Source organism: Paenibacillus konkukensis, from assembly GCF_023523925.1.
In the GTDB taxonomy this organism is placed as follows: domain Bacteria; phylum Bacillota; class Bacilli; order Paenibacillales; family NBRC-103111; genus Paenibacillus_S; species Paenibacillus_S doosanensis.
Window position 1 is genome coordinate 7,463,301 of sequence record NZ_CP027059.1, and the last position, 57,671, is coordinate 7,520,971.

Annotated in this window: 51 protein-coding genes, 1 pseudogene and 2 other annotated features (2 of these 54 cut by a window edge); of the genes and pseudogenes, 44 read left to right on the forward strand and 8 right to left on the reverse strand. The window is 53.9% G+C overall.

All coding sequences use genetic code 11. The features are described from left to right. Positions 1 to 226, forward strand: partial view of an acetate--CoA ligase gene (gene acsA, locus SK3146_RS32530; protein WP_249862693.1) — the end only. It extends 1,499 nt beyond the left edge of the window; only the last 226 of its 1,725 coding nucleotides appear in the window; its start codon lies off the left edge, out of view; it ends in the stop codon at positions 224 to 226. Positions 227 to 481: 255 nt separating this feature from the next. Here acsA and SK3146_RS32535 read toward each other — a convergent pair whose 3' ends face one another. Next, positions 482 to 3,616, reverse strand: coding sequence for a transglycosylase domain-containing protein (locus SK3146_RS32535; RefSeq protein WP_249862694.1), 3,135 nt, complete (start codon positions 3,614 to 3,616; stop codon positions 482 to 484). Positions 3,617 to 3,800: 184 nt separating this feature from the next. Beyond that, positions 3,801 to 4,080: a binding site (T-box leader), on the forward strand. A gap of 51 nt (positions 4,081 to 4,131) precedes the next feature. Here SK3146_RS32535 and tyrS point away from each other — a divergent pair. From tyrS to SK3146_RS32550, 3 genes are all read left to right on the forward strand, one after another. Next, the gene (gene tyrS, locus SK3146_RS32540; RefSeq protein ID WP_283942853.1) at positions 4,132 to 5,388 is read left to right on the forward strand and encodes a tyrosine--tRNA ligase; all 1,257 of its coding nucleotides are present in this window, start codon (positions 4,132 to 4,134) and stop codon (positions 5,386 to 5,388) included. A 480-nt stretch (positions 5,389 to 5,868) separates the two neighbouring features. Beyond that, the gene (locus SK3146_RS32545) at positions 5,869 to 6,054 is read left to right on the forward strand and encodes a DUF4177 domain-containing protein (RefSeq protein ID WP_249862696.1); all 186 of its coding nucleotides are present in this window, start codon (positions 5,869 to 5,871) and stop codon (positions 6,052 to 6,054) included. A 307-nt stretch (positions 6,055 to 6,361) separates the two neighbouring features. Then, complete coding sequence (locus tag SK3146_RS32550; RefSeq protein WP_249862697.1) at positions 6,362 to 6,847, forward strand: NUDIX hydrolase; 486 nt, start codon at positions 6,362 to 6,364, stop codon at positions 6,845 to 6,847. A gap of 309 nt (positions 6,848 to 7,156) precedes the next feature. Here SK3146_RS32550 and rpsD read toward each other — a convergent pair whose 3' ends face one another. Continuing rightward, on the reverse strand, positions 7,157 to 7,756 hold the full coding sequence (gene rpsD / locus SK3146_RS32555) for a 30S ribosomal protein S4 (RefSeq protein ID WP_249862698.1): 600 nt from the start codon (positions 7,754 to 7,756) through the stop codon (positions 7,157 to 7,159). Positions 7,757 to 8,111: 355 nt separating this feature from the next. On the opposite strand from rpsD, the gene SK3146_RS32560 reads away from it, so the two are divergent. The 4 genes from SK3146_RS32560 to SK3146_RS32575 all read left to right on the forward strand — a co-directional run bounded on the left by SK3146_RS32560 (position 8,112) and on the right by SK3146_RS32575 (position 10,839). Next, complete coding sequence (locus SK3146_RS32560) at positions 8,112 to 8,705, forward strand: TVP38/TMEM64 family protein (protein ID WP_249862699.1); 594 nt, start codon at positions 8,112 to 8,114, stop codon at positions 8,703 to 8,705. A gap of 30 nt (positions 8,706 to 8,735) precedes the next feature. Then, the gene (locus SK3146_RS32565; protein ID WP_249862700.1) at positions 8,736 to 9,851 is read left to right on the forward strand and encodes an aminopeptidase; all 1,116 of its coding nucleotides are present in this window, start codon (positions 8,736 to 8,738) and stop codon (positions 9,849 to 9,851) included. A 91-nt stretch (positions 9,852 to 9,942) separates the two neighbouring features. After that, a complete protein-coding gene (locus SK3146_RS32570; RefSeq protein WP_249862701.1) occupies positions 9,943 to 10,191 on the forward strand; it encodes an HPr family phosphocarrier protein in 249 nt (82 codons plus the stop codon). Positions 10,192 to 10,551: 360 nt separating this feature from the next. Then, positions 10,552 to 10,839, forward strand: coding sequence for an Fpa/YlaN family protein (locus tag SK3146_RS32575; protein ID WP_249862702.1), 288 nt, complete (start codon positions 10,552 to 10,554; stop codon positions 10,837 to 10,839). Positions 10,840 to 10,892: 53 nt separating this feature from the next. On the opposite strand, the gene cax is transcribed toward SK3146_RS32575, so the two are convergent. Next, the gene (gene cax / locus SK3146_RS32580) at positions 10,893 to 11,927 is read right to left on the reverse strand and encodes a calcium/proton exchanger (RefSeq protein ID WP_249866510.1); all 1,035 of its coding nucleotides are present in this window, start codon (positions 11,925 to 11,927) and stop codon (positions 10,893 to 10,895) included. Between the two features lie 119 nt (positions 11,928 to 12,046). Here cax and SK3146_RS32585 point away from each other — a divergent pair, with 119 nt between their 5' ends. Both SK3146_RS32585 and SK3146_RS32590 read left to right on the forward strand, forming a co-directional pair. After that, the gene (locus tag SK3146_RS32585) at positions 12,047 to 12,832 is read left to right on the forward strand and encodes an SDR family oxidoreductase (protein ID WP_249862703.1); all 786 of its coding nucleotides are present in this window, start codon (positions 12,047 to 12,049) and stop codon (positions 12,830 to 12,832) included. An 89-nt stretch (positions 12,833 to 12,921) separates the two neighbouring features. Continuing rightward, complete coding sequence (locus tag SK3146_RS32590; RefSeq protein ID WP_249862704.1) at positions 12,922 to 13,308, forward strand: Asp23/Gls24 family envelope stress response protein; 387 nt, start codon at positions 12,922 to 12,924, stop codon at positions 13,306 to 13,308. 156 nt (positions 13,309 to 13,464) lie between these two features. Here SK3146_RS32590 and ftsW read toward each other — a convergent pair whose 3' ends face one another. Next, entirely contained in the window at positions 13,465 to 14,640 is a 1,176-nt protein-coding gene (gene ftsW, locus SK3146_RS32595) for a putative lipid II flippase FtsW (protein ID WP_249862705.1), read from the reverse strand. Positions 14,641 to 14,653: 13 nt separating this feature from the next. After that, positions 14,654 to 15,001, reverse strand: a complete 348-nt coding sequence (locus SK3146_RS32600) for a YugN family protein (RefSeq protein ID WP_249862706.1) — start codon at positions 14,999 to 15,001, stop codon at positions 14,654 to 14,656. Positions 15,002 to 15,202: 201 nt separating this feature from the next. Between SK3146_RS32600 and SK3146_RS32605 the strand changes: the two genes are divergently transcribed. From SK3146_RS32605 to SK3146_RS32635, 7 genes are all read left to right on the forward strand, one after another. Further along, positions 15,203 to 16,384, forward strand: a complete 1,182-nt coding sequence (locus SK3146_RS32605) for an amidohydrolase (protein WP_375295439.1) — start codon at positions 15,203 to 15,205, stop codon at positions 16,382 to 16,384. Positions 16,385 to 16,524: 140 nt separating this feature from the next. Further along, positions 16,525 to 16,935: a CBS domain-containing protein gene (locus SK3146_RS32610; RefSeq protein ID WP_249862707.1), complete on the forward strand. Its 411-nt coding sequence runs from the start codon at positions 16,525 to 16,527 to the stop codon at positions 16,933 to 16,935. 176 nt (positions 16,936 to 17,111) lie between these two features. Further along, positions 17,112 to 18,278: a Gfo/Idh/MocA family protein gene (locus SK3146_RS32615; RefSeq protein WP_249862708.1), complete on the forward strand. Its 1,167-nt coding sequence runs from the start codon at positions 17,112 to 17,114 to the stop codon at positions 18,276 to 18,278. 122 nt (positions 18,279 to 18,400) lie between these two features. Next, positions 18,401 to 18,675, forward strand: a binding site (T-box leader). Between the two features lie 51 nt (positions 18,676 to 18,726). Further along, the gene (gene ileS, locus SK3146_RS32620) at positions 18,727 to 21,819 is read left to right on the forward strand and encodes an isoleucine--tRNA ligase (protein WP_249866512.1); all 3,093 of its coding nucleotides are present in this window, start codon (positions 18,727 to 18,729) and stop codon (positions 21,817 to 21,819) included. A 151-nt stretch (positions 21,820 to 21,970) separates the two neighbouring features. Then, positions 21,971 to 23,770: a DNA repair helicase XPB gene (locus SK3146_RS32625; RefSeq protein WP_434006839.1), complete on the forward strand. Its 1,800-nt coding sequence runs from the start codon at positions 21,971 to 21,973 to the stop codon at positions 23,768 to 23,770. After that, positions 23,767 to 25,788: a helicase-associated domain-containing protein gene (locus SK3146_RS32630; protein ID WP_249862709.1), complete on the forward strand. Its 2,022-nt coding sequence runs from the start codon at positions 23,767 to 23,769 to the stop codon at positions 25,786 to 25,788. Before SK3146_RS32625 ends, SK3146_RS32630 begins: the two co-directional genes overlap by 4 nt. Positions 25,789 to 25,867: 79 nt before the next feature. Continuing rightward, positions 25,868 to 26,320: a YlbF/YmcA family competence regulator gene (locus SK3146_RS32635; RefSeq protein WP_249862710.1), complete on the forward strand. Its 453-nt coding sequence runs from the start codon at positions 25,868 to 25,870 to the stop codon at positions 26,318 to 26,320. A 1-nt stretch (position 26,321) separates the two neighbouring features. On the opposite strand, the gene SK3146_RS32640 is transcribed toward SK3146_RS32635, so the two are convergent. Continuing rightward, positions 26,322 to 27,341: an asparaginase gene (locus tag SK3146_RS32640; protein WP_249862711.1), complete on the reverse strand. Its 1,020-nt coding sequence runs from the start codon at positions 27,339 to 27,341 to the stop codon at positions 26,322 to 26,324. Positions 27,342 to 27,389: 48 nt separating this feature from the next. Here SK3146_RS32640 and SK3146_RS32645 point away from each other — a divergent pair, with 48 nt between their 5' ends. From SK3146_RS32645 to galU, 5 genes are all read left to right on the forward strand, one after another. Next, positions 27,390 to 27,656: a YlbG family protein gene (locus SK3146_RS32645; protein ID WP_249862712.1), complete on the forward strand. Its 267-nt coding sequence runs from the start codon at positions 27,390 to 27,392 to the stop codon at positions 27,654 to 27,656. 262 nt (positions 27,657 to 27,918) lie between these two features. Next, positions 27,919 to 28,356 (forward strand): hypothetical protein, encoded by a 438-nt coding sequence (locus tag SK3146_RS32650; protein ID WP_249862713.1) that lies wholly within the window; start codon positions 27,919 to 27,921, stop codon positions 28,354 to 28,356. A gap of 190 nt (positions 28,357 to 28,546) precedes the next feature. Next, entirely contained in the window at positions 28,547 to 29,458 is a 912-nt protein-coding gene (locus tag SK3146_RS32655; protein ID WP_249862714.1) for a selenium metabolism-associated LysR family transcriptional regulator, read from the forward strand. A gap of 87 nt (positions 29,459 to 29,545) precedes the next feature. Further along, positions 29,546 to 30,394 carry a PHP domain-containing protein gene (locus SK3146_RS32660; protein ID WP_249862715.1) on the forward strand — a complete coding sequence of 283 codons (849 nt, stop codon included), beginning with the start codon at positions 29,546 to 29,548 and terminating at the stop codon, positions 30,392 to 30,394. Next, on the forward strand, positions 30,391 to 31,272 hold the full coding sequence (galU, locus tag SK3146_RS32665) for a UTP--glucose-1-phosphate uridylyltransferase GalU (protein WP_249862716.1): 882 nt from the start codon (positions 30,391 to 30,393) through the stop codon (positions 31,270 to 31,272). Before SK3146_RS32660 ends, galU begins: the two co-directional genes overlap by 4 nt. Before the next feature lie 197 nt (positions 31,273 to 31,469). Here the strand turns inward: galU and SK3146_RS32670 are convergent, their stop codons facing one another. Continuing rightward, complete coding sequence (locus tag SK3146_RS32670; protein ID WP_249866514.1) at positions 31,470 to 33,266, reverse strand: Rqc2 family fibronectin-binding protein; 1,797 nt, start codon at positions 33,264 to 33,266, stop codon at positions 31,470 to 31,472. A 224-nt stretch (positions 33,267 to 33,490) separates the two neighbouring features. On the opposite strand from SK3146_RS32670, the gene SK3146_RS32675 reads away from it, so the two are divergent. The 19 genes from SK3146_RS32675 to spoVM all read left to right on the forward strand — a co-directional run bounded on the left by SK3146_RS32675 (position 33,491) and on the right by spoVM (position 54,530). Then, on the forward strand, positions 33,491 to 36,277 hold the full coding sequence (locus tag SK3146_RS32675; protein ID WP_249862717.1) for a calcium-translocating P-type ATPase, SERCA-type: 2,787 nt from the start codon (positions 33,491 to 33,493) through the stop codon (positions 36,275 to 36,277). A 176-nt stretch (positions 36,278 to 36,453) separates the two neighbouring features. Then, a complete protein-coding gene (gene dapF, locus SK3146_RS32680; protein WP_249862718.1) occupies positions 36,454 to 37,323 on the forward strand; it encodes a diaminopimelate epimerase in 870 nt (289 codons plus the stop codon). A 35-nt stretch (positions 37,324 to 37,358) separates the two neighbouring features. Further along, positions 37,359 to 39,257, forward strand: a complete 1,899-nt coding sequence (locus SK3146_RS32685; protein ID WP_249862719.1) for a bifunctional homocysteine S-methyltransferase/methylenetetrahydrofolate reductase — start codon at positions 37,359 to 37,361, stop codon at positions 39,255 to 39,257. Between the two features lie 37 nt (positions 39,258 to 39,294). Next, complete coding sequence (locus tag SK3146_RS32690) at positions 39,295 to 40,176, forward strand: YicC/YloC family endoribonuclease (RefSeq protein ID WP_249862720.1); 882 nt, start codon at positions 39,295 to 39,297, stop codon at positions 40,174 to 40,176. A gap of 134 nt (positions 40,177 to 40,310) precedes the next feature. Continuing rightward, entirely contained in the window at positions 40,311 to 40,571 is a 261-nt protein-coding gene (gene remA / locus SK3146_RS32695; RefSeq protein ID WP_009672664.1) for an extracellular matrix/biofilm regulator RemA, read from the forward strand. Continuing rightward, the gene (gene gmk, locus SK3146_RS32700) at positions 40,561 to 41,181 is read left to right on the forward strand and encodes a guanylate kinase (RefSeq protein WP_249862721.1); all 621 of its coding nucleotides are present in this window, start codon (positions 40,561 to 40,563) and stop codon (positions 41,179 to 41,181) included. Before remA ends, gmk begins: the two co-directional genes overlap by 11 nt. Positions 41,182 to 41,183: 2 nt before the next feature. Further along, complete coding sequence (gene rpoZ / locus SK3146_RS32705; RefSeq protein ID WP_249862722.1) at positions 41,184 to 41,399, forward strand: DNA-directed RNA polymerase subunit omega; 216 nt, start codon at positions 41,184 to 41,186, stop codon at positions 41,397 to 41,399. 58 nt (positions 41,400 to 41,457) lie between these two features. Beyond that, positions 41,458 to 42,660: a bifunctional phosphopantothenoylcysteine decarboxylase/phosphopantothenate--cysteine ligase CoaBC gene (gene coaBC / locus SK3146_RS32710; protein ID WP_249862723.1), complete on the forward strand. Its 1,203-nt coding sequence runs from the start codon at positions 41,458 to 41,460 to the stop codon at positions 42,658 to 42,660. Positions 42,661 to 42,669: 9 nt separating this feature from the next. After that, positions 42,670 to 45,246, forward strand: a complete 2,577-nt coding sequence (priA, locus tag SK3146_RS32715) for a primosomal protein N' (RefSeq protein WP_249862724.1) — start codon at positions 42,670 to 42,672, stop codon at positions 45,244 to 45,246. 76 nt (positions 45,247 to 45,322) lie between these two features. Further along, entirely contained in the window at positions 45,323 to 45,802 is a 480-nt protein-coding gene (gene def / locus SK3146_RS32720; protein WP_249862725.1) for a peptide deformylase, read from the forward strand. Further along, positions 45,799 to 46,740 (forward strand): methionyl-tRNA formyltransferase, encoded by a 942-nt coding sequence (gene fmt / locus SK3146_RS32725; RefSeq protein WP_249862726.1) that lies wholly within the window; start codon positions 45,799 to 45,801, stop codon positions 46,738 to 46,740. Before def ends, fmt begins: the two co-directional genes overlap by 4 nt. Positions 46,741 to 46,770: 30 nt before the next feature. Beyond that, the gene (gene rsmB, locus SK3146_RS32730; protein WP_249862727.1) at positions 46,771 to 48,144 is read left to right on the forward strand and encodes a 16S rRNA (cytosine(967)-C(5))-methyltransferase RsmB; all 1,374 of its coding nucleotides are present in this window, start codon (positions 46,771 to 46,773) and stop codon (positions 48,142 to 48,144) included. A 60-nt stretch (positions 48,145 to 48,204) separates the two neighbouring features. Beyond that, a complete protein-coding gene (gene rlmN / locus SK3146_RS32735) occupies positions 48,205 to 49,290 on the forward strand; it encodes a dual-specificity RNA methyltransferase RlmN (RefSeq protein ID WP_249862728.1) in 1,086 nt (361 codons plus the stop codon). Positions 49,291 to 49,298: 8 nt separating this feature from the next. Continuing rightward, the gene (locus SK3146_RS32740; RefSeq protein ID WP_249866515.1) at positions 49,299 to 50,081 is read left to right on the forward strand and encodes a Stp1/IreP family PP2C-type Ser/Thr phosphatase; all 783 of its coding nucleotides are present in this window, start codon (positions 49,299 to 49,301) and stop codon (positions 50,079 to 50,081) included. Between the two features lie 6 nt (positions 50,082 to 50,087). Next, positions 50,088 to 52,466, forward strand: coding sequence for a Stk1 family PASTA domain-containing Ser/Thr kinase (gene pknB / locus SK3146_RS32745; protein ID WP_249862729.1), 2,379 nt, complete (start codon positions 50,088 to 50,090; stop codon positions 52,464 to 52,466). Continuing rightward, complete coding sequence (gene rsgA / locus SK3146_RS32750) at positions 52,360 to 53,247, forward strand: ribosome small subunit-dependent GTPase A (protein WP_249866516.1); 888 nt, start codon at positions 52,360 to 52,362, stop codon at positions 53,245 to 53,247. Before pknB ends, rsgA begins: the two co-directional genes overlap by 107 nt. Position 53,248: 1 nt before the next feature. Then, on the forward strand, positions 53,249 to 53,902 hold the full coding sequence (rpe, locus tag SK3146_RS32755) for a ribulose-phosphate 3-epimerase (protein ID WP_249862730.1): 654 nt from the start codon (positions 53,249 to 53,251) through the stop codon (positions 53,900 to 53,902). Between the two features lie 7 nt (positions 53,903 to 53,909). Beyond that, entirely contained in the window at positions 53,910 to 54,167 is a 258-nt protein-coding gene (locus SK3146_RS32760; RefSeq protein WP_249862731.1) for a hypothetical protein, read from the forward strand. Between the two features lie 282 nt (positions 54,168 to 54,449). Next, positions 54,450 to 54,530: a stage V sporulation protein SpoVM gene (gene spoVM / locus SK3146_RS32765; protein ID WP_014652194.1), complete on the forward strand. Its 81-nt coding sequence runs from the start codon at positions 54,450 to 54,452 to the stop codon at positions 54,528 to 54,530. 161 nt (positions 54,531 to 54,691) lie between these two features. Here spoVM and rpmB read toward each other — a convergent pair whose 3' ends face one another. Next, complete coding sequence (gene rpmB / locus SK3146_RS32770; RefSeq protein WP_028550362.1) at positions 54,692 to 54,880, reverse strand: 50S ribosomal protein L28; 189 nt, start codon at positions 54,878 to 54,880, stop codon at positions 54,692 to 54,694. A 233-nt stretch (positions 54,881 to 55,113) separates the two neighbouring features. Here rpmB and SK3146_RS32775 point away from each other — a divergent pair, with 233 nt between their 5' ends. The 3 genes and pseudogenes from SK3146_RS32775 to SK3146_RS32785 all read left to right on the forward strand — a co-directional run. Continuing rightward, positions 55,114 to 55,476, forward strand: a complete 363-nt coding sequence (locus SK3146_RS32775; RefSeq protein WP_249862732.1) for an Asp23/Gls24 family envelope stress response protein — start codon at positions 55,114 to 55,116, stop codon at positions 55,474 to 55,476. A gap of 57 nt (positions 55,477 to 55,533) precedes the next feature. Then, positions 55,534 to 57,300, forward strand: a complete 1,767-nt coding sequence (locus tag SK3146_RS32780; RefSeq protein WP_249862733.1) for a DAK2 domain-containing protein — start codon at positions 55,534 to 55,536, stop codon at positions 57,298 to 57,300. A gap of 47 nt (positions 57,301 to 57,347) precedes the next feature. Beyond that, positions 57,348 to 57,671, forward strand: a pseudogene (locus tag SK3146_RS32785) (DegV family protein); it runs 529 nt beyond the window's last position.

Sequence of the window (57,671 nt, forward strand, 5' to 3'; positions counted from 1 at the left end):
CATTAAAGCGTTTATCGCCCTGCGCGAAGGCTTCGAGCCGTCGGAAGAGCTGAAGGCGGATATTTCCAAATTCGTCAAAGTCGGATTGTCGGCGCATGCCGCTCCTCGCGAGATCGAATTCAGAGATAAGCTTCCCAAAACGCGCAGCGGTAAAATTATGCGCCGCGTGCTGAAAGCGTGGGAGCTGAATTTGCCGACAGGCGATCTGTCCACGATTGAAGATTAGATTAGAAAAATAAACGGTCAATAGTTAAGCACCCTGCCGGAGATAGAGCGCAGCCAGCCGCTAAGATCTCTCCTTCGAGCAGGGTGTTTTTAGCGGTTTTCTTATTATGCTCGCGCTCTTCATACGGCGCATCAAGCCCAAAAAAAGGATGGTTCTACGAAGCTCTTCGTTGTCTCAAGAGCCTGTAAACCATCCTTTTTTGCTTCTTCGTACCGGAGAGCTTCCGCGGCGCATTAGATCCGGCACGGCGTTCCTTTACTTCTTATATTTGATAGCCGCTGAAGCTTTGGATTCGCCAAGCTCGTTGACGGCGGTAATTTTGTAGTAACCTTCATAGCCGGATGCGTAATACCTGAATTCAGTAGCGTTGTTGACGCTGCCCAGCTTTGCATAATCTCCGTTTTCTTTTTTGCTGTAGTAGACGATGTACTGTTTGACCTTATCTTTATCCGCGTTAGCTTTCCAGTTCAGCAATATCCCTGCGCCGCTAGATTTGACCGTCAAGCCCGACGGAGCGGCGGGAATGTCCTTGGCCGGTCCATCGTTTTTCTCATTCGGCTCATTCGGATTTTGACCTTTTCCATCGTTGCCTGCTTCAGGACTGCCGCCCTGTACGATTCCGCCGTTCTCATCCGGCGTAAGGAAAAGCAGATCCATGCTGGTGCCGTCCGTATAGGCGCCTTTGCTTGGAACGGACTCCTTGCCTGCAACGTCTACGGCGGTAATGTAATAGCCGATCGGTCCGGAAGCCGAAGTCTGGTCCGTAAATTTCGTTTCGGTGCCAGCCTCCACGACTTTGCCTACTCGCTGGAAGGAGGCATGATTGACCGAACGGTACAGCCTGTAACCGACGACATCCTCGCTTGGACTCGCTTGGAAAGTAATCGTGCTCGTGTCGCCCGAATGCGTCGCTACGACCGTCGTAGGGGCGCTAGGCGCCTTGCCGTCATCGACACGAGGATCGGTCTCGGACGGCGCGTCATCTTCGTAATCGGTAGGCCGGTACGCATCCAGCGAATGCTGGCGGTCTTTGGGCAGCTTGCCGACGACGGCCTGAAGCTCCTGCATTAACGAAGTAAGCGACTTCTGGCGCTTGATGACCGTCTTCTCCTGCACGAATTCCGCCGGAGTCTCGGCTTGGGCGATATAGTTAATGCCGTTGTATTGAATGATCGGCAGCTTCACCATGACATCGTCCTCTTCGGTCGGAATGTCCTTTTTGTTGAACAGATCGGTGACCAGCTTGCCGGCCTTGGTCGTCGCCTCGCTCGGAAGCTTGCCGGATAAACTGGATACCGTCATTTCCACGATATTGTCCGGACGCTTGAACTGCTTGGTCGGGAAATATTCCGGCTTCTTGTCGATCGCCGCGTCCATGGCAAGCGCCCATATATCTTTGGCGCGGTTGGTGCCCCCCGTTTTTTTGCTCAGCTTGTATGCGGGAGAGTCATAGCCTGCCCATACCCCGAGCGTAATGTCGGGCGTATATCCCATATACCAGGCGTCCGCGTCATCCTGCGTAGAGCCCGTTTTGCCGACGATCGAGATTTTTCCGTAATGCTTGAATTTGCTCATCAGATCCGTCGCAGTCCCTGCGGTAACAACGGTGCGCATCATATCCGTCATCAGATAAGCCGTCTGCTCGGAGAACGCCGTTGTCGGCTTCAACTCCTGCTCGAAGACGGTTTTTCCGTTGGAATCGGTAATTTTACGGATCATAAACGTTTCATTATAAACGCCTTTGTTGGCGATCGCCGCGTAAGCGCCGGTCAGCTCTTTGACCGATACGCCGTATTTCAGACCGCCGATAACCCCCGTTTGGGCGACGTAATCTTCCGGGGAAATGGTGGTGATGCCGAGCTTTTTGGCGAAATCCCAGGCGTTCTTGATGCCGACGACATCAATGAACAGCTTGATGGCCGGAATATTGTACGACTGGTTCAGCGCGCGGCGCGCTGTAATCAGGCCGTGATACTGGTTATCCCAGTTTTCCGGAATGTGATAACCGACTTTCGTGCCGTCCTTCAAAATAATCGGAACGTCGTCGATGATCGAGGCGGGCTGAATCGCGCCTTTCTCAATCGCCGGCACATAGGCCGCAATCGGCTTCATGGTCGAGCCCGGCTGACGGTAAGCTTGGGTCGCATGATTAAGCTGTTCCGTGAAAAAATCGCGCCCTTCGATCATGCCGAGAATCGCGCCGGTTTTGTTGTCGATCATGACCGCGCCGATTTGCTCCACCCCTTTGGTCGGATCGTCCGGAGTAAAGTTTTTGGGATTCTCGGAAATGACATGCATCGCGTCGTAAATGTCTTTGTCGATCGTCGTATAAATATGATAGCCGCCGCGGTACATTTGCGCCTGTACGTTTTTCAGCGCTTCACTGTAGGCATCCGTATCCGGCTGTGTCGCAAGCTTCGGATCTTGCGCCTTAAGCAGAGCTTTGGCCGCCTCTTTTTCGACCTCAATCATAAGATAAGGATAGGTGGAATACGCCTTCTTGGACGGCTCGGCGAGCGAGCTTTGCAGATCGAAGCTCAGCGCCTCCTGATACTGCTGCTGGTTGATTTTACCCTCTTCGAGCATCCGGCGCAGCACCAGTTGCGCTCTGGAGACAGCACGCTTGAAGGCGGCTCCGTCGAACTGCCCTTTGCTCGTGAATGCCGAATAGTTGCTCGGCTGCTGCGGCAGACCGGCCAAATACGCCGCCTGCGCAATATTGAGATCATGCAGATCGTTAATGTTGAAAATGCCTTTGGCCGCCGCTTTAATACCGTATAGATTATAGCCTGTCGAACCGTTGCCGTAAGGAATTTTGTTTAAGTAAGCAAGTAAAATTTCATCCTTGGACATGAGCCTTTCCATGCGCAGAGCGAGGAAAATTTCCTTCGCTTTCCGGCTGTCTTCACGGTCCAGGGACAAGAAAACGCGTCTGGCAAGCTGCTGGGTAATCGTGCTGCCGCCGGTCTGGACGTTCTCTCTTAACAGCTTCTGTACGACCGCTCGCGCCGTACTCCTGAAATCGATGCCGTGATGCTCGTAAAAATTGTTGTCCTCGATGGCGAACACCGCATCGAGCATAATTTGGGGAATGTCCTTCAGCTCGGCCATTCTGCGGTCTTCCTCCGAGCGCAGCTGGCCGATTACGGTATCGTCGTTAAAATAGACGAAGCCGGTCATCGCATTTTCCTGTACTTGCTCCATCATAAAATCTTTGCTGCGGACAGGGTCGTCCTTGACCAGCGCAGAGACGTATCCGAATGCGGCTCCGCCTCCGAGAAATCCCGCAATGATGCCGGCTATGAACATCCATTTGAGCGTGATCAGCGTGTATTTGCCTATGTTCCATAATATCTTTCCGGCCTTACGTTCTTTTTTCTCCATCTCCATGCCGATAAAAATCCTCCCGATTTTGGAAAACATACGTAGTTTATTATAGCACAAAGGATCATCGCATGGACACTGGCGTTGCTGACGATTCAATGACGCATGTTTGACAATCGAATCCATCTTGTGATATAACTTGGGTTAATCGCATACGACAAATGCTTTGAAGGACTTGGCGACCGGGCAGGAACGAGCTGTGCCGCCGCCGCGAGTAGAGTCGGGAATTCAGCTTGCAGAGAACCGGTGGGTGGTGCGAACCGGCAGTTGACCTTGATTCGAATTACCGTCCGGAGCAGGGGAAGGGAACGTTAGACCTTAACAAGTAGCTTCCTGCCGGGTTTGACCCGTTATCGTTTCAAAGTGAAAGCATACGACTTTTTCCCCGGTGATACCGGCTGCGGAAGAAGCCTCGTTATCAATGCTTTAATTAGGGTGGTACCGCGAGCAACAGCCTTCTCGTCCCTTTGTGGATGAGAGGGCTTTTTGTATTTTATTTTACTTACGAAAGGGAGTAGAGCATTGTGGACATTTTACAGGAACTGAATTACAGAGGATTGATTCATCAGTTGACCGACGAAGAGGGATTGGCCAAAAAGATCAGCGAAGAGCCTATCGTCCTGTATGCCGGGTTCGACCCGACGGCGGACAGCTTGCATATCGGCCATTTGCTGCCGATTTTATGCTTGAAGCGTTTCCAGATGGCGGGGCATTTGCCGATCGCTTTGGTAGGCGGCGGCACCGGGCTCATCGGAGACCCGAGCGGAAGATCGACGGAGCGTTCGTTAAATACGCAGGATATCGTCGTTGAGTGGACCGACAAGCTGAAAAAGCAGCTGTCCCGCTTCCTGGATTTCGATTCGAGCGTGAATCCGGCACGGATGGAAAACAACTACAACTGGCTCGGCGATCTGAACGTCATTACCTTCCTGCGAGACATCGGCAAAAACTTCTCGGTCAATTACATGCTGGCCAAAGACAGCGTGGATTCCCGCTTAAGCAACGGAATTTCCTTTACCGAGTTCAGCTACATGATTTTGCAGGCTTACGACTTTTTCCGCATGAACAGCGATATCAACTGCTCCCTGCAGGTGGGAGGAAGCGACCAGTGGGGCAACATTACGGCAGGTCTGGAGCTGATCGGCAAATCGACGGGCAACAAGGCGTTCGGCTTGACGATGCCTCTCGTTACGAAAAGCGACGGCACCAAGTTCGGCAAAACGGCCGGAGGCGCGGTCTGGCTCGACGCCGACAAAACGTCTCCGTACCAGTTCTACCAGTTCTGGATCAATACGCACGATAACGATGTCGTGAAGTTCCTCAAATACTTCACCTTCCTCGCTCCGGAGGAAATTGCCCGCCTGGAAGAACAGGTGAGCGCAAGTCCGGAGAAGCGCGAGGCGCAGCGCGTTCTGGCCAAAGAAGTAACGGAACTTGTGCACGGAGCGGATGCGGCTCTGAGCGCAATTAAAATTTCCGAAGTTTTGTTCAGCGGCAACGTGGACACTCTGTCGGGCCGCGAGATCGAGGATGCGTTCCAGGATGTACCTTCGGCGGAAGTGACGGGCGAGATTGCGCTGATCGATTTGCTGCTGGCGGTCAAAGCGGCGCCTTCGAAGCGCCAGGCGAAGCAGGATATCGAGAGCGGAGCGGTTTCCGTGAACGGGGCGAAGGTGACGGATCTGAATAAAGCGCTGACGGCCGGCGACGGGATGGAAGGTAAATATATCGTCATCCGCCGCGGCAAGCGTAATTACTACCTCGCCAAGTTCGTGTAAACGCGCTAAAGCCATGATAGGCTCGCGATAGTTGCATAGCTATAAACGGAAAGGTCTCGGGTCCCGTTCATCGCAAGATGAGCCGGGACGAGGCCTTTTTTAGTGTTTATGAATGCTGCCTGCAAGAACGAAGGGGACAAGCAAAGCGGAAGAGAGCTCCCGTTTGCCCTTCAGCAACCAAAAAGCCGCCTTCCATTAAAATGAAGGGCAGCCTTGAAGTCATCGATTACCGGCTGCAGAACTCGCTGACGACAAAAATCCCTGATATTTAAGGGCTTGCGGTCGTTGCCAAATCAATTAGCCCCACTCCGCTCATTATGTTTTGTTTTGTGAAGTTCCATCCATACCCGTCCTTTTGCCAAGATAAAGGTGGCATTAAAGAAGCGAACACATGGTACTAAGGAGGGAAAGTGCTTTGTGGATTATTTCTGTTAATATGGTACCATAGTGAAAAAGCATGGTAGGGAGGTGGCAATTGGAGTGTACGAATACAAATATGTAGAAACATCATTAGGTGGAATTTTCACATCCGCAAAGCATCGAGAAACAATTGACGAAAATGCCAAAGAAGGATGGAAATTAGTACAGGTTTTACCGACAAACTATAATGGATATGGTAAACCTACTTCATACGAGATCATTTTTGAACGTCTCATTCAAAAATGATTTAGGAATAAGGATTGGACGGTTCATTAAATAAACGAGATACGCTCATAAATTAAAGCACTCAGCAGAGTGCTTTTTTTGCTATTGAAGTTCGCAAGTCAGCAGGTCTGGACGGAACTTATTGAATGAAGGGCAGATTAATTTAATGCTTGCAGCGCTCAAGATAAATTTGATAATGTATAAATACACAATTTTACATATAATTATGTGGAGTGGCTGGCTTAAGTAAAGTGCGACAGAATTTTTTCTCCTTTGTGTTCAAAAGGGCCAACGAGGAACGTTAGTGGAATGTTGAGGGGGGATTTCAATGTCAATAAGAACCAGAGTTGCATGTGTTGCAGTAAAAGATGGACATATAGTTCTCATGGAAAAGCTGATCCCTAGCTACTTCAACTATAATCAATTAACCCCACCTGGAGGTGGGTTGGAGCTCCATGAAACCCTTGAGGAAGCATGCATTCGAGAAATGGATGAGGAGACGGGATTAAGGATACATTGCCCCATTCTTAAAGGAGTTGTTTCATATATCAACTACAGTAACAACGATCATGCTGTAACATTTTTCTTTGTTACCGATGAAGTACACGGTGAGCTTATTACCAAAGAGCCTGAGAAGCATATTCCAAGGTGGGTCGAAATTGAAACATTAGCAGATAATAAGTTGGTTCCTTGTTATTATAAAGAATTCATAAAAATCATGCTAGACGAAAACAGTGGCATGCTCAATGCACGGTTAGAATGGAATAAGAAAGACTCTGATAAGAACTTTATTTGGAGTGTAAGTTTGAAATAACGGAGAACGATAGATGAAATACATGAGGGCACCTACATATTGTTGGCACAACGAAAATCACCGAATTTCAACGGAAATCGTTGAATTTATAGCGGATATGAAGTTAAATACAATATGGAAGTGTTCGTTCGTTATTCTGTGTGGAATAGGAGTATATGTTCGTGTTATTATGTCGGGAGGTTGCATTGAGATGAGCATGGGCGCATTATAATGCATTAAATTGCAATGTTTATTGTATAAAAAAAGCCCGAAACCGCTGATAACAGTGGTTTTGGGCTTTTTGTCGTAGCATCTTGCGCGTTAATTTTATTAACGGCTGTAGAACTCGACGATTTGCTTTTCGTCAATTTCTTGAGGCAATTCGGAACGCTCAGGAAGACGAGTGTATTTACCTTCTACGGAAGCGTCGTTGAATTCCAGGTAAGCCGGCAAGTAGTTGCGGTTTGCCAAAGCTTCTTTAACGGAAGACAAGCCGCGGCTTCTTTCGCGAAGGCCGATTACGTCGCCAGTGCTCACAAGGTAGGAAGCGATGTCCACTTTTTTACCGTTAACGGTAACGTGGCCGTGAGCTACCAATTGACGAGCGCCTGCACGGGAGTTAGCGAAGCCAAGACGGTAAACCAGGTTGTCCAGACGGCTTTCAAGCAGGATCATGAAGTTTTCGCCCGCGATACCTTGTTGCTTAGTTGCTTTGTCAAACAGGTTGCGGAATTGTTTTTCGTTTACTCCGTACATATGACGAAGCTTTTGTTTTTCTTGCAGCTGAATGCCGTAGCCGCTCATTTTTTTACGTTGTCCCGGACCGTGTTGTCCTGGAGGGAACGGACGTTTCAATTCTTTTCCTGTGCCGCTGAGGGAAATACCCAGACGACGGCTAAGTTTAAATTTAGGACCTGTGTAGCGTGCCATGTATAATGAGCTCCTTTTGGTTATAAAATGGTGGGTGGTTTCCTCGGGTGAAACATATGCCCGATTTCATTCAAAGCCCTAGACCGGAAACGGTCCGGCACCTGACAAGAATCTCAGCCGCTGTCTTGTCAGCAATGAAACCAGTGAGGGTGACACATGCCTCCACCATAATCGTGAGTCCCGTCGCCGGGAAGACGATCATCTCGACTTCTAATTCTATAAAAATTGCCTATCTATGTCAAGTGGTTCACTGATTTTGCATATCTGCTCCAAGAAAGCGGACAATGGCGCGCCGAATATGGAAATGAAGCGGAAAAGTGGTACAATGGTAGAATGAAAGAAGGGGGTATGTTTTTTGGCCGAATGGAATGTCAGGCATTTGTCCGACATTTTGCAATCTTGGGGACTGTTAGGACATGTGGCGGGGATGATGCTGGCTTATTTGCAGACTGTGCTGCCGTTTATCCCTTTTGTCATCGTCGCCGGGGCCAACGTGCTGATTTTCGGATTATGGCTCGGCTTTGCCGTCAATTATGTGATGGCGGTCTTGGGGGCTGTAAGCACATTTCTGGTGGCTCGCAATTACGCAAGAGGATGGGTGGAGAAAAAGCTTGAAAAATACGCTTATATCGAGAAATTCAACCAAAAATTAGAGCAAAACGGATTTCTTTACATAGCTGTTTCAAGGGTCATTCCGGTGCTGCCTTCCTTCGGAATCAATTTGGCGGCGGCGGTGATGAAGGTAAGAACGCGGGATTTCGTGCTCGGTACGATGGTCGGCAAATTTCCGATGATTTTTTTGGAATCGCTCATCGGGCATGATTTGTTGCATTTTCATCACAATAAAGGCAGACTCTTTCTGCTGCTGCTCATTTTTGTCGTTCTGATTCTCATCGGCAACATCTACAAGAAAAAATGGTTTGACAGCGGCAATAATAAAATAAGTTGAAACAAACTTGAAGCGAAAAGGAGAATGGACATGCGTGATCCCCGTTTACAACAGCTGGCCCGCAATATTGTCGGCTATTCGCTGGACGTGCAGGCCGGCGAAAAAGTTCTGATTGAAATGATCGGAGCGGAGCGCGAGATTGTTAAATGCCTCGTCGAGGAGGTTTATGCCAGAGGGGGCCTGCCTTATGTGGAGCTGATCGAGCCGTCCGTGCAGAGCGCTTTGCTGCAATCGGCGACTAAGGAGCATATCGAGCATTGGGCCGAAATGGATTTGAAGCGGATGAAGGATATGAACTGCTATGTGGCGATTCGCAGCGGCTCCAACGTCAGCGAAATGTCCGACGTGCCCAAAGACCAGATGAAGCTGTACGAAATGTATTACAGCAAGCCGGTACATTTGGAGCAGCGCGTGAAGAAAACCCGCTGGGTCGTCCTTCGCTATCCGAGCCCGTCGATGGCCCAATTGGCGAATATGAGCACGGCGAAATTCGAGGACTTTTATTTTGACGTGTGCAATCTCGATTACGCCAAAATGTCGGAAGCGATGAACCCGCTGCAGGAGCTGATGAACCGGACCGACCGCGTCCGCATCGTTTCTCCGGGAACGGACATTCAGTTCTCCATCAAAGGCATCGGCTCGGTCAAATGCTGCGGCCGCCGCAACATTCCCGACGGGGAAGTATACACCGCTCCGGTACGCGATTCCGTTAACGGGGTCATCCGCTACAATACGCCTTCCGTCAAAGCGGGAATTACGTTCGAGAACATTACGTTCCGCTTCGAAAACGGCAAAATCGTCGAAGCCTCCTGCAACGACACGGATCGTTTGAACGAAATTTTGAACTCGGATGAAGGCGCGCGTTATATCGGGGAATTCAGCCTTGGCTTCAACCCGCATATTTCCACGCCGATGAAGGATACGCTGTTCGACGAGAAGATCGACGGAAGTCTGCACTTTACGCCGGGTCAAGCCTATGAGCAGGCGGATAACGGCAACCGTTCCTCCGTTCATTGGGACCTTGTGCTAATCCAGCGTCCTGAGTACGGCGGAGGGGAAATTTACTTCGACGACGTGCTGATCCGCAAAGACGGCAGATTCGTCATACCCGAGCTGGAAGGATTGAACCCGGAACATTTGAAATAGTTGTTGCGTGTTATTCCTTTCCAATGTATCATGAAAAAGAAAGCGATTTATCTTTTTGATAAATGCTAGTAGTCGCATGGAGGGATTAGATATGACAAGTGCCAATAACGCTGCAATCGTAGAAATTTCACAAACCGCAAACAAATTCAGATCGTCCATCGTTTTACAGTACGATAACAAGTACATCGACGTGAAAAGTATTCTCGGCTTGTTCACAACGCTGCTAACAAGCAGCAATTACGATCTGCACGTTCACGGTCCGGATGCAGAGGAAGCCAAGAAGGCTATGGCTGAAGTGTTTAACAAACACAATCTTCAAATCAACAGCATTCAAGACTAAACCTGCCTACGACGGTATTTCCATTTCAGGATGGAAATGCCGTTTTTTTGTTGTTTAGGAAATGCTGCGCAGTAAATTCCTATGGATATCCGCGGGCTCCCCCGAAAGTAATGTCTAACTATAAGAACGATCGCAGCGGAATGGTTAGACGCCGAGCCAGTTGAAGCCGGATGCGGACGGAATAAGCTTCGGGGAAATCGCGTCGCTTTTGGGGGATTCGTTCTATAAAAGCCCGTTGTTGGCGGTGCTGAGCAGGAAATATAAGGCAAGTACGAAACTACGTGGTCAACTCTCTTGTGTATTAGTTCATTTTCGACTAATATTAAGCTATGAACTCGTACGTACAGGGGGGAAAGCTTGATGTCATCATCCGATTTGTTACTTGGCCTATCGCAGAAAGCGCTCCATCTTCTCCAAGAGGATGCCGATAAAATTGAAAAGCTCATCGAAGTACAGATGGAAAACTTAACAACACGCAAATGTCCTCTGTATGAAGAGGTGTTAGATACACAAATGTACGGGTTGTCCAGAGAAATCGATTTTGCCATAAGGGCAGAGCTGATTACGGAAAATGTAGGCAAACAGATCTTGGTTAAGCTCGAGCGCAACTTGGCACAGCTATATGAAGCCTTGAACAAAAAAGAGTAGCCTTCTTCATCGAAGGCCACTCTTTTTTCTTTTTTGGAGGCAGGATTACAAGATTACACCAGGAAAAAGGCGATGCCGAGGATGCAATAAACGACGAGTAGCAGAACGCCCTCGTACCAGTTGGTCGTGCCGTCCTGGGAGATCGACTTGGCGATAATGACGGACACGCCGATCGCTACAAGCTCGAAGGTGCTGAAAACGATGTTCATCGTTTTGCCGAAGAGCAGCGAGACGAGCACGAGAACGGGAGCGACGAACAGCGCGATCTGCAGACTGCTGCCGACGGCGATTTCGACGGCCGCTCCGATTTTGTTCTTGCGCGCCATCATCACCGCTGCGCTATGTTCCGCGGCATTGCCGATAATAGCGATCAGGAAGGCGCCTACGAACAGCTCGGACAAACCGAATTGATGGGTAATCGTCTCCAGCGTGCCGACCAGCCATTCGCTGGTGAAGGCGACCATGGCCGTCGCGATAATCAGGAACAGAATGGAAGCTTTCTTGGACCAGGCCGGTTCGCCGTGCTCGACGGCTTCGTCGGAAAGTTCATTTTTATGAGTAACCATCGAGAAATATAACCACAGCAAATAAGCCGCGATGAGGATGCATGCAACCAATACGCTTAAGTTGGACGTCTCGAAGTTGGTCAAGCTCTTGGCGAACGCCGCGGGGACGAATAGAGCGATGACGGCAAGCGTCATCAGCGAGCCGTTATGGCTGGCCAGCTTGACATTGAAATGCTGCTCTTTGTATTTGAGTCCGCCAAGAAACAGGCTCAGACCAAGCACCAGCAGCAGGTTCCCGATGATCGAGCCGGTAATGCTCGCTTTGACGATATCGAACATGCCGTCCTTCACCAGGAAGATAGCGATGATCAATTCCGCCGCATTGCCGAATGTGGCGTTCAGAAATCCGCCGAGCCGCTCTCCGGCGTAATGAGCCACGCTTTCCGTCGCTTTGCCGAGAAATCCGGCGACGAACACGATGGCGATACAAGAGATAATAAACTGCACTGTAGCGGACGCTATGCCGGTGTAATGGGCCAGCGCGCTGAGAACGAAGCTTGCGATCAGCCCGATGGAAAACATGCGATTCAAAACGATCACCTCTTATGGTAGAGTATACCTAAATGAGCAAAACCTATTCTAATATAACCATATTTTAGGATGATGTAAACTCGAAAAAAAGCCCAAGGAGCGTGCGTACAATGGATTTAATGCTGAGGGGAAAAACGGCGGTCGTCACCGCATCCAGCAAAGGTTTGGGAAGGGCCGTGGCGGAGCAATTGGCGGCGGAAGGAGCCGATCTGCTGCTGTGCAGCCGCAGCGAAGAGGCGATTCGGAAGACGGCGGACGACATACATAAACGATACGGCGTAAGAGTGGAATCGCTGGCTGTCGACGTCGGGAAAGCGGGGGATATTGCCAGGCTTGTCGAGACGGCCGCCGCTCGCTTCGAGACGGTCGACGCGCTAGTATGCAATGCGGGAGGGCCGCCGAGCGGAAGCTTCTTATCGTTTGACGATGAGGCATGGGAGAAAGCGTTCTTCGGCAATATGATGAGCGTCGTGCGTCTGATCCGCGGCTTCCATCCGCTGCTTGCCCGGCAAGGAGGACGGATCGTGACCGTCGCTTCCACCTCGGTCAAGACGCCGATTCCCGGGCTTGTCCTGTCGAATACGCTGCGTACGGGCGTTGTCGGTTTAATGAAGACGCTGTCGATTGAATTCGCACCGGACGGCATTCTGCTCAATACCGTTTGTCCCGGCCGAATTATGACGGACCGGATCGTCGAGCTGGATTCCATCCGGGCAGAACGGGATCAAGTGCCGCTGGAAGCCGTACAGGAGAAGCTGCGGCAGGATATTCCGCTCGGACGCTACGGGGAGCCGGAAGAGCTGGCGACGATAGCCGCTTACCTGCTTTCGCCGCGCAACAGCTATATGACAGGATCTGTGTTTTATGTCGACGGGGGAGCTGTTAAATCGCTCTAATCGGCTCAATTTGCCAAGATTCGGCCAAGTTTGCTTTCAGGCCGGGAAGCCATTACAATGGAACTATAACCCATTAAGGAGTGATCCGTATGTCCGAAGAAATTCAAGCAGGTCTCATTCGCATTTCCGATGATGTCGTTTCGACAATCGCAGGCTTGGCTGCGTTGGAGACTCCTGGGATCGCTGCAATGTCGGGAGGAATATCCGAAGGCTTGGCCAAACGACTCAGCGGCAAAAATGTGCAAAAAGGCGTTTCCGTCGAAGTAGGGCAGGTGGAAGCTGCCATCGATTTGCGAGTTATCGTCCACTATGGAAGCAAAATTCAAGAGGTTTGTCATGATCTTCAGCTCAACGTTCGCGAAGCGGTGGAGAACATGACCGGCTTGAACGTAGTGGAAGTGAACGTGAAAGTGGAAGGCGTCGCATTCCGTGAAGAAGAGAATGCCGCCATTGAAGACCCGCAGCGTGTGAAATAGGAGTTTGTCCGGCAAAATAGGCAGTCATTGTTCATTTGCCATGCACGAAAGCAACTCCGTCGGACAAACTCATAGACGAGTGGTTAATCCCCTTTCTACATACAGGAATCGGTCTAAGACGCACAACCCTTGAGCAAACACAAACAAAGAGAGCCCTTAGGCTCTCTTTTTCGTTGCGTTTTCTTTGTCCGGCTTGTTATGTTCGCGAGATAAGCTGAGCAAAATACCGATGCTGACTAACGTCACCAGCATGGATGATCCCCCATAGCTGATTAGCGGGAGTGTAACGCCGGTAAGCGGAATGCTGCCGGTAACGCCGCCGAGATTAATCAAGGCTTGTACCCCGATCATCCCGATGATGCCGATTCCCGCCAATGTGCCGAACGTATCGCTGCAGCGCAGAGCGATGAACAGCCCGCGCCATAAAAAAGCGAGATAAATCAAAAGGAATAGCGATGATCCGAGAAATCCCAGTTCTTCTCCGATAATAGCAAAAATAAAATCATTGTGCGCTTCCGGCAAATAATGCAGCTTTTGGATGCTTTGCCCGAAGCCTGCTCCGGTGAAGCCGCCGTGGCCGAACGCATATAAAGACTGGATCAGATGGTATCCGGTATCAAGCGGATCGTTCCACGGATTCATAAAGGACGTAAAGCGGTCCAGACGATAGTTTTTGCCCGGTTTCATCAAAGACGCGACGGCAACTACCGAAATGGCCGCGGCTCCCGCTGTTCCCAGATAGAACAAGTGCTTGAAGTTGGCGCCTCCGGCAATAATGACGATGGCGGAGCACATAACCAATATCATCGTCGAGCCCAAATCCGGCTGCAGCATGATCAGCGCCGAGATGAAGCCGACGATGACCAGCGCCGGGAGCAGCCCGCTGCGGAACTCCTGGAATTTATCCTCTTTCTTGGATATCAAGGAAGCCAAGTATAAAATAACCGACAGCTTGGCGAATTCCGCCGGCTGTATCCCGAAGCCTCCGATATAAAACCAGCTTTTGGCGCCGTTCACTTCTCTTCCTATAATGGGAACGAGCAGCAGCATGACTACGACCGCAATAAAGGAAGGGCGCACCCAATTTTTCAGCTTGCGAAAATCGATGTTCATGCAAAAAAACATGGCTACGGTACCCATCGCAACGAAGATCGCTTGTCGCACAACCAAGTACGAAGGGTCGTTAACCGATACCTTCGTATCCGGATCAATCTGTACAACTCGTACATATCCCATGCTTGCGCTGAATACCATAGCCAGACCGAAACAAACGAGTAAAAACGTTAAAAATAACAGCAAAAAATCCGGAGTGCCTCTTCGTGGGGAAGTCATGATGACCTCCGCTTTACTCGGACAATTCGGTTTTCAGCTGCGAAATTTTTTGCTGGGCGATTTTCAACACCGAATCGGGAATCGGCGATTGGTAGTCAAGACCGTGCGGGAATGTCGCTTTTCCGATGTAAACGTCTTCTATGTAAAGAATAGCATAGGGCGACTCCAGCTTACCGGTCTCCACACGGGCGTTCATGCGCAGGAAGTAATCGTTATGGGATGCTTTATCTTCAATTTTCAAATCATAAGTGGCGCGGTAATATTCCCACTGCCAGCGAACAAAGCCCAGCTTTGCGGTAACTTCGTCCAGATGGGCAAGATCGCTTTTAAGCCCTTTTAAGCCGTTGTTTTCAATAATCACTTGTTAAAGCCCTCCTAGAAAGTCAAGTCCAACTTTATCTAATTCTTTATTCATGATAGTATGTTTCCCAAACTTGTGCAAGCCTATTGCTAAATGTACAAGCGAAGTCTCAAGAAAAATTTGAAATTCTTGTGACACATGGATGTAAGAAAGCTTGGCATTTGGTAAAATGAAAAGAAAGTGAAACCGGAGGTAATGGCCATGGAACATTTGCTGCAAAAAGTGGATCTGTTATATCCGGAAATGGTCGGCTGGAGAAGATATTTGCACCAGCACCCGGAGCTCTCGTATCAGGAGACGGAAACGGCGGCCTATGTTGCCCGGCATTTGCGGGAATGGGGCTTGGACGTGGAGACGGGCGTCGGCGGAGGCGGCGTCGTAGGACGCCTGCGCGGCGGGGCCGAGGGTCCGACGATCGCTCTGCGCGCCGATATGGACGCGCTGCCGATTCAGGATGAGAAAACCTGTGAGTTCGCATCGAAGGTAAAAGGCGTCATGCACGCTTGCGGTCACGACGCGCATACGGCGACTTTGCTTGGCGTAGCCAAAATTATGGCGGAGCACCGCGAAGAGTGGAAAGGGAATATGGTGTTTCTGTTCCAGCATGCGGAAGAGCTGAGTCCCGGAGGGGCTCATGCAATGATAGAACAAGGCGCGCTGGAAGGCGTCGATTTTGTCTACGGCATTCATTTATGGACACCCTTTCCTGTCGGTACTGTTTATAGCAAGCCGGGGGCTATGATGGCCGCCGCGGATGAGTTCGAAATTACAATTAAAGGCAAAGGCGGCCATGGCGGCCTCCCCCATGAAACGATCGACAGCATTGCCGTCGCTTCGCATCTTGTCGTCAACCTGCAAACGATCGTCAGCCGCAGCGTCGATCCGACGCAGCCCTGCGTCGTGTCGGTCGGCTCATTCCACAGCGGCACCGGCTTTAACGTCATCGCCGAGAAAGCGGTGCTGATCGGCACCGTGAGAACATTCGATCCGGAATTGCGCATGCAGGTGAAGGAAAGACTCGAAACGTACGTCGAGCAAACCTGTCGGATGTTCGGCGCCGATCATGCCGTAGAGTATAAGCTCGGCTATCCGCCGGTCGTTAACGATGCCGGCGAGGTGGAGCGCTTCTACCGTGCAGGCGCTTCTGTAGCCCCGGTGCAGACGTCGCCGCTTATTATGGCGGGGGAAGATTTCGCCTATTACCTGCATCACCGCAAAGGCTGCTTCATGTTTGTCGGAGCGGGAAACCCGGAGCTCGGCATTACGCATCCGCATCATCATCCCAAATTCGATATTGACGAAAGCTCCATGGCGATTGCGGCCAAATTGTTTATCAGCATGGCGGCGGACTGCCAAAACGGCTGGAATGCCGATAAGTGCTAAGCGCTTGTGCGCATGGACACCGTAGTTTCGGGAAAATCTATGTCTGCGCGGAAGAACGTCCAGCCGGCGGCTGCGGCGCGTCTGTCCGGGACTTTACTCTTCGGGAGGGATTTTCCTTGAGCAGACCTTTAAAGGAAATAATGACAAAGGATTGCGCGACGGTGACACTGAAGGACAACGTCTATGAAGTAGCCGTCAAGATGAAGCAGGAAGATACGGGCTTTATTCCGGTCGTAGAAGGGAAAAAGCTGATCGGCGTCATTACCGACCGCGACCTGGTAATCCGCGGGTATGCGGCCAAGAAGGAAGGCTCTACGGCTGTCAAAGACGTGATGAGCAGCAACCAGATTACTTGCGCATCGCCGGAGACGACGGTGGATGAAGCGGCCAAATTGATGGCCAAGCAGCAAATCCGCCGTCTGCCGGTATGCGAAAACGGGGAGCTGGTAGGGATCGTGTCGATCGGCGACCTGGCGGTTCGCGACAAGTTCGAAGATGAGGCCGGCGAAGCGCTGAGTCAAATTTCCGAGAAAGACAAAATTCAGGTATAATTTATCTTGCTGTTATTAAAGGAAGAAGATCGGTCTTTATAAGATCGGTTTTCTTTTTTGTTGGCTATGAAAAATTTTTCATATTGTAATGTTCACGTGTGCATTATATAATAGAGGAGAACCGAAAATGCTTACATACGTTTTCGAATATAAGAATTGAGAGGCAGGGGACACGAATGGATAAAGTGCGCATCGGATTGATCGGTGTGGGCAATATGGGTAAAGGCCATACCGAGTACTTGGTGGGCAATCAAGTCAAAGGCGCAGAGCTGACAGCCATTGTGGATACGGATGCATCCCGTCTGGATTGGGTTCGAACGAACTATGGAGACAAGAACATTCAATTATTTGACGACTTGGACGCATTCTTCGCATCCAAAGCGTTCGACGCAGTGATTGTGGCGACGCCTCACTACGATCACCCTGAATCCGCCAAGCAGGCATTCTCTCACGGTTATCATGTACTGGTTGAGAAGCCGGCGGGCGTTTATACCAAACAAGTTCGCGAAATGAACGAAGCGGCCGCGAAATCCGGCAAAGCCTTCGGCATTATGTATAATCAACGGACGAATCCGTTGTATCAGAAGCTCAGAGACTTGATCACGTCCGGAGAGCTTGGCGAAGTTCGCCGCACCAACTGGATCATTACGAACTGGTACCGCTCGCAGAGCTACTACGATTCGGGCGGCTGGCGCGCGACTTGGGCCGGCGAAGGCGGCGGCGTGCTGATCAACCAAGACCCGCATCAGCTCGATTTGTGGCAATGGACGATCGACATGATGCCTAAGCGCGTCAGAGCGTTCTGCGGGTTCGGCAAATACCGCAACATTGAAGTCGAAGACGATGTGACCGCTTATGTGGAATACGAGAACGGAGCGACCGGCTTGTTCGTTACGACGACGGGCGAAGCGCCGGGAACGAACCGCTTTGAAGTATCGGGCGACCGCGGCAAAATTGTGATCGAGGACAACAAGCTGACGTTCTGGCGTCTGCGCGTACCCGAGCCGGAATTCAACCGCGAATATAAAGGCGGCTTCGGTTCTCCGGAATGCTGGAAATGCGATGTGCCGATTGTCGGAGCTCCGGGTCCGGGCCACAAAGGCATTACGCAAAACTTCGTGAACCATATTTTGAACGGAACGCCGCTGCTTGCACCGGGCGAAGAAGGCATCAAAGGGTTGACCTTGTCCAACGCCATGCATTTGTCTTCCTGGATCGATAACTGGGTAGATCTTCCGATCAACGAGGATTTGTATTACGAAAAGCTGCAAGAACGCATTCAAAGCTCTACGGTCAAGAAAGAAGTCAAAGCCGTAGAAATGGACGTAAAAGGAACTCATTAATCGTTCATGAAAAGGCAACTTTCGGTCAAGCCGAGGTTGTCTTTTTTTGTAATATGAGCTTAAACTGACTTGACATCCGCGGCAAAATGTTTTATAAATGGATCAATGCAATAACCGATAAGTTACATTCGATGACGAGAAAGAGTAAGCCACGATCATGATCCCCAGAGAGCCGGCGCTTTGCTGAAAGCCGGCGTTCATGCCGCAGCCGAAAATCATCTCTGAGAAGTGAAGCTAAACGCGCTTATTCGAACGGGCGCAAGTAAGCTTAACCGGGGGTCCGCCGTTACAAGGAACGCGTATGATGGTACGTTGACGAGTGCTGCGACAGTTCGCTTTTCCGGCGAAGCTGCCGCGGAACAAGGGTGGTAACGCGAGCTATAGACTCGTCCCTTCAGAGGGACGGGTCTTTTTTGTTGTTCAAATTTAAGTGAAGCAGGTGACGTTCATGCAAAAGGTCGATCCGAAAGAAAAGGCGAGAAGCCGGGAATTAAGAGTGCTGGAGCAGTGGCAGAAGGAAGGAACGTTCAGGAAGTCGACGGCAAACCGGGAAGGCCGACCGAATTTCGTGTTCTACGAAGGACCGCCGACCGCTAACGGCGCTCCCCATATCGGGCATGTGCTGGGCAGGGTGATCAAAGATTTTATCGGCCGCTACAAAACGATGAAAGGATATCGAGTCGTTCGCAAAGCGGGCTGGGATACCCATGGCTTACCGGTCGAGCTTGGGGTGGAGAAGCAGCTCGGCATTTCCGGCAAACAGGAAATCGAGCGCTACGGCGTGGCGGAATTCGTACAAAAATGCAAGGACAGCGTGTTTACGTACGAGAAGCAATGGCGCGAGCTGACCGAGGCTATCGGCTATTGGACAGATATGGACCATCCTTATATAACGCTCGACAATCAATATATCGAGAGCGTATGGCACTTACTGTCGGAAATTCATAAGAAGGAGCTGCTGTACAAGGGACATCGGGTCAGCCCGTACTGCCCTTGCTGTCAGACGACGCTGAGCTCTCATGAAGTGGCGCAGGGCTATGAGGATGTGAAGGATTTGACCGCTACGGTCAAATTCAAACTGGAAGCAAGCGGGGAGGTTATCCTCGCCTGGACGACGACGCCTTGGACGCTGCCCGCCAATGTGGCGCTTGCGGTAAACGAACGCATCACTTACGCCAAAGTGAGGCAGCAGGGGGAAGTCTACATCGTCGCCGACAATTTGCTGGAGAGCGTGATGAAGGGCGAGTACGAGAAGCTAGGCACGCTGCAAGGGTCCGAGCTTGTCGGTCTTCGCTATATCCCGCCGTTCCGCTATGTCGAGGTTCCGCATGCGCATGTCGTCATCGAAGGCGATTTTGTAACGGACAACAGCGGCACAGGGATTGTCCATATTGCGCCGGCTCACGGCGAGGACGATTATAAAGCGGCGATGAAGCACGGCATCAGCATGCTGAGCGTGGTGAACGCGGCGGGGCGCTATATCGACGAGGTGACGGACCTGGCCGGCAAATTCGTCAAAGACTGCGACGTCGATATCGTCAAGCTGCTGGCGGAACGCGGACTGCTCTACGACAAGGAGCGCATGGAGCATAGTTATCCGTTCTGTTGGCGCTGCAAGTCGCCTTTGTTGTATTATGCGACCGAAAGCTGGTTTATCCGCACGACGGCGGTCAAGGAGCAGCTGATCGCGAACAACCGGCAGGTCGACTGGTATCCGGAACATATTCGCGAAGGACGCTTCGGCAACTTCCTGGAGGAGCTGGTCGATTGGAACATCAGCCGCAACCGCTACTGGGGGACGCCGCTGAATGTATGGCAGTGTCCGGACTGCGGCGGACAGCATGTGCCGGGAAGCATCCGCGATCTGCGCGAACACTCCGTAAACGAGCTGCCCGCCGAGCTTGATCTGCACAAGCCTTACGTCGACGAAATCAAGCTGAAGTGCCCTCACTGCGAGCGCGGCGTGATGGAGCGGACTTCTGAGGTGATCGACGTATGGTTCGACAGCGGCTCCATGCCGTTTGCGCAATACCACGTTCCGTTCGAGAACGATGACGTCTTTGCCGAGCAGTATCCGGCCGATATGATTTGCGAAGGGATCGATCAGACGCGCGGATGGTTTTTCAGTCTGCTGGCGGTGTCGACCTTGTTTAACGGGCAAGCGCCGTATAAAGCGGTTTTGTCCACGGGACATATTCTGGACGAGAACGGTCAAAAAATGTCCAAGAGCAAGGGCAACGTCATCGATCCGTGGGAAATCATCGGCGATTACGGAACCGACGCATTCCGCTGGGCCTTGCTCGCGGACAGCGCTCCGTGGAACAGCAAACGGTTTTCCAAGCAGATTGTCGCCGAAGCGAAGTCCAAGGTGATCGATACTATAGTCAACGCTCATGCATTTTATACGCTGTATGCCGCTATCGACGGGTATAAGCCGGAGGAGCACGCCGAAGAAGTCAGCGGCAATCGGCTGGACCGGTGGATTTTGTCCCGTCTCGCTCATTTGGTACAGGACGTAGGCAAAGGGCTGGAGGCGGTCGACTTCTTGAATCCGGCCAAGGCGATCGAAGCGTTCGTGGACGAAATGAGCAACTGGTACATCCGCCGCTCCCGCGACCGCTTCTGGGGCAGCGGCTTGTCAAACGATAAGCTATGGGCGTACCAGACGCTGCACGAGGTGCTTCTGACGCTGGCGAAGCTGATGGCGCCGTACACGCCGTTTCTGTCCGACGATCTGTATCGTAATCTTGCGGGAGGCAGAGGGAGCGTGCACCTGGAAGACTATCCGGAAGCGGACGCTTCCCGGATCGATGCTGAGCTGGAGAGGGACATGGAAACCGTGCGCAATATGGTCGAGCTTGCCCGCAGCGTGCGCAGCGAAACCGGAGTGAAGACGCGCCAGCCGCTGTCCGAGCTGATCGTCGCGTTAGACGCGCCGCTCGATCTGACGGTTTATGCGCCGATCATTCAGGAGGAGCTGAATGTCAAATCGATTCGGACGGAGACGAGCGAGAACGGGCTGGTCGACGTTACGCTGAAGCTGAATTTGAAAGCGGCCGGGCCCAAATACGGCAAGCGGGTCGGCGAGCTGCAGCAGGCTTTGAAGGCGATGAACGCAGCGGAAGCGGCGGCGATCGTCAAGGCGGGCTCTTATGCTCACAGGCTGCAGAACGGGGAGATCGTGGAGCTGCCGCTTGAGGATCTCTTGGTCGAGAAGGTCGCCAAGCCGGGCTTCGCTTCCGCTTCCGGCTACGGGATGACGGTCGCTTTGAATACGGCGCTGACGCCCGAGCTGAAACAGGAAGGGCTCGTTCGCGAGCTGGTGCGGGCCGTGCAGGATTATCGCAAGAAGCTGGAGCTGCCCGTCGAGCAAAGGATCGATTTGCTGATGGACACGGATGAAGAGATGCGGGAGGCGGTTCAGGCCTTTGAATCGGTGCTGCTGGATAATGTTCTCATCAACCGCTACGAATTTGCCGGAACGGATGTCATGGATTATGTAGCCGCCGGGGAGAAGACGGTCGGCTTATCGATTCAATAAAGGGGATATACGAGGAAGGGGGCTGCTCAGCCGAGCCGCTCCCTTTTTATCGTTTCATAATGAAGGCGATGTTTAATTTTTCCTGTTTTCCCTCATACTAAAATGAATAGAGCATTCGAGAAAATACGACAAACTTCGGGAGGGAACGGACATGCAGATGGATCCTAAACGACCGCTTATCGTACAAAGTGATTTTACCGTATTGCTGGAGGTGCGCCATCCCGAGTTCGACGTAGTCCGCGCGGGGCTGTCCCGGTTTGCGGATCTGGTCAAAACGCCGGAGCATATTCATACGTACCGGATGTCGGCGCTGTCGCTGTGGAATGCGGCCGCGGCCGGCATGAAGACGGAGGAAATCGCCGATTTTCTGGAACGCCATGCCAAGTTCGGCGTGCCGCCGCATATTAAACAGGACATACGCCGCTTCGTGGAGCGTTACGGTCTGATCCGGATCGAGAGCATGGGCGAAGATCTGCTGCTTATCTCCGACGATGTGGAGGCGATCAAAGAGATGGTTTCGTTTAAATCGCTCCGCTCCTACGGTTTATGCCAGTTGGACGCAAGAACGCTTCGCTTCTCTTCCTCCTTCCGCGGCGTGCTGAAGCAGGAGCTGATCAAACTCGGTTATCCGGTGGAGGATTTGGCCGGTTACACCCGCGGCGAGGAGCTGCCGATCCGGTTGAAGTCGGACGGCTCGGCCGGGAAGGCGTTCCAGCTGCGCGATTATCAGTGTTCGGCCGTCGATTCGTTCTACCGCGAGGGAAGCATGCAGGGCGGAAGCGGAGTGCTCGTGCTGCCTTGCGGGGCGGGCAAGACGATTATCGGGATTGCGGCTATGGGCAAACTCAGCTGTGCCACGCTTATTTTGACAACGAACAGCACTTCGGTACGCCAATGGAAGCGCGAAATATTGGAGAAAACCGATGTGACCGAGGAGATGGTCGGCGAATATACGGGGACGATGAAGGACGTGAAGCCGATTACGATCGCCACCTATCAAATTTTGACGTACCGCAAATCGAAGGATGATTTGTTCGTTCATATGGATTTATTCAATAAACGGGATTGGGGCTTGATCGTGTACGACGAAGTGCACCTGCTTCCCGCTCCCGTCTTTCGCGTGACGGCCGATATTCAAGCTACGCGGCGGCTGGGGCTTACGGCTACGCTGGTACGAGAGGACGGGAGGGAGGAGGACGTATTCTCGCTGGTCGGCCCGAAGCGGTATGAGATGCCGTGGAAGGAGCTGGAGGGCAAAGGCTGGATCGCATCGGTCACATGCACCGAAATTCGGATTGCCCTGCCGGATGATGAAAAAGAACGCTATTTGACGGCGGAGCCCAGACAGCGAATCCGTATCGCCAGCGAAAACCCGGCCAAGCTCGGGATCGTGCGGGAGCTGCTTGTGAAGCATGCGGACGATTCAATCATTGTTATAGGACAGTATCTCGATCAGCTTAAAGAAGTTTCTGAAGCGATCGGAGCGCCGCTTATTTACGGGCAAATGCCCCATGAGGAACGGGAGGAGCTGTACCGCCGGTTTCGCTCCGGCGAGCTAAGGACGATCGTCGTCTCCAAGGTCGCCAATTTTGCCGTCGATTTGCCCGATGCCAGCGTAGCGATTCAAATATCAGGCAGCTTCGGCTCGCGGCAGGAGGAAGCTCAGCGGCTCGGACGCATTCTGCGCCCGAAAGCCGAAGTCAATGAGGCCAGCTTCTATTCCATTGTGTCCGCAGATACGAAAGAGCAGGATTTTGCCTTGAACCGACAGCTGTTTCTGATCGAGCAAGGCTACCGGTATACGATTGAAGACAGGACGGCCGAAGCCGCGGACAAGCGGGAGGACAATAGCTTGATGCGCGTCCTTGACGAAACGGTACAAGGATCGTCCGGTCTGCATCGGACAGAGCCGCCGTATCGGGCGGAGGAAGAGGGGGCTGCAGCAAGATGAATCACGCCTATTTTTTGACTAGAATGCCGCAGACGCTGCGCCTGCAAATCGAGGCCGAAAGCGTCTATGCGCCTTGGCTGAAGCAGGGCGAGACGCTGGAGCGAATTTTCGCGAATCCGGCGATTATGGAGACGGTTTATAACCAAATGACGCTGCGGGAGCGCAAAGTGCTGCGGCTTATCGTCTCCTGCATCGGCTGCGAGCCGTTCGATGCGGCAAGGCTGGAGAAGCTGGCTCAGCCCGTCATGTCGGGGGCGGATGCGAAAGTCGGCTTTTTGCTGCTACTCAGAAAAGGAATTTGCTATACGTTCCGCAAATCGTGGGGAGAGCATGTGTACGTCATGTCGCCGGACGCGCTGGCTTTATGGCAGCCGATTCTCTTGGAGGAAACGGCGGCTTCGGGCGGAGAAACGGCCGCGGAGCTAACGGTAACGGGGGGAGCGGGTCTTGCCAGGGAGCTTTTTTATACGCTGGTCTTTATCAGGGATCATCCGATCCGGCTCACCAAATCCGGCGCACTGCATAAGAGGCAGCTGCAAAAACTGGTCGAACTGTCCTCTCTGCAAGACGAATGGTTCACAGGCACAGGCATAAAATATGCTTATGCGGATACGTATCCTTACTCTATCGCCGTTATTTTGGAATTTTTGACACGGCTCGGTCTGCTTGATAAGCAAGGAGAGGAAATGCCGCTTAAGGATAGCGCCGTCAGCGGCTGGCTGTCTTTAAGCGAAGAAGAGCAGACGGCCGTCTTATACCGGATTTGGCAGCCTGTCGCCTTCCCCGGCGCGGTGTGGCTGCAGCATGCCGCATTATGGCTCGAGCGGCGCCAGGAAGGCCAGTGGATACAAGCTGCGGAGCTGCTGCAGTGGCTGTTCGCTCATCAATTGGTCCAGTCGGATGCAGCCGAGGAAGACGGCGCTGCGGTCATCGATATGCTGGAGCGGCAATGGCTGTTTCCTTTGATTGCGTTCGGCTGGCTGGAGAAGGGAGAGACGGCAACCGGCAAGGTATGCTACCGGTGGCGCATCCGGCCGGGGAAAGACGGTTTTTCGTCCGACGAAGTTGATGCCGGCGGAGGACGCTGGTATGTCCAGCCGGATTTCGAGGTGCTCGTTCCGTCCGACGTGACGCTCGCCGCCCGCTGGGAGCTGTCGTATTTCGCCGACCATATCAAATCCGACCATGTCTCGATTTACAAGCTGAGCAAGGAAGGTGTGCAGCGGGGGCTTGAAAGTGGCCGCAGTCTTGAAGAGATGGCCGGACTTCTGGCGGATCACGCTCATTACGGGCTCCCCGACAACGTGCAATTGACGCTGGAGCAGTGGGCGAAGCCGTTCGGTCGGCTGCAGTTCGAGCAAGCGGTGCTGCTGCGCTGCCGCGACCAGGAGGCGGCCGATACGGTCCGCAAGCTGACGGCCGCAGCCGATTGCCTCGCGGAGGAGCTCGGAGAACGCGTATGGATCGTTCGTCCGGACCAGATTAACCGCTTGACCGGACTCCTGGACAAAGCGGGCTGGATGCCCGGCAAGTTGGCCATATCGAGCGGCAATCCCGCAGCGGCATCTCATTCCAGCGAGGCGGAGGAAGAAGGCGGCAAGGAGAACATTCGCTCCGGCAAGGCGCCGGAGGAACCGTGGAGGCCCGAGCCGGGGGACAAAGGTTTTATCTACGCCCGACATGCCATAGGCTACTTTGAGATGGAGCAGCGGCTGCCGAACGTCGCCGAATTGTATCCGGATTTGAACGGGATTCCCACCGGCTGGATGAAGGATTATCGGACCTATCACGCGTCGACGCGAAGGGAAATGGTGGAGAAGGCTATGGAATGGAAAGCGGCCCTGCAGGTAAGGCATAACGGCAAAGACCGGCTTATCGCGCCGCGCAAGCTGCAGGAAACCCGCGGCACATGGAGCATGACCGGACTTGACCAGGCGGAGCTGCAGGAAGTTTGCTGGCTTGCCGACGACGTGCAGGAGATGAAGATCATCCTACCTGGCATTAATGATAAATATTGATGCAACAAACCGGGCGAATGTATGTTATGATAGACTTGTCTACCAAGATGCAAAACAAACGGATAAGGCAGGTGCTACTATGGCAGTAATGGAAGCTCAGGCGTTGGATATGTCTGCCATTTTGACGCAGGCTTATGACTTGGGGGATATGATCAACGGCTCGGCCGAAACGGCCGATTACTTATATTGGAAGAAAGTTAAGGACGAAGACCCGCAGGTGAAAGAGCTGCTGAGGCTGTTTCAGAAAAAAAAGGATTTGTTCGAGGAATGCCAGCGATTCGGGCATTTTCATCCCGATTATCACAGCGCGCTCGATCAGGCCAAACAAATTCAGGAGCAGCTCGACAGCCTGGAGTCGGTCAAGCGGTACAAGGAGGCGGAGCGTCGCCTGGACGATCTTCTGTTTACCGTGTCGGAAATGATCGCCCGCAGCGTGTCGGATTCGATCAAGGTGCCCGGCAACGAGCTGCTTGCCTCAGGAGGAAGCTGCTCCACCGGGGGCTGTTCCGGCGGCTGCTCCAGCTGCGGTTAACCTATTTGATTCCGGGCGATAGCTTGAACACGGGAATTAGGCGTCCGACTTCGCGTTCATGGCGGTTTATAACAGCAGGGCGGTGAAATTCGCTTAAGCTGGCGATTTCGTGATCCAGCAGAGCGTCGAGCTGAATCAGCGCCTCCATCACGGCGGGGTACAGCGCGCGGGCCGACCCGTCCTCGATTTTGAGTGCGAGTCCCCAGCCTCTCTCGGGGATGGTCAGCGCGTATACGCCTTCGGCGCCCATCTTGCCGATGACTCGCCCGCGGGTAACCTCGGCGAGCCGGGTGTCGAACCGCCCCGTGCCGGCTACATAGTACGGCTGCGCGGCGATGGCCGCTACGATTCGCCTGCAGGCTTCCGCCCGCTGGGCGGGCAACGAATCCGGCGAGCCGAGTCTTGCGAAGGCATAAGCCAGCGCCGCAAGCGGCATGGCGAAGACGGGGACGCCGCAGCCGTCGACGGCAAGCGTAATTTGCGCCTCTGGCAGCCCGCACATCTCCGATACCGTCTGCAGCATAAGCCGCTGCACCGGGTGATCGGCCGATGTATACGTTTGCGCGGGAGCCTGCAGCCACAGGGCGAGAGCGAGCATGCCCGCATGCTTGCCCGAGCAGTTGTTGCGAAGCGGGGTGAGAGGAGCGCCATCCCGTTTGAGACGGTCGGCCGTCGGACGGTGGTAAGGTTCATGAACGCCGCAGCGCAAAGCCGATTCATCCAAACCGAGCGCACGCAGCGTTTGCAAGACGCAGGAGGCGTGCTCATCCTCCCCGTTATGGGAAGCGCAGATTAAAGCGATTTGGCGGTCGTCGAACGCATACTGCGCGGCCCCGCACGACTCCAATAACGGAATCGCTTGCAGAAGCTTGGCGGCCGAGCGTGCGAACGTATAGTGAAGCGGGCTTCCGACGCTCGCGACGCACCGGCGTTCCGTATCAATGACGGCGAGATGCCCGCGATGCGCGCTTTCGGTCAATGCGCCGCGGACCGCTTCGACCATAATTTCCGAATCCATCATGATGGACCTCATCCTTTCATCTCCATTATAGAAAGAAGGTATTATAGCATGTTTACCGAACGAAGCGGACTGATTGTCTGGTTCAGCGATTTGAAAGCCGCGACCAAGCAACTGGAGCGTTATGGCAGCGTTCACTTTATTTCTAAGCGGCTGCATTACGCTGCCTTATATATTCATGCGAGCAAGCTGGAGGAAACCGTCAAGCAGCTGCAGAAGCTGCCGTTCGTCAAAAAAGTCGAACGCTCTTACCGTAACGAAATCAAAACGGAATATAGTAGTAATATGCCTGATAAAACAAGATTTTACACCCTCTAGAAGCGCGATGAAAAAGTGGCCGAAGATTCGATAGAGAGTTGGAACAGCGTAAGCGTTCGTCTTTGTCTCCTACGGATTTCTGCCTAAGGCAAAAAAAGTTGTAGAAAGCCTCCGTTTCCGGAGGCTTTTTCTTTTTTCTAAAGAAATTCTAAAGATTTTTTTATTTGGAATCTATTTTTAAATCAAGTACAATTGGAAATACATGCATTTATTTTGTACATAGGCGAAAAGGACTATTTTGCTGGGTGAGGGGTTGTGATTTATGAGGGATAAAACAGCACACCGTACAAGCAACAGCGATCCGTACTTCGTTGCCCTCGGCGACAAAAACATTGCGGACATCGTAATCACGAATCATGCCCGAATCCGTTGGGCCGATAGAGTTGAAAGCCGAAAGACCGGGTTTGACGACATCTGCGATTTTTTGTGGAGCCGGCTCAGAGAAGGGCAGATCAGATCCTATTACAAAAACGGGCAAGACGTCTATTTGGTGGAGGACGATCTTGTGATGGTGGCTGAATTCGTCCCCTGTGACATAAACGGCGCGACGGATTGCCCGCCGCTGCACCGGATGGTGATCGTCACTTTCCTCGGACGCATGTCCGAAACGATCGAATTGAGAGATTTGAAATCTTACTACTCCTGGCTGAGACATTCCCGCCGAATGACGCTTATCAAAAACAGCCGCAAACGCAGATAGTTTATTTATGAATCGATTGTGGGGCGTTCCGCTAACCGGAAGGCTCCTTTTTAGTTTTGGCGGATGCGGGCAACAGACGACTCGGAAAACGGCGGGCCGCAGACGAATTTTGCAGCAATGGCGGCAGCGGCTTTTGGGGGATGCGTTTCTTTGCTATAATAGGGGCTACCAAGCAGGCTGGAGGTAGGCGATGGCACTTAATTTTCATCAGCTTCATATTTTCTACACCGTTGCGGAAAAAGGCAGTTTTTCTCATGCGGCGCAAGCGCTTCATATGACACAGCCGGCAGTTACGATGCAGGTGCAATCACTGGAGGAATATTTCGGCACGAAGCTGTTTAACCGCTCCACCAAAAAAATCGAGCTTTCGGAAGCGGGAAGAACGCTGCTGCCTTACGCCAAGCGGAGCATCGATCTGATGAAGGAAACGGATATCGGGATGTCCAAATTCACCCATATGCTGGAGGACCGGCTCTACTTGGGCGCAAGCATGACGGTCGGAGAATATATTTTGCCGCGGCTGCTCGGTCCGTTCGGTAAGGAATATCCGAACATTTCGGTCAGTATGAAAGTGATCAACACCCGGCAAATCCTAGAGGAAGTATTGAACCATCAGCTGAATTTCGGCTTGGTGGAGGCGGAGGTGCAGCATCCGGACGTTCATGTCGAAGCAGTGATGAACGACGAGCTGGTGCTCATTCTTCCGAAGGAGCATCCGCTGTCCGCCTGTCCGTCCGTCCAGCTTGAGGACGTTTTGCAATATTCGTTCGTGCTGCGGGAACAGGGCTCCGGCACCCGCAGAGTGATGGAGGAGGAGCTGGCCAAGGCGGGCATCGATCCCGGCGAGATGAAAATCGTTATGGAGCTGGGCAGTACGGGAGCGGTGAAATCGGCCGTGGAAGCGGGACTCGGCATTTCGATATTATCCCAATCGTCGGTCAAGCATGAAGCGGCGCTCGGCGTGCTTCAAGTCAAAGACATCGAAGGAATCCGCTTCTCGCGGAGCTTTTATGCGATTTATTTGAACTCGACCATTTTGCCGATTTCCGCGGTAACGTTCGTCTCGTTTCTTCGCGAGCGCGATTTAAGCCAGTGGCTATAATAATATAGGAAATGATACGCAAAATCCGCGCATAGAGTTGAACGCGGCATGAATCCAGGTTCGTTAGACAAAGGAGAGAAGCGGAACATGAAGTATGCCGATTTACATACCCATACGCTTGCTTCGGACGGGACGCAAGCGCCGTCCGACAACGTAAGATTAGCCGCGGAAGCAGGGCTTGCCGCCATTGCGATCACCGATCACGATACGGTGGCGGGCGTGGCGGAAGCGCTCGAAGCGGGCCTGCGTTACGGAGTTGAAGTGGTGCCCGGAGTGGAAGTCAGCACGATGTCGAAGGGCCGGGATATTCATGTGCTGGGGTATTACGTCAACCCTGAGGACGAACGATTTTTGCGGCGCCTGGCGGAGATCAGGGACGTTCGCGACCGGCGCAACGTGATGATGCTGCAGCGGCTGAACGAGCTCGGTCTGGACATTTCAATGGAAGATGTCGTCGCGTCTTTGCAGGTTTCGAAGAAAGACGGCGAGACCATCGGCAGGCCGCATATCGCCGACGCGCTTGTGCGCAAAGGCTATGTCGCCGATATGAAAGAAGCGTTCGACCGTTATCTGGGCGCGGACGGAGCGGCTTACGTCAATCCCCCGCGCATCGGTCCGGCTGTTGCGGTGCAGTGGATTCTGGAGAGCGGAGGCGTTCCGGTGCTTGCGCACCCGGGACTGTACGACCAGGATGAGCTTATAGAAGAGCTGGCGGGACAAGGGCTCGCCGGCCTGGAAGCATATCATTCCGACCATACGCCGCAGCAGGAGGAGCATTACCGGCAGATCGCCGAACGGCTTAATCTGATCGTTACCGCCGGCTCCGATTTTCACGGAGAACGGGGAGGCGTCGTGTTTCACGCGCCTGTCGGGGCAAGAAAAATCGACGTCTCCGTCTTGGAGCGGCTAGAGTCGGCAAGGAGGAGAGATTTATGAATGTCCGCAAAGCGATTATTCCCGCGGCAGGGCTAGGGACCCGTTTTTTGCCAGCGACCAAGGCGCAGCCTAAGGAAATGCTGCCGATTGTCGATAAGCCCGCTATTCAATATATCGTTGAAGAAGCGATAGCTTCGGGAATCGAAGATATTATGATCGTCACCGGACGCAGCAAACGGGCGATCGAGGATCATTTTGACAAATCGGTCGAGCTGGAAATGATGCTGGAAGAGAAAGGAAATCAGGAGCTGCTGAGTATGGTGCGCGAAGTGTCGAATTTGGCGGACGTCCATTATATCCGGCAGAAGCAGCCGCTCGGTCTCGGTCATGCCGTGCTGTGCGCCAAGAAATTTATCGGCAACGAACCGTTCGCCGTGCTGCTCGGGGACGATATCATCCAGGCGGAGCCGCCTTGTCTGAAACAAATGATCGACTTGTTCGACGCAACGGAGAGACCCGTTATCGCCACGCAGGAAGTACCTTGGGAGGAAGTCGACAAGTACGGTATCGTATCGCCGGCCGCGGTATCGGGCTCGCATCGGCTTATTGATGATTTGATCGAAAAGCCCGACCGGGATCAGGCGCCCTCCAATCTGGCCGTCATCGGACGGTATATCATTACGCCGGAAATTTTCGGGATTTTGGAGCGTTTGGAGCCGGGCAGGGGCGGCGAGATCCAGTTGACGGACGCGCTGCGGGTATTGAACAAGGAACGGCAGATGGTCGTGTATCCGCTTCAGGGCAAACGGTACGATGTGGGCGACAAGCTCGGTTATATCGAAGCGACGATCGAATTGGCTCTGGAGAGAGAGGATCTTCAGGGCGCGCTGAAAGCTTATTTGCGACAGCTGACCGAGCCTTGGCGCGGGAGCTGGTAGAACGGCGATATTCGTGCTTGCCGAGCGTACAGACGCTTATTGAACCTATTCGAAGCGTTGAATACGCCGGCCAAGCTCCACATTGTTGAGGGAAAGCCGGACTCATTCGAAACGGCGAAAAAACCGGAAAGAAGTCTTCCGGTTTTTTTGTGTTGCTGCGGATTTTTTGTGAAAAGGTTAGGGACGAGGGCCGCTCGTCATTTTACCGCCGCCGGCATCCGCTTGATCGCGTCGACGTCGGGGGTGACGAACAGCGTCTTCTGATGATCGTAGATGACGAAGCCCGGCTTGGCGCCGTTAGGCTTGCGGACATGCCTGATCTGCGTATAGTCGACCGGCACTTGGCTCGATTCCTTGGCTTGGCTGAAATAGGCGGCCAAACGGGCGGCTTCCAGCAGCGTCTGCTCGCCGAACTGCTGGCTGCGGATGACGACATGCGAGCCCGGAATGTCCTTCGTGTGCAGCCATGTATCGGCGGAATGGGCCAGACGATTGGTCAAGTATTCGTTTTGCGTATTGTTTTTTCCGACGTAGATCGGAATCCCTTCGCTCGAAGTGAAGCAGGAGAGAACCGGCTTCTGGTTTGCCTTTTTCTTCTTCGTCTTCTTGCTGCGGTCGCGGATATAGCCCTGCTCGACAAGCTCCTCGCGGATTTCTTCAATGTCGCTCAGCGAGGCCGTACCAAGCTGCTGAAGTAAATTGTCCAAATAACGGATTTCTTCATGCGTATGCTCCATCTGCTCCCGCACCGCAATCAAGCTGTTTTTGCTCTTCGTATACTTTTTGAAGTAGCGTTGGGCGTTTTCCGAGGCGGTGAGCAGCGGATCGAGCGCGATGTTTATAGGGCGCTGCTCCTCGTCGTAATAGTTAATCACTTCGATCGTAGTATCTCCCTTTTGAATCTGATGCAAAGAGGCGGTGAGCAGCTCGCCCAAAATGCGGAATTTATCCGCATCTTGTCCTTCCTCCAGCGTTTCCTGCAGCTTCTCCAGTTTCTTCGCGTTTTTGCCGCGCTCGTTCTGCAAGAAGCGGAGCAGATCGGACACCCGCTGTTTAACGGTATCCCGCTCCGCCTTATCGCCGTAAAAAGCTTCCAGACATTCGCTCACGGTGGCATAGCTTGTCACCGCTCCTCCAAGATGGGTCAGCTCGATCACGGAGAAATAGGCTTTGCCCGATTCCTTGAGCTCGCAAATGTTCGGCTGCGCGTTTCCTTGCCGCAGCTGCTCCGTAACGGAACGAAACGGCTCCCATAAGATAGCCGCGTTATCTTCGGGCGTACGGGCCACGAGCAGCGGAGGCTGGCATCGATGGACCAATTCCTTGGCGACCAGCGGACTGATGCCGCTCAGCCGGTTTACGATCCGCTGCTCCCACGTTTCTTCGCGAACCGCCGCGCCCTCCTGCTTCGGCTCCTCATCGGCGCCGGGTGCCGGAGAAGCGAGCAGAGCGACGAAGCGCTCCTTATCGAGCTCGAAAGGCTGGGCCTTATGCTGCTCCGGGGGGGCGACGTAACGGCTTCCCGGCATGACGATCCGGTAGCTGCTGATCGCCGGCGTGACGTGATGAATGCCGTCGATAATCGTTCCTGCGGCGGGATCGGTCAGAATAATATTGCTGTGGCGGCCCATGATTTCGATCACAATGACTTTGCTGCTTAAATCTCCGAGCTCGTCGCGCTGCCGGATTTGCATGTGGATCACTCTCTCCAGCCCAGGCTGGGAGACGCTCTCGATGATGCCGCTCTCGCAATGCTTGCGCAGAAGCATGCAGAACATCGGAGCCTCCATCGGGTTCAGAAAGTTTTGCTCCGTATAATGGACCCGCGGATATGTCGGGTTCGCCGAAAGCAGAAGCTTCAAGTTGCTGCCTTGAGCCCGCAGCTGGAGCACGATATCGTGCTCCGAAGGCATATGCACTTTATTGATTCGGCCGCCGACGCAGCTCTGCAACTGCTGCACGAGGCTGCGGACGACCAGTCCGTCTAACGACATTTCAATGACAACTCCATTCAAAAAATCAAGGATGATGAGCTAGCGGGAAAACCCCTCTACTATCATGCCATATTTTCGGCAAAAACTTAAGCGGCATTTCCTTTGGTGCTATTTTGCGGCTTGTCTGAATACATTTACTAAAAGAGGCTGTCCCCATGGCGGCGCTTTAACATGGCGGAATCAGAACAACCTTTTGGTACAACCTTTTGGGAGGGAATAAGCAGATGAGTCACAAGATGTGGTATCAAATGACGGCAGAGGACATTGTGCAGTCGCAAAGGACCGAACCGTCAACGGGACTCTCTTCAGAAGAGGCGGAGAAGCGTTTGGCGGAGCACGGGCGCAATGAATTATCCGAAGGAAAAAAAATATCGCCGCTAGCCCTTTTTCTAAACCAGTTCAAAGATTTTATGGTGCTGGTTCTGATGGGAGCGACGTTAATTTCCGGGCTTCTGGGCGAATACCTGGACGCAATTACGATCATTGCGATCATTATTATGAACGGGATTCTCGGCTTCATTCAGGAATTCCGGGCGGAGCGGTCGCTGCGCGCTTTGAAGGAGCTGTCCGCCCCTAATGCCAAAGTGCTTCGGCAGGGCGCCATCGAGCTCATTCCTGCACGGGAGCTCGTGCCGGGCGATGTGATTCTGATCGAGAGCGGAGATCGAATTCCGGCAGATCTGCGGTTTGTCGAGGCGAACGGCTTATATGTGGAGGAATCCGCTTTGACCGGGGAATCCGTACCTGTCGGCAAGCACACAGAGCCGCTTTCAGGCGACGAGGTGCCGCTCGGGGACCAACGCAATCTCGGCTTTATGGGGACGATGGTGACCCGGGGAACGGCCAAAGGGGTCGTCGTGCGAACCGGGATGAACACGGAAATGGGCAAAATCGCCGATTTGATTCAAAGCACGGAATCGACGGAGACGCCGCTTCAGCATCGGCTGGAACAGCTGGGCAAAATTCTGATTATCGTCGCGCTGGCTTTGACCGTCGTCGTGGTTATCGCCGGGATCGTTCACGGACAAGAGCCGTACGGCATGTTTTTGGCCGGCGTCAGCTTGGCGGTAGCCGCGATCCCCGAAGGGCTTCCGGCAATTGTCACCATCGCGCTCGCGCTTGGGGTGCAGCGGATGATTCAGCGCAAGGCGATCGTGCGCAAGCTGCCTTCGGTGGAGACGCTAGGCTGCGCCTCGGTCATCTGCTCCGACAAGACAGGCACTTTGACGCAAAATAAAATGACGGTCACGCATTTATGGGTCGGCGGCAATGTGATGGAAGTGACGGGCGACGGTTACGATCCGCACGGAGAGATTTTGGACCGCGGGAGTCATGTCGATCTGCGCAAAAATCAAATGCTGCGGCGGCTGCTGCAGGTGTCCGTATTGTGCAATAACGCCGTGCTGGTGGAGGAGAGAACGGATTCCAAGCGCAAGAAGCTGCCTGACGAGCAGCCGGAGACGCAGTGGAGCATCAAAGGCGATCCCACGGAGGGAGCGCTTGTGGTGCTGGGCGCCAAGGCGGGCATGACTCACCAATCGCTCGAAGGGCTGTACCGCAGGTTGAGCGAGTATCCTTTTGACTCGGAACGCAAGCGGATGTCGGTGCTGGTGGAGCATCAGGGCGGGCGCATGGTCTGCACCAAAGGGGCGCCCGACGTCCTTCTGCAGCAGTGCAGCTACGTGCTGTGGGACGACCGCGTCATTCCGTTTACGCCGACGCTGAAGCAGCGTGTGCTTGCGGCCAACGAAGGGATGGCGAAAAACGCGCTTCGCGTGCTGGGCCTCGCCTATCGCGACGTGAAGGCGGCCGAGCGTTGCGACGCCGAAGAGCAAGTGGAGAACAATCTGATCTTCGTCGGGCTGACGGGCATGATCGACCCGCCGCGCAAAGAAGTCCGCGAAGCGATCTCGAAATGCCGCAAAGCCGGCATTAAGACCGTCATGATTACGGGCGATCATCAATCGACCGCGGAAGCCATCGCAAAGCAGCTCGGCATTATGCCGCCAAACGGCGGGATGGCGCTGAACGGCCAGCAGCTGAGCCAGATGAGCGAGGACGATCTGGACGGCAGCGTAGAGAATGCGTACGTATATGCCCGGGTATCGCCCGAGCATAAGCTTAGAATCGTCAAGGCATTGCAGCGCAAGGGCCATGTCGTGGCGATGACCGGCGACGGCGTCAACGACGCTCCCGCTATTAAGGCGGCTGATATCGGCATTGCGATGGGCATCAGCGGAACCGACGTTTCCAAGGAAGCTTCGGCGCTTGTGCTCAGCGACGATAATTTTGCCACTATTGTAGCGGCGATAGAGGAAGGGCGCGGCATTTACGAGAACATCCGCAAATTTATCCGATATTTGCTCGCTTCGAACGTAGGCGAAATCATGACGATGTTTCTGGCCATGATGGCCGGTCTGCCTCTTCCGCTGGTGCCGATCCAGATTTTGTGGGTCAATCTGGTGACGGACGGCTTGCCGGCGATGGCGCTCGGAATCGATCAGGCCGAAAAGGATTTGATGCAGCAGAAGCCGCGCGGAGCGCGCGAAAATATTTTTGCCCGCCGGCTCGGCTGGAAAATTATAAGCCGCGGCATTCTGATCGGGCTGTGTACGCTTGCGGCGTTCGTCATTATGCTGCATCAGGGAGGAGCCTCCGACGAGTCGGTACTGACGAAGGCGCAAACCGTCGCGTTCGCCACGCTGGTTATGGCGCAGCTGATTCACGTATTCGACTGCCGCAGCTCCCGCTCGATCTTCCACCGCAATCCGCTGCAAAACATGTACTTGGTGCTGGCGGTCATCTCGTCTCTCGTGCTTATGCTTGCGGTATTGTATATCGAGCAGCTGCGTCCGATTTTCAAAACGGTTCCGCTCGATTGGAAGGACTGGATTATCGTGCTCGTCTTTGCCGGCATTCCGACATTCTTTATGGGCTTCGGCAGCGTCATGAGCAAGCCGTCCAAACGAAAAACGATGCGTTACGGCAGCGCCAAGCCTGCCGCCAGATAAACGTTCGCACATCCGGTTTGCGGGAGAACTGCCCGCAGGCCGGATTCTTTTGCATTTCCGCCCGATTTACGATAAAATTACCCGGATAAACTATGCATTTGCCCGGTTTTGCGTTATGATATTGGCTAAACCAAAAGAATGCGGCAGCAGGTCGGAGATCAGGGGAGAGAAGCGTTATGAACTTTACGAAAATGCATGGTTTGGGAAATGATTTTATCGTCGTCGCGGGAGAAAAAGAGCTGCCGGCCGGCGCAAGCGAGCTTGCGGTCCGGCTGTGCGACCGTTATTTCGGCATCGGAGCGGACGGCTTGGTATATATATTGCCATCGGAGAAAGCCGATTACAAAATGCGCATTATTAATTCGGACGGCTCCGAGTCGGAGCAGTGCGGCAACGCGGTGCGCTGCGTCGCCAAATACATTTATGAGTACGGCATGGTGGAAGCATCCCGCAAGGAGCTTACCGTCGAAACGATCGGAGCCGGGGCGCAAAAGGTCCAGCTGACGGTCGAGAGCGGCCGCGTGACGGCGGTTCGCGTCGATATGGGAGAACCGATTTTGCGCGGAACCGAAGTGCCGACGACCGTCGATTTGGATCAGGTGCTGAACCACCCGATCGAGGTGGACGGCAGACAGTTTCAGTTTACGGCGGTGTCGATGGGCAACCCGCACTGCGTCATCTATGTAGACGACGCGGCCCATTTCGACCTCGGGACGTGGGGGCCGAAGCTGGAAGTGCATCCGCTGTTTCCGCGCAGAGTCAACGTGGAATTCGTCACGGTAAAATCGCCGCAAGCTATGGATATGCGCGTCTGGGAACGCGGCGCCGGACCGACGCTTGCCTGCGGCACGGGAGCATGCGCAACGCTGGTAGCTTCGGTGCTGAACGGCAAATCGGAGCGGTCCGCGACCGTTTCGCTTAAAGGCGGCGATCTGTTCATCGAATGGAACGAAGCGGACAACCATGTGTATATGACAGGCCCTGCCGAGCAGGTGTTCGAAGGTCAGCTGTCGCTTCCGGGGCGGACGAGACGGATTCAGGATTAAAGGTATTTTTTCATGGGAAGGGCGAGGCGGAAGAAATGAAACTGGACTTGAGAGAAGCGCTCCGTCAGCATATTTTGGTCGGCGACGGAGCTATGGGGACATATTTGTATCAGATGGGCTTTCCGGTAGGCATCTCGTATGAAGAGCTGAATCTGCTTCAGCCGGATGTGATTATGGACGTTCATCGCCGTTATTATGAGGCGGGGGCGCGTATTATAGAGACGAATACTTTTTCCGCCAACCGCGAGAAGCTGTCGAAGTACGGCTTGGAGCAGGATGTGGAGGCGATTAACGTTGCCGGCGTCGAGCTGGCCCGCAAGGCGGTAGGGCATGACGCCTACATCGTCGGAGCCATCGGCTCCATCCGCGCAGGCAAGCGGAAAAACGTGCGCACGACCAAAGTTAAGGAAGACTTGCGACAGCAAATCGAAGTGCTGCTGGGCACCGACGTAGACGGCTTAATGCTGGAGTCGTTCTATGATTTGGAGGAAATGCTGCTGGCCTTGAAGGTGATCCGCAAGTTGGGTGACATTCCGGTCATTTGCCAGTTTGCCACGGAAGGCACGGGCACGACTCACGACGGATTTTCCTTGCAGGAGGCGTTCGCGAAGCTGCAGCAAGCCGGGGCCGACGTCGTAGGCTTTAACTGCCGCAGCGGCCCGAACGGGCTTCTGCGTTCCCTGGAGAGAGTCGCGGGAATGGACGCTCCGCTGCCGTTTTCCGTTTTTCCCAATGCAGGAACGCCGGACTATGTGGACGGACGGTTCACTTATGCGGCGACGCCGCAATATTTTGCCGAGACCTCGCTCAAGTTCGCCGATCTCGGCGCGCGGATCATCGGAGGCTGCTGCGGCACGACGCCTGAGCACGTAGCTGCGATTGCCGAGGCGCTGCAGGGCTATCAGCCGGATGCGACCCGGGTGGATCTGCTGCAATCGTCGGAAGCGAAAGCGGCCGTCGTGAGCGAAGCCGCGGCCGACCCGCAGCAAGGAGCGGCCGGGCAAGGGGCCGATTTCGCAGAACCGAGCATCATCGATCTGGTGAAGCAGCGGCATACGGTCATTGTGGAGCTCGATCCGCCGCGCGATCTGGATATTGAGAGGTTTATGCAAGGGGCGCGCGCGCTCAAGGATGCGCATGTGGACGCGCTGACGATGGCGGATAATTCGCTGGCCGTCACCAGAATGAGCAATTTGGCGCTCGGCTATCTGGTCAAGGAGCAGACGGGGCTTCGCCCGCTCATTCATATTGCCTGCCGCGACCGTAACATGATCGGGACGCAGTCGCATATGATGGGACTGCATGCTCTCGGCATCGACCATGTGCTGGCCGTAACCGGCGATCCGGCGCGTTTCGGAGATTTGCCCGGGTCCAGCTCGGTTTATGACTTGACTTCTTTCGAAATCATCCGTATGATCAAGCAGTTGAATGAAGGAATTGCTTTCTCCGGAAAGACGCTGAAGAAGAAGGCCGATTTTATCGTAGGCGCGGCGTTTAACCCGAACGTCAAATATTTGGAGAAGGCCGTTCAGCGCTTAGAGCGCAAAATCGAAGCGGGAGCGGACTATATTATGACGCAGCCGGTGTATAACGCCGAGCTGATTGAAAAGATCCATGAAGCGACGAAGCACTTATCCATTCCTATTTTTATCGGTATTATGCCGCTTGCGAGCGGAGGCAACGCGACGTATTTGCACAACGAAGTGCCCGGCATACAGCTGTCGGACGAAGTGCGCCGGCGGATGGGCGACCTGAAAGGCGAGGAAGGCCGGGCAGCCGGCGTGCAGATCGCCAAGGAGCTGCTCGATACGGCGATGAAATATTTCAACGGCATCTACTTGATGACGCCGTTCCTGTCCTACGATATGACGGTTCAACTGACCAATTACGTATGGGAGAAGGCGGGCAGATCTATTCCCACTTGTACCCATTGACAAAATGAATTAATATAGAATAATGGATGTGAATGCCATGGTTCGCAGTATGACCGGATTCGGACAAGCGAGCCGTTCTTTTGAAGGGTATGCCGTACAGATCGATATCAAGTCGGTCAATCACCGTTACTGCGAAGTTCAAGTGCGCATGCCCCGGGAATGGCTGAAATATGAAGATCTGCTGAAGCGCATGGTGCAGCAGGAGATCAAACGAGGCCGAGTTGACGTTTTTGTTACCGTAGAGCGTCAAGCCGATGCTGTAGGAACGATGGAGCTGAATTGGCCTTTGGCGGAATCATACCGGCTTGCCGCCGAGCAGCTTAGGGAGAGGCTCGGAGCCGAAGGCGCTATGACTGTGCAAGATTATTTGCAAATTCCCGAGCTGATTACGTTTCGTAAGGCCGCGCAGGCTGAAGAAGAAGTGATCGAACGGGAGTGGACGGCCTGCATCACGGATGCCGTTTCGCAGCTCCTGCTGATGCGCGAATCGGAAGGCAGCCATTTGGGCGAAGACACGAGACAGCGTGTGAAGACGCTGGAAGCGCTGCTGGAGCAGGCGAAGCGCCTGTCGCCTCAGGCGGTGCAGGACTATGCGGAGAAGCTTCGCTCGCGGATTCAAGAGCTGCTGCAGCAGCCTGTTATGGATGAAGTGCGGTTAGCCACGGAAGTGGCGGTATTTGCGGATCGTGCCAACGTGGAAGAGGAAATTACAAGACTGCAAAGCCATTTTCAGCAGTGCAGGCAGCTGCTGAGCTCGCCGGAGCCAGTCGGCAGAAAGCTCGACTTCCTGGTTCAGGAGATGAACCGCGAGGTGAATACGATAGGCTCCAAGGCTAACCATGCCGGCCTCACCGCCCTGGTGGTAGAGATGAAGGCCGAGCTGGAGAAAATGAGAGAGCAGATTCAAAATATCGAGTAATGCTTACGATGTAAGTTTTCCCTTTCGGGAAAACTCAGCTTATGCTTACGAAGTAAGCTTTCCCGTAGGGAAAGCCGAGCACATGCTTACGATGTAAGTTTTCCCTTTCAGGAAAACTCTTAGGAGGAAACAAGATGGCAATCAAATTAATCAATATAGGATTCGGTAACATTGTATCCGCGAACCGAATCATTTCCATCGTGAGTCCGGAGTCCGCGCCGATCAAAAGAATCATTCAAGAAGCGCGCGACCGTCACATGCTGATCGATGCGACCTACGGCCGCCGTACGCGCGCAGTGATTATTACGGATAGCGATCATGTCATCTTGTCTGCGGTGCAGCCCGAAACGGTGGCCCATCGACTTTCCAATAAGGACGATGATCATGACGAGTAAGGAAAAAGGGATTTTAGTCGTACTATCGGGACCTTCAGGCGTAGGGAAGGGTACCGTATGCAAGGCGCTTCGTCAATGCGCTCCCGAATTGATCTATTCCGTGTCCGCGACGACCCGCGAACCGCGGCAGGGCGAAGTGGACGGAGTGAATTATTTTTTCAAATCGAGGGAACAATTCCAGAAGCTGATTCAGGAAGACCAAATGCTGGAATGGGCCGAGTATGTCGGCAACTTCTACGGAACGCCCAGAAAATTCGTGGAAGATACGCTCAATTCGGGTAAAGACATCATTTTGGAAATCGAAGTGCAGGGCGCTTTGAAAGTAAAACAGAAATTTCCTCAAGGTGTGTTTATATTTCTGCTTCCCCCTTCGATGGATGAGCTGGAAAGCCGCATCGTCGGAAGAGGGACCGAGTCCGAAGAGTCGATCCGCAGCCGCATGTCCGTTGCGATGGATGAAATCCGGCTGCTGGAGCATTATGACTATGCCATTGTGAACGATCGCGTCGAGCTGGCCTGTTCGCGGATTCAATCGATCATTGTGGCGGAGCATTGCCGAAAAGAACGAGTGGTTAGCAAAATAAAACAGTGGATGGCTGAGGTGAATTAAACATGTTATATCCTTCAATCGATAAACTTTTGGATAAAGTAGACAGTAAATATTCGCTTGTGGTGGCTGCGGCTAAGCGGGCAAGAATGCTGCGCGACGGCGCTAAAACCGAGGTGCGCAACAAAAGATCGCATAAATTCGTAGGTCTTGCTTTGGAAGAGATTTATGAGGACCACATCTCTTATGAGAAGCTGCAAAATAAAGAATTGATCAAGTAACCTTCACAACAACCCTCGTGGTTGTTATTTTTTTCTCGAATATTGGGGGTGGATCGGGATGTTGAATGGAAAAACGATCGTGCTTGGAGTCAGCGGAGGGATCGCCGCTTACAAAGCGGCGGCGCTGTGCAGCAAATTGAAGCAGGCCGGAGCCGAGGTGCGGGTGATCATGACCGAATCGGCGACGAAATTTATCGCCCCGTTGACGTTTCAGACGCTTTCCCGGCACGATGTCATTGTCGACACGTTCGATGAGAAGGATGCCTCCGTCGTTTCCCATATCGACCTGGCGGACCGCGCCGATCTGGTGGTCGTCGCTCCGGCAACTGCCAATATGATCGCCAAAATGGCGCACGGACTGGCGGACGACATGCTCAGCACGACGCTGCTGGCCACAACGGCTCCGGTTCTCGTCGCTCCGGCGATGAACGTCCATATGTATACGCATCCGGCCGTTCAGACCAATATGCAGACGCTGGCTGAACGCGGCGTTCTGTTTGTCGAGCCCGGTACCGGACAGCTCGCTTGCGGCTATGTGGGGAAAGGCAGGCTGGAGGAGCCGGAACGGATCGCGGAGGCTATCGAGCGCTTTTTCGGCGAGAAGGAGCTTCTGCAAGGCAAAAAAGTGCTGGTTACCGCAGGCGGAACGGTGGAGAGGATCGATCCTGTCCGCTATTTGACCAATGATTCCTCGGGGAAAATGGGCTTTGCGATCGCCGAGGCGGCTCGCCTTATGGGGGCCGATGTGACGCTGGTCGTCGGAAAAGCATCGGTTCAGACGCCGGAAGGGGTTCGCACGGTGCGCGTGGAATCCGCTCAAGATATGCTGGAGGCGGTGGTCGGCCGGCTGCCGGAGATGGATATCGTCATTAAAGCAGCAGCCGTCGCCGATTACCGGCCTGCCGAGCAGGCGGAGCAGAAGATTAAGAAAAAAGACGCCGAAATGACGCTGAAGCTCGTGAAAAACAGCGATATTTTGCAAACGATCGGAAGCTTGAAAACGAAGCAGTTTATCGTCGGTTTCGCCGCGGAAACCCAATCGATCGACGAGCATGCGATGGATAAGCTGAAACGGAAAAACTGCGACCTGCTCGTAGCTAACGATGTGACGCAGGAAGGCGCCGGATTCGGTCACGATACCAATGTGGTACGCATTTATGATCGTAGCGGTCTGGTGGAAGCGTTGCCTGTGATGAGCAAGCGCGAGGTAGCCCGTCATTTGCTGTTAACGGTGGCGGATAGAATCAGGAAGGGAGATTAGGGCGAACGGATGTACGCAAAAGTTATTGTGGATGTCCCTGCGAAACAAACGAACCGCGCTTTCGATTATTTCGTTCCCGAAGCGATGCGCAGCTGGGTGGCGATAGGCAGCCGGGTAGGCGTCCCGTTCGGCCCGCGCAAAGTGCAGGGGTTCGTCATCGATCTGCACACGCGTTCTGATCTGGACCCAAGCAAGGTGAAGCCGATTTCGGAGGTCATGGACTTGTATCCGCCGTTGACCCCCGACTTGGTGCAGCTGGCCGGCTGGATCAGCCGGACGTATTTATGCCATGAAATTACGGCGCTGCAGGCGATGATTCCCGGAGCGCTGAAAGCCAAGTATGAGCGGCATGTAAAGGCTGCGGACGATTCCTTGGGCGGGAACGGGGAGTCCGGGCAGTTTGCTATGCTGCTGCCCGAACAGCGGGAAATGATCCGCTATGTGCGCGACAAGGGCTCGGTGCAATTGGAGTCGCTGCTTGAGAAGTTCGGCTCCGATGCGGCGCTGATCAAACAGCTGATGGCCGAAGGCCTGCTGTATGAGGTTCAGATGATCAAAGACCGGATGGCGGCGAAAAAGGTGCTGACCGTATTTCCCGCAGATAACGCCGAGCTGCTAAAGGAAGCGGAGTCGCAGCTGCCTGCGAGAGCGGCGAAGCAGAAGGAGGTTCTGCGCTATTTGGCGGACCACCCGGCGCCGATCAAGCTGACAGAGCTGCTGCACGAGCTCGGAATCAGCGCGGGGACGGTCAAAAGTCTGGCGGACAAAGGCTTGCTTACGATCAAGGAAGTCGAAGTATTCCGCGACCCTTACGCCAAACGATCGTTCGCCAAAACCCGTCCGCTTCCGCTTATGCCCGAACAACAGCAAGTGTACGGGCGCATTTCCCGGGCGGTCGCAGCCCGCGAGCATCGCGTCTTTTTATTGCATGGAGTAACGGGCAGCGGCAAGACGGAAGTGTACTTGCAATCGATCCAAACCTGTCTCGATCAGGGACGGGAAGCGATTGTCCTTGTTCCGGAAATATCGCTCACGCCGCAAATGGTCGAACGGTTTAAAGGCCGGTTCGGCGACCAGGTCGCCGTCCTGCACAGCCGGCTGTCGCATGGAGAGCGCTATGACGAGTGGCGCAAAATTATGCTGAGGCAGGTTAGCGTCGTAATCGGAGCCCGCTCCGCCATTTTTGCCCCATTTACGAAAATCGGCCTCATTATTATAGATGAAGAGCATGAATCCTCGTACAAGCAGGAGGAGAGCCCGAAGTATCACGCCCGGGACGTGGCGGTAGCCCGTGCGTCGCAGCATGACGCCGTTGTCGTGCTGGGCTCGGCTACGCCTTCGCTCGAAAGCATGCACGGCACGCTCGCGGTTTCTGCCGCAGCGCGCAGGGCTGCGACCGGCGGCATGCCGGGAGGCGCGCCTGCGATTACCGAGGCGGGTGCGGCGGCTGCCGCCGACACCGCATTGAACGAACGGGTGCCGTTCGAGCTGCTCACCATGCATAATCGCGTGGAAGGAAGGCCGCTGCCTCCGGTACATATTATCGATATGCGGGAGGAGCTGCGTACGGGCAATCGCTCGATGTTCAGCCGCGCCTTGTATAAAGCGATCGAAGAACGGTTACACAAGAAAGAACAGACTGTTTTGCTTCTGAACCGGAGAGGGTACTCGACCTTCGTGATGTGCCGCACTTGCGGTTATGTGGCGCAATGTCCTCATTGCGATATTTCCTTGACGTTTCATCAAAGCTCGCGGGCGATTCGCTGCCATTATTGCGGATACGCGGAACGGGAGCTTACGGTATGCCCGAGCTGCGGCAGCGAGCATATACGCCACTTCGGCACGGGAACGCAGCGGGTGGAAGAAGAGCTGGGCAAGCTGTTTCCGGGCATCCGGGTCATCCGGATGGATGTCGATACGACGACGGAGAAAGGCTCGCATGAGAAATGGCTCACGATGTTCCGCAACCGGCAGGCGGATGTGCTGCTCGGAACGCAGATGGTGGCCAAAGGGCTCGACTTTCCGCATGTGACGCTGGTCGGGGCGCTGGCCGCCGATACGGTGCTGAATTTGCCGGATTTCCGTGCCGCGGAGCGCACGTTTCAACTGCTTACTCAGGTGGCCGGCCGGGCCGGCCGGCACGAGCTTCCGGGAGAAGTCTTCGTGCAAACCTATGCGCCGGAGCATTACAGCATCATCAGCGCAAGCAGGCATGATTACCGCAGCTTCATCGACAAGGAAATGACCTTGCGCAAGCTGCATCAATACCCGCCGTTTCACCGGCTCATTCTCATTACGCTCAGCCATGAGCAAATTCCGCTGCTTATGCGAACGGCGGAATCGATGGCGGTTCGGCTCAAAGAGCTTGCCAAGGAAAGCGGCCTGTCGCAGGTTGAAATTTTGGGCCCGGTGGCGTCGCCCATCGCCCGAATCAAAGATAGATATCGGTTTCAATGCATGATAAAATATCGGGGAGAAGCTTCCATTTCCGGCCTCGTTAAGCGGGCGGTCGCTTCGTTTGAGGACGTGGAGAGGCAGCATAAAATGACAATCAGCGTCGATGTGGACCCGCAGGTGCTTATGTAGCCCGGCTCGTCCTTGACGTGTTGAAATAGATTGACGAAACATGGAATCCCCTCTCATTAAGAAAGGTGTGTTTATAATGGCAATTAAGATGATTGTGAAAGATCCCGATCCGGTATTGCGCGAAGTAGCCAAGCCGGTTACCAAAATCACTTCTAACATTCATAAGCTGCTGAACGATATGGCCGATACGATGTACGACGCCGAGGGAGTGGGCTTGGCGGCTCCGCAGATCGGCATTTTGAAGCGGGTGATCGTGATGGACGTCGGAGACGATCACGGTTTGATCGAGCTGATCAATCCCGAAGTGATCGAGACGGAAGGGGAACAGTTCGGACCGGAAGGCTGCCTCAGCATTCCCGGCAAGACGGGTGACGTCCGCCGCGCGAACCGCGTGAAGGTCAAAGGGCTTGACCGGGACGGCAACGAGATCGTTATTGAAGGAACGGAGCTGCTGGCCCGCTGCATTTTACACGAGGTCGATCATCTGAACGGAGTTTTGTATACGGATTTGGCGGAGAAGATGTACCGCAGCGAGCCGCAAGGCGGTGAAGCATGAGAATCGTATTTATGGGCACGCCGGACTTCGCCGTGCCTTCTTTACAAACGCTGCTTGAATATGACGGGGCCCAAGTGGTCGGCGTAGTGACCCAACCGGATCGTCCGGTTGGGCGCAAGCGCATCTTGACGCCGACTCCGGTCAAGGTGGAAGCGCAGAAGCACGGTATTCCGGTGCTGCAGCCGGAGCGGCTGCGCAGGCCCGAGGCGGTGGAGCTCGTCAAAGAGCTGAAGCCGGATTTGATCGTGACAGCCGCCTACGGACAAATACTGCCCAAATCGGTGCTGGATATTCCTCCGTACGGCTGCATTAATATTCACGCGTCGCTGCTGCCCAAATACCGCGGCGGAGCGCCGATTCATCACGCGGTGATGAACGGGGACGAGGTAGCCGGCGTCACGATCATGTATATGGCCGAGGGGCTCGATACCGGCGATATGCTTACCCGGGTCGAAGTGGCCATCGAAGATACCGATACGACGGGTACGATGTTCGACAAGCTGAGCGTGGCGGGAGCCGAGCTGCTCAAGCGGACGCTGCCGGAGCTGGCGTCCGGGCGTATTCAAGCCGAACCGCAAAACGAAGCCGAAGCGGTATATTCCCCTAATATTACCCGGGAGCAAGAGCAGATCGATTGGAACAAGTCTGCTGTCGCCATATGGAATCAAGTCAGAGGGCTGAATCCGCGCCCGGGAGCTTACACGTTATGGAACGGAGACGTGCTCAAAGTTTGGAGCTGCCTTAAACCGGAAGCGGGAGCAGAGAATGCCGCCGCGGCTCCGGGAACCGTGCTCTCGGCGGACGAACGCGGCATTGTCGTCGCTGCCGGAGCCGGCGCTGTTACGATCACGGAGCTCCAGCCTGCCGGGAAAAAGGCGATGGATGCCGCTCAATTCGTTCGCGGAGGCCAATTGAAGGCGGGAACGGTGCTCGGTTAAGCGGGCTTACTTACAGGAGGCTTAGTCATAGTGAATACGAACTACCGGAAGACGGGCAAGAGCCCGAGCGCTGCCGGACGAACCGGCGGAAGTCAGGCTGCCCGGACGGGATCGGCAAGGGAAGCGGCTCTCGATGTGCTGGTGCGCACGGAGCAGGACCGTTCATACAGCAATCTGCTGCTTCACCAAACGCTGCAAAAGTACAGATTGGACAAGGAGGATGCGGCGCTTGCTACCGAAATTGTATACGGCACGATCCAAAGAATGAATACGATAGACTATTTTTTGGAGAAATTCGTAGCCAAAGGGATGGCCAAGCTGCAGCCGTGGGTGCGCAGCTTGCTCAGATTGAGCTTTTACCAGATGATGTACCTGGACCGCGTTCCGGACCATGCAGTGGTCAACGAAGCGGTCAATTTGGCCAAAAAGAAAGGCCATCAAGGCATCTCCGGCATGGTGAACGGCGTGCTGCGCAATGTCATCAGGCAAAAGGACGGGCTCGTGATCCCGGACGGTTTGCCGGAAGCGGAGCGAATCGCGCTTCGGCACTCCCATCCTGAATGGATGGTGCGGCGCTGGCTGCGGCAGCTGGGAGCGGAGCGGACGGAGCGGGTTTGCGAGGCGAACAACCGGCCGCCCCGGGTCAGCATCCGCGCCAATATCATGAAGATCGGACGGGACGAGCTCGTCAAGCTGCTGCTTGAAGCCGGCTTGCAGGCGGAGCCGTCGGAGCTGGCTCCGGCGGGAGTCGTCGTCAGAGGCGGCGGCAACATGGCGCTCACTCCGTGGTTCGAGCAAGGGCTCTTCTCGATTCAGGACGAGAGCTCGATGCTCGTTGCCGAGGCCGTCGATCCGAAGCCCGGAGAGAAGGTGCTCGACTGCTGCGCGGCGCCTGGAGGCAAGACGATGCATATGGCCGAGAAAATGGGCGATCGGGGCGAAATATGGGCTTGCGATATCCATGAGCATAAGGCGAAGCTGATTCGCGAGCAGGCGGAGCGACTGGGCCTTGCTTCGGTGCGTACCTTGACCGCAGATGCCCGCAAGCTGCCGGAGCTGCTTCCCGAAGCCGGCTTCGACCGGATTTTGCTGGACGCTCCTTGCTCAGGGCTCGGGGTCATACGCCGCAAGCCGGATATGAAATGGTCCAAACGGGAAAGCGAGCTCGGCGATATTTGCGTCATCCAGCGGGAGCTGCTGTCGCAGGTGCACCGGCTGCTGCGTCCGGGCGGCATTTTGGTCTATAGTACCTGCACGATAGAGCATGACGAGAATCAAGGAATGGTTGACCGCTTTTTACAGGATCATCCCGAGTTTGAGCCGGCTGCGGAGCCGATGCAGATTTATCCGTACGAGCACGAATCGGACGGATTTTTCATAGCCAAGCTGCGCAAACGAGCGTAATCGTGAGAATTATGTTAAAATCATTACGTATGATTAATAGATAAACAGGTTGTGATAACGATGGAATCCACAAATAAAAAAACACAGTCAGCCAGTCTGAAGCCTTACGTGTATGATCTCACGCTCGAAGGCTGGCAGGAATGGGCCCAATCGAACGGCGAAGCGGCGTTTCGCGGCGGCCAAATTTTCGATTGGCTGTATGTGAAAAGAGTTTCAAGCTTCGACGAGATGACGAATTTGTCCAAATCGCTGCGCGACAAGCTGAAGGAGCAGTTCGACTTCGTAACGCTGACCGAGGTGGCGAAATACGAATCGAAGGACGGTACGGTTAAATTTTTATTCGAGCTGTCCGACAAAAATGCGATCGAAACCGTCATCATGAAGCATAATTACGGCAACAGCGTCTGTGTCACGACGCAGGTCGGCTGCCGGATCGGCTGTACGTTCTGCGCTTCCACGCTGACCGGACTGAAGCGAAACCTCGCCCCGGGGGAAATTATCGCCCAAATCGTCAAAGCCCAGCAGCTGCTTGACGCCAAGAACGAGCGGGTCAGCAGCATCGTCATCATGGGCATCGGCGAGCCGTTCGAAAACTACGATGCGATGATGACGTTCCTCAAAGTCATGATTCATCCGAAGGGCTTGAACATCGGCCAGCGCCATATTACGGTATCGACCAGCGGCATCGTACCGAATATATACCGGTTTGCCGACGAGAGCACGCAAATCAATCTGGCGATTTCGATCCATGCGCCCAACGACAAGCTGCGCTCCAAGCTGATGCCGGTGAACCGCCGGTTTCCTTTTGACGAGTTGATAGAGGCCTGTCGTTATTATGTCGCCAAAACGGGACGGCGCATTACGTTCGAATACGCGTTGATGGGCGGGGTTAACGACCAGCCGGAGCATGCGGAGGAGCTTGCGCAAGTGCTCAAGCAGTTTCCGATGGCGCATGTCAACTTGATCCCCGTCAACTTTGTATCCGAGCGCGATTATGTGCGCACGCCTCGGGACGACATCTTTACCTTCCAGCGTATTTTGGAGCGCAGCAAGGTTAACGCAACAATACGCAGGGAGCAGGGAAGCGATATCGCGGCAGCCTGCGGCCAGCTGCGTGCTAAGCATATGGAGTCGAGTGCGAGGTGAGTAAAACCATGGTGAGAACGGCCAACCAAACGAATGTCGGACGCGTCCGAATGGTCAACGAAGACAGGGCGTTTGTTCAGGATGATTTGAACGGATTTGTATTGGCCATTGTGGCCGACGGCATGGGGGGACATCAGGCCGGCGACGTAGCCAGCCAAATGGCGGTCGATATCATTCAGGGCGAGCTGCAGTCTCTGCCTGCCGGAGCGTCGGTAGAAGAACGCAGACGGCGCGTGAAGAGCGCCATCGAGCTGGCTAACGAGAAAATTTTCGATTTTGCCTCCCAGCGCGAAAATTATTTCGGAATGGGAACGACGGTCGTCACGGTGCTCGCCGACGAGCATGCGCTGGTCATCGGCCATATCGGCGACAGCAGAGCGTACAAAATCAACGACGGCGCGATCGTACAATTGACGGAGGACCACTCTCTGGTCAACGAACTGGTCAAAAACGGGCAAATTACCCGCGAGGAAGCGACGCATCATCCGCGGCGCAATGTGTTGACCAGAGCGCTCGGCACGGAGGCGACGATCGAGGTCGATATACAGGACTTGAACTGGAATCAAGGAGATCTGGTGCTTATTTGCAGCGACGGTCTCAGTTCTTTGATAAGCAGCGAGCAGCTTCTGACGCTGGTCAATGGCAGCGGAGAGCTTGAGCATGCGGCTTCGCTGCTTGTGAACGAAGCTTTGGAGGCGGGGGGCGATGACAACATTACCGTGGTGTTGGTCAGCAATACGGCGAATCCTTTGACGGGAGATGCAGATCATGTTAACGGTGAAGCGGGGTGATGATGAATGATAGGTAAGCAGCTGGGAGGCCGTTATGAAATTCTCGAACGTGTCGGCGGCGGCGGTATGGCCATTGTGTATAAAGGACTCGATATTTTACTCCATCGACACGTTGCCGTCAAAGTTCTGCGCCAGCAGTATGTGCACGACGAGGAATTCATCCAGCGCTTTCGCAGGGAAGCGCAGGCGGCCGCCTCATTATCCCATTCCAATGTCGTCAGTATTTACGATGTAGGGCAAGAGGAAGATATTCATTATATCGTCATGGAGTACATCGAAGGCACGACATTGAACGAGCTGATTAAGGAAAAAGCGCCTTTGCAGGTCGAGGAAGCCGTACACATCGCCAGCCAAATTTGCGACGCGCTCGACCATGCGCATCATAATCAAATCATTCATCGCGATATTAAGCCTCATAACATTCTGATCGGCAAAAACGGCAGAATCAAGGTTACCGATTTCGGCATCGCCCGCGCCGTCACCTCTTCCACGATAACGCAAACCGGCTCCGTCGTCGGTTCCGTCCATTATTTCTCGCCCGAACATGCCAAAGGGACGTCTACGGGAGAACAGTCCGACCTGTATTCGCTCGGTATCGTCATGTATCAGATGCTGACCGGCCGACTCCCTTTTTTGGGAGAAAGCCCGATCAGCGTGGCGCTGAAGCATTTGCAGGAGGAAGTCGAGGAACCGCGCAAGGTGAACCCGCTCATTCCGCAAAGCGTGGAAAATATTATTTTGAAGGCGATGCGCAAAAATCCGGCCGAGCGGTATCGCTCGGCCAAACAGATGCTGGACGATCTGGACAGCTGCCTGCTGCCTCACCGGCGAAACGAAGCGAAATTGAACTTTATGGATGAAGACGAGCTGGACGAGGAGAAGACGCGAATTATACCGGCCATCAGACCGGGGCAATATATGACGGGCAAGGACGAGGATGACGAAGAGGAGTCCTCCCCTCCCGCAGAGACGCAAACGAAGAAAAAGAAAAACAAATGGGTCAAACCAACGGTCTGGATCATCATCCTGCTTATCCTGCTCGGCGCCATGTGGTATGCCGTCGGCATCGTGAAAGCGAGATTTACGGTCCAAGAAGTGGACGTGCCTACTGTGGTCAACTTGCCGCTGACTGAAGCCCAGGCCAAATTGAGCGCCGTTCATTTGGAAGCGGATATCGTGACGGAAAGCTCCAAGGATGTGGCCAAGGATGTCGTCATCCGGCAAAGTCCGCAGAACATCAAGGTCAAGCTTCCGAATAAGGTGCAGCTAGTCGTCAGCAAAGGCATCGAGAAGCAAAAGATGCCTTCCGTGGTCAACCAGAACCTCGCCGACGCGAAGACGGCGATTATGAATCTCGGCGTGAATGGGGATCAGATTTCAACCGAGGATAAGTTCGTCGACGCCGAGCCGGGCACGGTGATCCAGCAGACGCCTGGCGCCGATGAAGAAATAGATCCTTCCAGCGTTGCGGTCAAGCTTATTGTAAGCAAAGGGCGGGAAAGTATCAGTATGCCGGATTTGGTCGGTTTAACCGAGGCGGAGGCCAAAGCGCGCATTGCGGTCAGCAATCTGAAGCTAGCGGCGGACGGCATCAGCTATGAGACCAGCTATAAGCAGCCGCAAGGCAAAGTTATAACGCAATTCCCTTATAAATATAAAGACGAGGTGCCGCCGGGCACCGAGATCAAGCTGATCATCAGCTCCGGTTATCCGCCGGAGGCCGGACAGATGACGATCGCCATCCCTGTGAAGCCGGCCAAGGAAGGTAAGGCGTCGACCATTAAAATCATTTTGAGCGATGCGGCATACGATAACTACGATTACAAAACGCTCACGAATGTGACGAAGGCGACGACGGCGGATGTCAATCTGGTCGTATCGCCGGATAAAAATGCGACCATCACCATCAAACAGGATAATGTCGTTTCCGATATGATCACCGTCACTTACCAGGATTTCCTGGCGCAGAAAAGCGGAAAGCCGTTCAATCCGGTGTTGTCCGGTCAGGGAGGCAGCCAGGCGACTCCAACGCCTACGCCTTCTCCGACCCCTACGCCGTCTCCAACGCCGGGAGGAGCGGCGAACCCGCCGGCTAAAGGCGCGAGCGGCGGTACCGGGGCCGAGGCAGGAAGCACGGCATCCGGAACCGCCGCAGGCGGGGAGGCACGACGAACGGCACGGCAGCTTCGGCAAACACACCGACAAGCAATTCCACCAATACAGGAGGCCATTAATGCCAGCGGGTTTAATCGTAAAAGCGCTCAGCGGATACTACTATGTGCTTTCGGAAGAAGACAACGTCACGACATCCATTCAGTGCAGAGCCCGCGGAATCTTCAAGAAACGCGGCATCTCTCCGCTGGTGGGAGACAGGGTTATTTATGAGCTGACGGAGAACGGGGAAGGAACGGTGGATGAGATTCTTCCCCGCTCCTCCGAGCTTGTCCGGCCGCCGGTAGCCAATGTGGAACTGGCTGTGCTTGTATTCGCCGTGCAGGAGCCGGCGCTCAATTTATCGCTGCTCGATAAATTTCTCGTACATACGGAAAGCTCCGGACTCGAAACGATCATCTGCCTGACCAAGCAAGATTTGATCAGCGAGGATGAAGATGCGGGACCGCCGGCCAAAGGGGAAATGATGTCGGACAGCCTGAAGGAGCTCGTGAAGCTGTACGAGTCTATCGGTTACCAGGTTGTCGTGACCAGCGCCAAATGCGGGATCGGTATCGATCCTGTGCTGGAGCGGTTAGCCGGCCGGATCAGCGTATTCGCCGGACAATCAGGCGTCGGCAAGTCGTCCCTGCTCAACGCAATGGTTCCCGGCTTGCAGCTGGAAACCAATCAAATCAGCATGAAGCTGGGCAGAGGCAAGCACACGACGCGCCATGTAGAACTGATCCGGTTAACCAACGGCGGTCTTGTGGCCGATACGCCCGGCTTCAGCACGCTGGATTTTCTGCAGATCGAAGAGGCGGAGCAGCTCAGTTCCTGCTTCAAGGAATTTGAGTCGTATGCGGCGGAATGCAAGTTCCGCGGCTGCCTGCATCTTCACGAGCCCGGCTGCAAAGTAGCGGAGGCTAAGGATCAAGGGTTGATAGCGGCTTCACGCTATGAGAATTATTTGCAATTTTTGGGGGAAATCAAAGATAGAAAGAGGAGGTACTGAGATGCTGATTGCTCCATCGATATTATCAGCCGATTTTTCCAAGCTGGGCGAGGAAATTGCCGATGTGGAGAAAGGCGGGGCGGATTGGATCCATGTTGACGTTATGGACGGGCATTTCGTGCCCAACATCACGATCGGACCGCTCGTTGTGGAGGCTATCCGCCCGCGGACATCACTGCCGCTCGATGTGCATTTGATGATTGAAAATCCGGATGCCTATATTCCGGCGTTCGCCAAGGCGGGCGCGGACTTGATCTCCGTTCATGTGGAGGCGTGCCGGCATCTGCACCGCACGCTCCATTTGATCAAAGAGCACAATGTCAAAGCGGGGGTCGTGCTGAATCCGGCGACTCCGCTCTCTTCTCTTGAGCATGTCATGGACGAGACGCTGGACCTGGTGCTTATTATGACGGTCAATCCCGGGTTCGGCGGACAGCAGTTCATTTCCGGCATGCTGCCGAAAATCGCCAAGCTGCGTTCCATGCTGAACGAGCGGGGACTTGCCAAGGTCGATATCGAAGTCGACGGCGGGATCAACGCGGAAACGGCCCGTCAGGTTACTGAGGCGGGGGCGAACGTACTGGTCGCCGGCAGCGCGGTATTTAACCGCAGCGATCGTGCCGAAGCGATTCGTCGGATCCGGAACGGGGTGTGAGAACCGGTTGAAATTTCTTATCGTCGTGGGATATAGTATCGTTTGCGCTTTATTGCTCGCCTTATTTTCCCATATCGAGGACTTGTTCAAATATATTTTCTCGTTAGGCGCGCTGTTCACCGGCATTCAATTTTTCAAGCGGCATGAGGGCCGCGGCATGCGAATTGCGTTTGTCGTCACGACAATCGTGCTGTATTTCTTATTTGCCGTAATCTATGCGTTTTACTTGGCTATGAAGACGGTTCAACTGCCTGCGGCTTCGTAAATTTGGTCGTTTGCTCCCGGGGAGCGGACGGCCGCCTGTCATAATCCGGCTTGCGGCCGCATAACATGGTTACAAAAGTTTAGGCTTTTGTAGCCTTTTTTTGTTGCCCGGAAGACACCTGGGATAGGCACGTTTTGCAAATAGCCGAATATAATAAAGTATACGGGTTTGGGCTTCATCAGAGTCCGGCGGCTTACGCGGAGCCAAGCAAGGGCGGTTGCAACCGCCGCATGCACTTTGCGCAGAAGCGTTTCTTTAGCAAATCTGGAGGAGGGGTAGGGAATGAAATTTTACACAATCAAGCTACCGAAATTTTTGGGCGGATTTGTAAAGGCCGTACTTAATACATTCAGTAAAAACTGATCGTATAAGAGAGGAACACATACTTAAGAACGGCCGCAGGAGAGCCCCTCGCATTCATGCCGATTTGAAAAAGCGTCGCAGTTCTGCCGCTAGGGCTTTCTTTCGTACAACTAAAAAAAAGCACCTGCCAGCAGGTGCTTTTTGTCTATCTGAGGTAATGATTACACACGAGTCACTTTTCCGGATTTCAAAGCTTTCGTGCTTACATAAACGCGTTTTGGTTTACCGTCCACCAGAATACGAACTTTCTGAACGTTAACACCCCAAGTGCGCTTCGATTTGTTATTAGCGTGGGACACATGGTTACCTGTTCCTGGTCCTTTGCCAGTAATGAAACATTTGCGGGACATTGCAATACACCTCCTTAACAGCCTCGATGACAACTTGTCTTCTAAAGCGATATCTCCGTAAGTAAAACCTGTTAAAAAACACACTCAAATATCATATCACAATGGTATAAAAGACGTCAACGCCACAATGATGTTTTTATGGGTGTTTCACCAAATTTTATTTATTTCTTGCGTTTGATATAGTAAAATGAAAAATAGTCCATCCTAAAATCTATACACAAGGAGCTGTAACTATGGCTATCGAACTGGATGCGGAATATGGCACGATTTATATTACCGATGAAGTTGTTGCCGTGCTGGCGGGATCGGCTGCTTTGGATTGTTATGGACTTGTTGGGATGGCGTCGCGCAATCAGCTTAAAGACGGCATTGCGGAGCTGCTTCGCCGGGATAATCTGAGCCGGGGCGTCGAGGTCCGCCGAAATCCGGAGGGAACGCTGGCCATCGATCTGTATATCGTCGTAAGCTACGGCACCAAGATATCGGTAGTGGCCCACAATGTACAGACGAAAGTGAAATACGTATTAAACGAAGTTGTGGGGCTTCAAGTGGAGTCGGTGAACATTTATGTTCAAGGCGTTCGGGTCGCTCAGTAAGGTCAAGAGAATGGGCGGCGGCAGCGCAAGTCGTACCTTGTCTTGGCAGGAAGGGGAATGGTTTTTTTGAGTAAGCGCTTAAACCTAATTAACGGAAATGACTTTATCCGCATGATGGAAAAGGGAGCACAGCAGCTGAGAGACAATGTGGACAAAGTCAATGCGCTCAACGTGTTTCCTGTTCCCGATGGAGATACAGGAACCAATATGAACCTGACTTTGACTTCCGGAGTAGAGGAGCTGAGCAAGCGCCCTTCCGCTCATATCGGCAAAGCGGCCGATGCCTTGGCGAAAGGCCTGCTTATGGGCGCGCGCGGCAATTCGGGCGTCATTCTGTCGCAATTGTTCCGCGGTTTTGCCAAATCGGTATCGGATGCGGAAGCCGTCGATGCCGAGAAGCTGGCTGCAGCTCTGCAGAGCGGTGTCGATATGGCCTATAAAGCCGTGGTCAAACCGGTGGAAGGCACGATCCTTACCGTTTCTAGGGAGGCTGCCAAGCACGCGGTTCAGCAGGCCAAACGGACGCATGATCTAGTGGAACTGATGAAAGAGACATGGCAAAAAGGACAAGAAGCTCTTTCCCGAACGCCGGAGATGCTGCCTGTGCTCAAGCAGGTCGGCGTCGTAGATGCGGGAGGCCAAGGCTTGCTGTATATATACGAAGGCTTCGTACAAGCTCTTCAGCTGCTTTCTGCGGGAGCGGAAGCGGGCGATGGCGCCGCGGGGCCGTATGCGGGTTCTTCGGACGGGATCGCAGCGCCCGATGAGCCGGCCCATCGCGAGGCGGCCCGGCCGCAGGCTAAACTGGCCACGGAGGATATCGAGTTCGGATATTGCACGGAATTTATGGTAAGGCTGAATCCGGTAAAAACGGCTGCAAGCGAGTTCGACGAGGGCTTGTTCCGCAAGGAACTGTCCGCTTTCGGCGATTCTCTGCTCGTTGTGGCCGACGACGATCTCGTCAAGGTGCATATCCATGCCGAATATCCGGGCAGCGTGATGAATCTGGCTATGAAATACGGCGATTTAAGCCGGATCAAGATCGAGAATATGCGCGATCAGCATACGCATTTGCTGCATGAAGGAAACGGGTCGTCCGGCGAATCACAATCCGACGGGGGAACGTCTGCCGCATCGTCCGCAGAGGAAGCGGGACGCAAGCTCAAGCCCTACGGCTTCGTCGCAGTTGCTGCCGGTCAGGGAATAGCCGGCATCTTCGCCAGTCTCGGCGTTGACCGGGTGCTGCAAGGCGGCCAGACGATGAATCCGAGCACGGAAGATATCGTGACGGCGATTCGCGAAGTCCATGCGCATACGGTGTTCGTGTTCCCGAACAATTCGAATATTATTTTGGCGGCTCAGCAGGCGGTCGAACTTGTGGAAGATAAACAAGTAATCGTGGTTCCTGCGAAAACGATCCCTCAAGGCATCGCCGCCGTCATCGCATATAACGAGCATGCGGCGCCGGACGAAAACGAGGATGCGATGAAGCAAGCTATCCAGCAGGTGCAGTCTGGACTCGTCACTTGCGCGGTCCGCGATACCCGGATCGATGAGATCGATATTAAACAGGGAGATTACATCGGCATTTATAATCATCGGATTGTCGTGTCGCATCCCGATTTGCTCGCATCATGCCGCGGTCTTATAGATCATATGCTGGCCGGCGGGGCGGGGCTCGTCACCTTCTATACCGGCGAGGAAGCCGACGAGGAGCAAACCGGGCTGCTGGTCGATTACGTAGAGCAAACGCACGGGGATGTCGAAGTCGAAGTGCATTACGGCGGACAGCCGCTATATTATTATATGATTTCTGCGGAGTAGCTTCATAGGCTGGGCTTCAGACTGAATGTATGGGTGAGGTGAACGGATTGAGTCAGGTACGAGTTGTCACGGACAGCACGGCCGATATTCCCCCGAGGTGCGGGAAGCATTGAATATCGAATTGATACCGTTAAAGGTTCACTTTGGAGTCGAAACGTACAAAGACTCCGTCGACATGGGGCCGGAAGCTTTCTTTGAAAAGCTGGCCGCATCTGCTTCGCTGCCCACGACTTCCCAGCCTTCGCCGGTTGAATTCGTGGAAGCGTATAAACGGGCAGGCGCCTCAGGCGCTTCCGTCATCTCGATTCACCTGTCGTCGCGGATGAGCGGGACTTATCAATCGGCCTTATTGGCCAAGTCGATGCTGGAGG

Excerpts from the sequence above, each read along its gene's own strand:
- SK3146_RS32610 (WP_249862707.1), top strand. The coding sequence starts at position 16,525 with ATGACAAAGGATTGCGCGACGGTGACACTGAAGGACAACGTCTATGAA.
- dapF (WP_249862718.1), top strand. The coding sequence starts at position 36,454 with ATGAACTTTACGAAAATGCATGGTTTGGGAAATGATTTTATCGTCGTC.
- pknB (WP_249862729.1), top strand. The coding sequence starts at position 50,088 with ATGATAGGTAAGCAGCTGGGAGGCCGTTATGAAATTCTCGAACGTGTC.
- rpsD (WP_249862698.1), bottom strand. The coding sequence starts at position 7,756 with ATGGCACGCTACACAGGTCCTAAATTTAAACTTAGCCGTCGTCTGGGT.
- SK3146_RS32780 (WP_249862733.1), top strand. The coding sequence starts at position 55,534 with ATGGTTTTTTTGAGTAAGCGCTTAAACCTAATTAACGGAAATGACTTT.
- SK3146_RS32605 (WP_375295439.1), top strand. The coding sequence starts at position 15,203 with ATGGAACATTTGCTGCAAAAAGTGGATCTGTTATATCCGGAAATGGTC.
- SK3146_RS32670 (WP_249866514.1), bottom strand. The coding sequence starts at position 33,266 with ATGTCGTTAGACGGACTGGTCGTCCGCAGCCTCGTGCAGCAGTTGCAG.
- SK3146_RS32565 (WP_249862700.1), top strand. The coding sequence starts at position 8,736 with ATGCGTGATCCCCGTTTACAACAGCTGGCCCGCAATATTGTCGGCTAT.
- rpoZ (WP_249862722.1), top strand. The coding sequence starts at position 41,184 with ATGTTATATCCTTCAATCGATAAACTTTTGGATAAAGTAGACAGTAAA.
- galU (WP_249862716.1), top strand. The coding sequence starts at position 30,391 with ATGAATGTCCGCAAAGCGATTATTCCCGCGGCAGGGCTAGGGACCCGT.
- SK3146_RS32550 (WP_249862697.1), top strand. The coding sequence starts at position 6,362 with ATGTCAATAAGAACCAGAGTTGCATGTGTTGCAGTAAAAGATGGACAT.
- rlmN (WP_249862728.1), top strand. The coding sequence starts at position 48,205 with ATGGAATCCACAAATAAAAAAACACAGTCAGCCAGTCTGAAGCCTTAC.
- SK3146_RS32575 (WP_249862702.1), top strand. The coding sequence starts at position 10,552 with ATGTCATCATCCGATTTGTTACTTGGCCTATCGCAGAAAGCGCTCCAT.
- SK3146_RS32650 (WP_249862713.1), top strand. The coding sequence starts at position 27,919 with ATGAGGGATAAAACAGCACACCGTACAAGCAACAGCGATCCGTACTTC.
- SK3146_RS32690 (WP_249862720.1), top strand. The coding sequence starts at position 39,295 with ATGGTTCGCAGTATGACCGGATTCGGACAAGCGAGCCGTTCTTTTGAA.
- remA (WP_009672664.1), top strand. The coding sequence starts at position 40,311 with ATGGCAATCAAATTAATCAATATAGGATTCGGTAACATTGTATCCGCG.
- SK3146_RS32630 (WP_249862709.1), top strand. The coding sequence starts at position 23,767 with ATGAATCACGCCTATTTTTTGACTAGAATGCCGCAGACGCTGCGCCTG.
- coaBC (WP_249862723.1), top strand. The coding sequence starts at position 41,458 with ATGTTGAATGGAAAAACGATCGTGCTTGGAGTCAGCGGAGGGATCGCC.
- SK3146_RS32585 (WP_249862703.1), top strand. The coding sequence starts at position 12,047 with ATGGATTTAATGCTGAGGGGAAAAACGGCGGTCGTCACCGCATCCAGC.
- spoVM (WP_014652194.1), top strand. The coding sequence starts at position 54,450 with ATGAAATTTTACACAATCAAGCTACCGAAATTTTTGGGCGGATTTGTA.
- priA (WP_249862724.1), top strand. The coding sequence starts at position 42,670 with ATGTACGCAAAAGTTATTGTGGATGTCCCTGCGAAACAAACGAACCGC.
- SK3146_RS32645 (WP_249862712.1), top strand. The coding sequence starts at position 27,390 with ATGTTTACCGAACGAAGCGGACTGATTGTCTGGTTCAGCGATTTGAAA.
- fmt (WP_249862726.1), top strand. The coding sequence starts at position 45,799 with ATGAGAATCGTATTTATGGGCACGCCGGACTTCGCCGTGCCTTCTTTA.
- rpe (WP_249862730.1), top strand. The coding sequence starts at position 53,249 with ATGCTGATTGCTCCATCGATATTATCAGCCGATTTTTCCAAGCTGGGC.
- SK3146_RS32570 (WP_249862701.1), top strand. The coding sequence starts at position 9,943 with ATGACAAGTGCCAATAACGCTGCAATCGTAGAAATTTCACAAACCGCA.
- rpmB (WP_028550362.1), bottom strand. The coding sequence starts at position 54,880 with ATGTCCCGCAAATGTTTCATTACTGGCAAAGGACCAGGAACAGGTAAC.
- cax (WP_249866510.1), bottom strand. The coding sequence starts at position 11,927 with ATGTTTTCCATCGGGCTGATCGCAAGCTTCGTTCTCAGCGCGCTGGCC.
- ileS (WP_249866512.1), top strand. The coding sequence starts at position 18,727 with ATGCAAAAGGTCGATCCGAAAGAAAAGGCGAGAAGCCGGGAATTAAGA.
- SK3146_RS32590 (WP_249862704.1), top strand. The coding sequence starts at position 12,922 with ATGTCCGAAGAAATTCAAGCAGGTCTCATTCGCATTTCCGATGATGTC.
- SK3146_RS32740 (WP_249866515.1), top strand. The coding sequence starts at position 49,299 with ATGGTGAGAACGGCCAACCAAACGAATGTCGGACGCGTCCGAATGGTC.
- SK3146_RS32660 (WP_249862715.1), top strand. The coding sequence starts at position 29,546 with ATGAAGTATGCCGATTTACATACCCATACGCTTGCTTCGGACGGGACG.
- ftsW (WP_249862705.1), bottom strand. The coding sequence starts at position 14,640 with ATGACTTCCCCACGAAGAGGCACTCCGGATTTTTTGCTGTTATTTTTA.
- SK3146_RS32625 (WP_434006839.1), top strand. The coding sequence starts at position 21,971 with ATGCAGATGGATCCTAAACGACCGCTTATCGTACAAAGTGATTTTACC.
- def (WP_249862725.1), top strand. The coding sequence starts at position 45,323 with ATGGCAATTAAGATGATTGTGAAAGATCCCGATCCGGTATTGCGCGAA.
- SK3146_RS32675 (WP_249862717.1), top strand. The coding sequence starts at position 33,491 with ATGAGTCACAAGATGTGGTATCAAATGACGGCAGAGGACATTGTGCAG.
- SK3146_RS32635 (WP_249862710.1), top strand. The coding sequence starts at position 25,868 with ATGGCAGTAATGGAAGCTCAGGCGTTGGATATGTCTGCCATTTTGACG.
- SK3146_RS32615 (WP_249862708.1), top strand. The coding sequence starts at position 17,112 with ATGGATAAAGTGCGCATCGGATTGATCGGTGTGGGCAATATGGGTAAA.
- gmk (WP_249862721.1), top strand. The coding sequence starts at position 40,561 with ATGACGAGTAAGGAAAAAGGGATTTTAGTCGTACTATCGGGACCTTCA.
- SK3146_RS32775 (WP_249862732.1), top strand. The coding sequence starts at position 55,114 with ATGGCTATCGAACTGGATGCGGAATATGGCACGATTTATATTACCGAT.
- SK3146_RS32535 (WP_249862694.1), bottom strand. The coding sequence starts at position 3,616 with ATGGAGATGGAGAAAAAAGAACGTAAGGCCGGAAAGATATTATGGAAC.
- SK3146_RS32655 (WP_249862714.1), top strand. The coding sequence starts at position 28,547 with ATGGCACTTAATTTTCATCAGCTTCATATTTTCTACACCGTTGCGGAA.
- SK3146_RS32685 (WP_249862719.1), top strand. The coding sequence starts at position 37,359 with ATGAAACTGGACTTGAGAGAAGCGCTCCGTCAGCATATTTTGGTCGGC.
- SK3146_RS32640 (WP_249862711.1), bottom strand. The coding sequence starts at position 27,341 with ATGATGGATTCGGAAATTATGGTCGAAGCGGTCCGCGGCGCATTGACC.